This window comes from Streptomyces sp. NPDC126510, from assembly GCF_040302345.1.
Classification (GTDB): Bacteria; Actinomycetota; Actinomycetes; order Streptomycetales; family Streptomycetaceae; genus Streptomyces.
Map to the genome: position 1 here is coordinate 402,095 of NZ_JBEORR010000001.1, position 57,671 is coordinate 459,765.

At 71.7% G+C, this 57,671-nt stretch carries 46 protein-coding genes and 1 pseudogene (2 of these 47 running past the window's edge); 18 read left to right on the plus strand and 29 right to left on the minus strand.

The window, feature by feature from the left end; genetic code table 11:
* Positions 1 to 217, minus strand: partial view of a cell division protein SepF gene (locus tag ABTX60_RS01585; protein ID WP_030838486.1) — the 5' portion only. It extends 179 nt beyond the left edge of the window; the window shows 217 of its 396 coding nt (coding positions 1-217); it begins with the start codon at positions 215 to 217; the stop codon falls past the left edge of the window.
* A 192-nt stretch (positions 218 to 409) separates the two neighbouring features.
* On the opposite strand from ABTX60_RS01585, the gene ABTX60_RS01590 reads away from it, so the two are divergent.
* The 6 genes from ABTX60_RS01590 (at position 410) to ABTX60_RS01615 (ending at position 10,099) form a co-directional block, all read left to right on the plus strand.
* Positions 410 to 4,450 carry a bifunctional nitrate reductase/sulfite reductase flavoprotein subunit alpha gene (locus ABTX60_RS01590; RefSeq protein ID WP_352095060.1) on the plus strand — a complete coding sequence of 1,347 codons (4,041 nt, stop codon included), beginning with the start codon at positions 410 to 412 and terminating at the stop codon, positions 4,448 to 4,450.
* A gap of 112 nt (positions 4,451 to 4,562) precedes the next feature.
* Positions 4,563 to 6,293, plus strand: coding sequence for a hypothetical protein (locus ABTX60_RS01595; protein WP_352095061.1), 1,731 nt, complete (start codon positions 4,563 to 4,565; stop codon positions 6,291 to 6,293).
* 226 nt (positions 6,294 to 6,519) lie between these two features.
* On the plus strand, positions 6,520 to 7,863 hold the full coding sequence (locus tag ABTX60_RS01600; RefSeq protein WP_352095062.1) for a hemolysin family protein: 1,344 nt from the start codon (positions 6,520 to 6,522) through the stop codon (positions 7,861 to 7,863).
* Positions 7,860 to 8,882, plus strand: a complete 1,023-nt coding sequence (locus ABTX60_RS01605) for a hemolysin family protein (RefSeq protein ID WP_352095063.1) — start codon at positions 7,860 to 7,862, stop codon at positions 8,880 to 8,882. Before ABTX60_RS01600 ends, ABTX60_RS01605 begins: the two co-directional genes overlap by 4 nt.
* A gap of 578 nt (positions 8,883 to 9,460) precedes the next feature.
* Positions 9,461 to 9,691: a hypothetical protein gene (locus tag ABTX60_RS01610; RefSeq protein ID WP_352095064.1), complete on the plus strand. Its 231-nt coding sequence runs from the start codon at positions 9,461 to 9,463 to the stop codon at positions 9,689 to 9,691.
* Between the two features lie 252 nt (positions 9,692 to 9,943).
* A complete protein-coding gene (locus tag ABTX60_RS01615) occupies positions 9,944 to 10,099 on the plus strand; it encodes a hypothetical protein (protein ID WP_167526520.1) in 156 nt (51 codons plus the stop codon).
* A gap of 57 nt (positions 10,100 to 10,156) precedes the next feature.
* Here ABTX60_RS01615 and ABTX60_RS01620 read toward each other — a convergent pair whose 3' ends face one another.
* From ABTX60_RS01620 to ABTX60_RS01705, 18 genes are all read right to left on the minus strand, one after another.
* The gene (locus ABTX60_RS01620; RefSeq protein ID WP_352095065.1) at positions 10,157 to 10,492 is read right to left on the minus strand and encodes a DUF3140 domain-containing protein; all 336 of its coding nucleotides are present in this window, start codon (positions 10,490 to 10,492) and stop codon (positions 10,157 to 10,159) included.
* A 6-nt stretch (positions 10,493 to 10,498) separates the two neighbouring features.
* A complete protein-coding gene (locus ABTX60_RS01625) occupies positions 10,499 to 10,729 on the minus strand; it encodes a hypervirulence associated TUDOR domain-containing protein (RefSeq protein WP_352095066.1) in 231 nt (76 codons plus the stop codon).
* 55 nt (positions 10,730 to 10,784) lie between these two features.
* Complete coding sequence (locus tag ABTX60_RS01630; protein ID WP_352095067.1) at positions 10,785 to 11,906, minus strand: acyltransferase family protein; 1,122 nt, start codon at positions 11,904 to 11,906, stop codon at positions 10,785 to 10,787.
* A 141-nt stretch (positions 11,907 to 12,047) separates the two neighbouring features.
* A complete protein-coding gene (locus ABTX60_RS01635; protein WP_352095136.1) occupies positions 12,048 to 13,583 on the minus strand; it encodes an ABC transporter ATP-binding protein in 1,536 nt (511 codons plus the stop codon).
* Between the two features lie 17 nt (positions 13,584 to 13,600).
* Positions 13,601 to 14,437, minus strand: coding sequence for an ABC transporter permease (locus ABTX60_RS01640; protein WP_502992258.1), 837 nt, complete (start codon positions 14,435 to 14,437; stop codon positions 13,601 to 13,603).
* 32 nt (positions 14,438 to 14,469) lie between these two features.
* Positions 14,470 to 15,429 (minus strand): ABC transporter permease, encoded by a 960-nt coding sequence (locus ABTX60_RS01645; protein WP_352095069.1) that lies wholly within the window; start codon positions 15,427 to 15,429, stop codon positions 14,470 to 14,472.
* Positions 15,426 to 16,991, minus strand: a complete 1,566-nt coding sequence (locus ABTX60_RS01650) for an ABC transporter substrate-binding protein (protein WP_352095070.1) — start codon at positions 16,989 to 16,991, stop codon at positions 15,426 to 15,428. Before ABTX60_RS01650 ends, ABTX60_RS01645 begins: the two co-directional genes overlap by 4 nt.
* A gap of 15 nt (positions 16,992 to 17,006) precedes the next feature.
* Positions 17,007 to 17,795: a class I SAM-dependent methyltransferase gene (locus tag ABTX60_RS01655; RefSeq protein ID WP_352095071.1), complete on the minus strand. Its 789-nt coding sequence runs from the start codon at positions 17,793 to 17,795 to the stop codon at positions 17,007 to 17,009.
* Positions 17,792 to 19,024 (minus strand): MFS transporter, encoded by a 1,233-nt coding sequence (locus tag ABTX60_RS01660; protein ID WP_352095072.1) that lies wholly within the window; start codon positions 19,022 to 19,024, stop codon positions 17,792 to 17,794. Before ABTX60_RS01660 ends, ABTX60_RS01655 begins: the two co-directional genes overlap by 4 nt.
* The gene (locus ABTX60_RS01665) at positions 19,008 to 20,060 is read right to left on the minus strand and encodes a mandelate racemase/muconate lactonizing enzyme family protein (protein ID WP_352095073.1); all 1,053 of its coding nucleotides are present in this window, start codon (positions 20,058 to 20,060) and stop codon (positions 19,008 to 19,010) included. The genes ABTX60_RS01660 and ABTX60_RS01665 overlap by 17 nt, the downstream gene beginning before the upstream one ends.
* Entirely contained in the window at positions 20,057 to 21,145 is a 1,089-nt protein-coding gene (locus ABTX60_RS01670; RefSeq protein ID WP_352095074.1) for a PLP-dependent cysteine synthase family protein, read from the minus strand. Before ABTX60_RS01670 ends, ABTX60_RS01665 begins: the two co-directional genes overlap by 4 nt.
* On the minus strand, positions 21,142 to 21,984 hold the full coding sequence (locus ABTX60_RS01675) for a Rossmann-like domain-containing protein (protein ID WP_352095075.1): 843 nt from the start codon (positions 21,982 to 21,984) through the stop codon (positions 21,142 to 21,144). Before ABTX60_RS01675 ends, ABTX60_RS01670 begins: the two co-directional genes overlap by 4 nt.
* Positions 21,981 to 23,237 carry an ATP-grasp domain-containing protein gene (locus ABTX60_RS01680; protein WP_352095076.1) on the minus strand — a complete coding sequence of 419 codons (1,257 nt, stop codon included), beginning with the start codon at positions 23,235 to 23,237 and terminating at the stop codon, positions 21,981 to 21,983. Before ABTX60_RS01680 ends, ABTX60_RS01675 begins: the two co-directional genes overlap by 4 nt.
* Before the next feature lie 259 nt (positions 23,238 to 23,496).
* On the minus strand, positions 23,497 to 24,558 hold the full coding sequence (locus tag ABTX60_RS01685; protein ID WP_352095077.1) for a peptidoglycan recognition protein family protein: 1,062 nt from the start codon (positions 24,556 to 24,558) through the stop codon (positions 23,497 to 23,499).
* Between the two features lie 413 nt (positions 24,559 to 24,971).
* Positions 24,972 to 26,009, minus strand: coding sequence for a hypothetical protein (locus ABTX60_RS01690; RefSeq protein WP_352095078.1), 1,038 nt, complete (start codon positions 26,007 to 26,009; stop codon positions 24,972 to 24,974).
* Complete coding sequence (locus ABTX60_RS01695; protein WP_352095079.1) at positions 26,002 to 26,529, minus strand: hypothetical protein; 528 nt, start codon at positions 26,527 to 26,529, stop codon at positions 26,002 to 26,004. Before ABTX60_RS01695 ends, ABTX60_RS01690 begins: the two co-directional genes overlap by 8 nt.
* A gap of 340 nt (positions 26,530 to 26,869) precedes the next feature.
* Complete coding sequence (locus ABTX60_RS01700; protein WP_352095080.1) at positions 26,870 to 27,757, minus strand: NAD(P)-dependent oxidoreductase; 888 nt, start codon at positions 27,755 to 27,757, stop codon at positions 26,870 to 26,872.
* 84 nt (positions 27,758 to 27,841) lie between these two features.
* The gene (locus ABTX60_RS01705) at positions 27,842 to 28,165 is read right to left on the minus strand and encodes a hypothetical protein (RefSeq protein WP_352095081.1); all 324 of its coding nucleotides are present in this window, start codon (positions 28,163 to 28,165) and stop codon (positions 27,842 to 27,844) included.
* A gap of 176 nt (positions 28,166 to 28,341) precedes the next feature.
* Between ABTX60_RS01705 and ABTX60_RS01710 the strand changes: the two genes are divergently transcribed.
* Positions 28,342 to 31,596: an AfsR/SARP family transcriptional regulator gene (locus tag ABTX60_RS01710; RefSeq protein ID WP_352095082.1), complete on the plus strand. Its 3,255-nt coding sequence runs from the start codon at positions 28,342 to 28,344 to the stop codon at positions 31,594 to 31,596.
* A gap of 233 nt (positions 31,597 to 31,829) precedes the next feature.
* Here ABTX60_RS01710 and ABTX60_RS01715 read toward each other — a convergent pair whose 3' ends face one another.
* Positions 31,830 to 32,663: an SDR family NAD(P)-dependent oxidoreductase gene (locus tag ABTX60_RS01715; protein WP_352095083.1), complete on the minus strand. Its 834-nt coding sequence runs from the start codon at positions 32,661 to 32,663 to the stop codon at positions 31,830 to 31,832.
* Between the two features lie 200 nt (positions 32,664 to 32,863).
* Here ABTX60_RS01715 and ABTX60_RS01720 point away from each other — a divergent pair, with 200 nt between their 5' ends.
* The 3 genes from ABTX60_RS01720 to ABTX60_RS01730 all read left to right on the plus strand — a co-directional run bounded on the left by ABTX60_RS01720 (position 32,864) and on the right by ABTX60_RS01730 (position 35,206).
* The gene (locus tag ABTX60_RS01720; protein ID WP_352095084.1) at positions 32,864 to 33,157 is read left to right on the plus strand and encodes a DUF3253 domain-containing protein; all 294 of its coding nucleotides are present in this window, start codon (positions 32,864 to 32,866) and stop codon (positions 33,155 to 33,157) included.
* A gap of 247 nt (positions 33,158 to 33,404) precedes the next feature.
* Positions 33,405 to 34,100 carry a response regulator gene (locus tag ABTX60_RS01725; protein WP_352095085.1) on the plus strand — a complete coding sequence of 232 codons (696 nt, stop codon included), beginning with the start codon at positions 33,405 to 33,407 and terminating at the stop codon, positions 34,098 to 34,100.
* A complete protein-coding gene (locus tag ABTX60_RS01730) occupies positions 34,097 to 35,206 on the plus strand; it encodes a sensor histidine kinase (RefSeq protein WP_352095086.1) in 1,110 nt (369 codons plus the stop codon). Before ABTX60_RS01725 ends, ABTX60_RS01730 begins: the two co-directional genes overlap by 4 nt.
* A gap of 20 nt (positions 35,207 to 35,226) precedes the next feature.
* Here ABTX60_RS01730 and ABTX60_RS01735 read toward each other — a convergent pair whose 3' ends face one another.
* Both ABTX60_RS01735 and ABTX60_RS01740 read right to left on the minus strand, forming a co-directional pair.
* Positions 35,227 to 37,014 carry an ABC transporter ATP-binding protein gene (locus tag ABTX60_RS01735; RefSeq protein ID WP_352095087.1) on the minus strand — a complete coding sequence of 596 codons (1,788 nt, stop codon included), beginning with the start codon at positions 37,012 to 37,014 and terminating at the stop codon, positions 35,227 to 35,229.
* 74 nt (positions 37,015 to 37,088) lie between these two features.
* Positions 37,089 to 37,304, minus strand: a complete 216-nt coding sequence (locus tag ABTX60_RS01740) for a hypothetical protein (RefSeq protein ID WP_352095088.1) — start codon at positions 37,302 to 37,304, stop codon at positions 37,089 to 37,091.
* Between the two features lie 212 nt (positions 37,305 to 37,516).
* Between ABTX60_RS01740 and ABTX60_RS01745 the strand changes: the two genes are divergently transcribed.
* The gene (locus ABTX60_RS01745; protein ID WP_352095089.1) at positions 37,517 to 38,812 is read left to right on the plus strand and encodes a DUF418 domain-containing protein; all 1,296 of its coding nucleotides are present in this window, start codon (positions 37,517 to 37,519) and stop codon (positions 38,810 to 38,812) included.
* 484 nt (positions 38,813 to 39,296) lie between these two features.
* Here ABTX60_RS01745 and ABTX60_RS01750 read toward each other — a convergent pair whose 3' ends face one another.
* The 4 genes from ABTX60_RS01750 to ABTX60_RS01765 form a co-directional block, all read right to left on the minus strand.
* Positions 39,297 to 40,145, minus strand: a complete 849-nt coding sequence (locus tag ABTX60_RS01750; RefSeq protein WP_352095090.1) for an RNA polymerase sigma factor SigF — start codon at positions 40,143 to 40,145, stop codon at positions 39,297 to 39,299.
* A 125-nt stretch (positions 40,146 to 40,270) separates the two neighbouring features.
* A complete protein-coding gene (locus tag ABTX60_RS01755) occupies positions 40,271 to 41,203 on the minus strand; it encodes an anti-sigma factor RsbA family regulatory protein (RefSeq protein ID WP_352095091.1) in 933 nt (310 codons plus the stop codon).
* On the minus strand, positions 41,203 to 41,757 hold the full coding sequence (locus ABTX60_RS43175; RefSeq protein ID WP_502992259.1) for an STAS domain-containing protein: 555 nt from the start codon (positions 41,755 to 41,757) through the stop codon (positions 41,203 to 41,205). Before ABTX60_RS43175 ends, ABTX60_RS01755 begins: the two co-directional genes overlap by 1 nt.
* A gap of 30 nt (positions 41,758 to 41,787) precedes the next feature.
* A complete protein-coding gene (locus ABTX60_RS01765) occupies positions 41,788 to 42,192 on the minus strand; it encodes an ATP-binding protein (RefSeq protein WP_352095093.1) in 405 nt (134 codons plus the stop codon).
* 367 nt (positions 42,193 to 42,559) lie between these two features.
* On the opposite strand from ABTX60_RS01765, the gene rpmF reads away from it, so the two are divergent.
* From rpmF to ABTX60_RS01790, 5 genes are all read left to right on the plus strand, one after another.
* On the plus strand, positions 42,560 to 42,730 hold the full coding sequence (gene rpmF / locus ABTX60_RS01770) for a 50S ribosomal protein L32 (RefSeq protein WP_352095094.1): 171 nt from the start codon (positions 42,560 to 42,562) through the stop codon (positions 42,728 to 42,730).
* Positions 42,731 to 42,736: 6 nt separating this feature from the next.
* Entirely contained in the window at positions 42,737 to 43,924 is a 1,188-nt protein-coding gene (locus ABTX60_RS01775; protein ID WP_352095095.1) for a GTP-binding protein, read from the plus strand.
* 429 nt (positions 43,925 to 44,353) lie between these two features.
* A complete protein-coding gene (locus ABTX60_RS01780; RefSeq protein ID WP_352095096.1) occupies positions 44,354 to 46,666 on the plus strand; it encodes a beta-L-arabinofuranosidase domain-containing protein in 2,313 nt (770 codons plus the stop codon).
* Between the two features lie 108 nt (positions 46,667 to 46,774).
* Positions 46,775 to 48,187, plus strand: a complete 1,413-nt coding sequence (locus ABTX60_RS01785) for a non-reducing end alpha-L-arabinofuranosidase family hydrolase (RefSeq protein WP_352095097.1) — start codon at positions 46,775 to 46,777, stop codon at positions 48,185 to 48,187.
* An 86-nt stretch (positions 48,188 to 48,273) separates the two neighbouring features.
* A complete protein-coding gene (locus ABTX60_RS01790; RefSeq protein ID WP_352095098.1) occupies positions 48,274 to 49,920 on the plus strand; it encodes a glycoside hydrolase family 27 protein in 1,647 nt (548 codons plus the stop codon).
* A 54-nt stretch (positions 49,921 to 49,974) separates the two neighbouring features.
* Here ABTX60_RS01790 and ABTX60_RS01795 read toward each other — a convergent pair whose 3' ends face one another.
* From ABTX60_RS01795 to ABTX60_RS43180, 3 genes and pseudogenes are all read right to left on the minus strand, one after another.
* Complete coding sequence (locus ABTX60_RS01795) at positions 49,975 to 52,626, minus strand: RICIN domain-containing protein (protein WP_352095099.1); 2,652 nt, start codon at positions 52,624 to 52,626, stop codon at positions 49,975 to 49,977.
* A 174-nt stretch (positions 52,627 to 52,800) separates the two neighbouring features.
* Positions 52,801 to 53,907, minus strand: coding sequence for a ricin-type beta-trefoil lectin domain protein (locus tag ABTX60_RS01800; protein ID WP_352095100.1), 1,107 nt, complete (start codon positions 53,905 to 53,907; stop codon positions 52,801 to 52,803).
* Between the two features lie 227 nt (positions 53,908 to 54,134).
* Positions 54,135 to 54,576, minus strand: a pseudogene (locus tag ABTX60_RS43180) (hypothetical protein).
* A gap of 1,096 nt (positions 54,577 to 55,672) precedes the next feature.
* On the opposite strand from ABTX60_RS43180, the gene ABTX60_RS01810 reads away from it, so the two are divergent.
* Positions 55,673 to 57,028: an extracellular catalytic domain type 1 short-chain-length polyhydroxyalkanoate depolymerase gene (locus ABTX60_RS01810; RefSeq protein WP_352095101.1), complete on the plus strand. Its 1,356-nt coding sequence runs from the start codon at positions 55,673 to 55,675 to the stop codon at positions 57,026 to 57,028.
* A 458-nt stretch (positions 57,029 to 57,486) separates the two neighbouring features.
* On the plus strand, positions 57,487 to 57,671 hold the 5' portion of the coding sequence (locus ABTX60_RS01820; protein WP_352095102.1) for a barstar family protein. It continues 280 nt past the right edge of the window; the window shows 185 of its 465 coding nt (coding positions 1-185); the start codon lies at positions 57,487 to 57,489; its stop codon lies off the right edge, out of view.

Consider the following 57,671-nt stretch of genomic DNA (forward strand, 5'->3'; position numbering starts at 1 on the left):
GGACGGGGACGCCCGCCATCAGCCGCTCGGCGACGTCCCGGGCGTCGGCGAAGACGTTCACGCGCAGGACGACGAAGCGGCGGCGGGTCTCCGTCTCGGCCTCGGGTATGGACCGGTGGCCGACGGCGGACGGCCAGGCGTCCCGGCCCCGCAGCGGCACGACCTGGGCGAGCCCCTCCCACTGTTCGTCGGTGACATCGTGGCTGTTCACCGGCATGCTCCGTCCTGGCTCGCACTCGCTGTCTGCATCGGGCAATTCTTGCGCAGAGTCACCCGTTCGGCCCAATGCGACACGCTCCGCGACCTCAATGCACCTCACAACGGCCGGAAGGCGGCTGTGTGACGGGCGTAACCCCCGATGATCAAGCCGTGTGACAGAGGCGTAACGGGCGATTCGTACCGTCGAGGCATGACCACGACCCCCGGAGACCGGCCGGACACGCGGCAGGTGCGCACCGTCTGCTCGTACTGCGGTGTCGGCTGCGGCCTCGTGCTCGATGTGGGGGCGGGCCCGGACGGGCGGCGCACGGTGCTGAAGGCGTCCGGCGACAAGGCACATCCCGCGAACGCGGGGCGGCTGTGCACCAAGGGCGCGACCACCGCCGACATGCTCGCCGCGCCCGGCCGGCTGACCGGCGCGCTGGTACGGGACGTCCGGGGCGAGGAGGCGGTCCCGGCGCCCGTGGCCGACGCGATCGCCGAGACCGCGGCGCGGCTGCGGGTGATCGTCGACGAGCACGGGCCGGACGCGGTCGCCTTCTACGTGTCCGGGCAGATGAGCCTGGAGGCGCAGTACCTGGCGAACAAGCTGGCCAAGGGGTTCGTGGGCACGAACCTGATCGAGTCGAACTCCCGGCTGTGCATGGCGAGCGCGGGCACCGGCTACAAGCTGTCGCTGGGTGCGGACGGGCCGCCCGGGTCGTACGAGGACTTCGACCGGGCGGACGCCTTCCTCGTCATCGGGTCGAACATGGCCGACTGCCATCCGATCCTCTTCCTGCGGATGATGGAACGGGTCAAGGCGGGCGCCAAGCTGATCGTCGTCGATCCCCGGAGGACCGCGACCGCCGCCAAGGCGGATCTGTTCCTGCAGGTCAGGCCGGGAACCGACCTCGCGCTGCTGAACGGCCTGCTGCAGCTGCTGCACGACGGAGGGCACACCGACCCGGAGTTCGTCGCCGACCACACCGAGGGCTGGGAGGCGATGCCCGGGTTCCTCGCCGACTACCACCCCGCGGCCGTCGCCGGGATCACCGGCCTGGCCGAGGACGACCTGCGCGAGGCGGCCCGGATCATCGGTGCGGCGGGCACGCGGTGGATGAGCTGCTGGACCATGGGGCTCAACCAGTCCACGCACGGCACCTGGAACACCAACGCCCTGGTCAACCTGCATCTGGCGACGGGGGCGATCTGCCGGCCGGGCGCCGGGCCGTTCTCCCTGACCGGGCAGCCCAACGCCATGGGCGGGCGCGAGATGGGCTACATGGGTCCGGGGCTGCCGGGGCAGCGGTCGGTGCTGGTCGACGAGGAGCGGGCGTTCACCGAGGAGGTGTGGGAGCTGCCGCCGGGTACCCTGCGCGCCGACGGGGCCGGGCAGGGCACCGTCGACATGTTCCGGCGGATGGCCGACGGGGACATCAAGGCCTGCTGGATCATCTGCACCAACCCGGTCGCCTCGGTCGCCAACCGCCGTACGGTCATCGAGGGTCTGGAAGCCGCCGAGTTCGTCGTCACGCAGGACGTGTTCGCGGACACCGAGACGAACGCGTACGCCGACGTCGTCCTGCCCGGCGCGATGTGGACCGAGGCGGAGGGTGTGTTCGTCAACAGCGAGCGCAACCTCACGCTGACCTGGCAGGCGGCGGACCCGCCCGGGGAGGCGATGGCCGACTGGCGGATCATCGCCGAGGTGGCGTGTGCCATGGGGTACGAGAAGGGGTTCTCGTACGACAGCGCCGAGCAGGTATTCGAGGAGATCCGGCGGTTCTGGAACCCGAAGACCGGCTGGGACCTGCGGGGGGTCTCCTACGAGCGGCTGCGCGAGACGCCCGTGCAATGGCCGGCCGCGCGGGAGGACGGGCCGGAGCGCAATCCGGTCCGGTACGTGGGTGACGAGGGTCTGCGCTTCCCCACGGCTTCCGGGCGGGCCGTGTTCTTCGCGCGGCCGCATCTGCCCGCCGCCGAACTCCCGGACGACGACTATCCGTTCGTGCTCAACACCGGGCGGGTGCAGCACCAGTGGCACACCCTCACCAAGACCGGGAAGGTCGCCAAGCTCAACAAGCTGAACCCCGGGCCGTTCGTGGAGCTGCATCCGGAAGACGCCGCGGCGCTCGGGGTGGACGAGGACGACCTGGTCGAGGTGGCCTCCCGGCGCGGGCGGGCCGTACTGCCGGCCGTGGTGACGGACCGGGTGCGGCCGGGGTGCTGTTTCGCTCCGTTCCACTGGAACGACCTGTTCGGCGAGTACCTGAGCATCAACGCGGTGACGAGCGACGCGGTGGATCCGCTGTCGTTCCAGCCGGAGTTCAAGGCGTGCGCGGTGTCGCTGGCGAAGGTGGCGGCGCCCGCACGTCAGGCAGCGGCGCCCGCACCGGAGGCACCGGCCCTGATGCCCACGACGGTGACGCCGGGCCCCGCGAACCCCTTCGGTCTCGAGCCCTCCCCTCCCCCGGTGCTCTCCGCCCAGGAGCGGCAGTACCTCACCGGTTTCCTCGCCGGGATCGGCTCGGGCGCCCCCGGAGTGCCGGTGCTGCCGCCCGACGCGCCCTTCTCGCCCGAGCACGCGCTGTGGGTCAACGGGGTCCTGGCCGGGATGTATTCACGCACCGGAGCGGCCGCGCCACAGGGCCGGCCCGGGCGTGAGGTCGTCGTGCTGTGGGCCTCGCAGACCGGGAACGCGGAGGAGTTCGCCACCGCCACCGCCGAGCGGCTGGCCTCGACCGGGCACCGTGCGACCCTCGTCGGCATGGACGACGCCGACGTCGGCACGCTCGCCCGCACGGCCGACCTGCTGTTCATCACCAGCACCTTCGGGGACGGCGACGCGCCCGACAACGGCTCCGGCTTCTGGGACACGCTCTCGGGCGAGCTGGCCCCGCGGCTGGACGGGGTGCGGTACGCGGTGCTGGCCTTCGGCGACTCCTCGTACGACGACTTCTGCGGCCACGGGCGACGGCTGGACGCGCGCCTCGACGAACTGGGCGGGGTGCGGCTGGCCCCGCGCACGGACTGCGAGCCGGACTTCGAGCCGACCGCCGGGCAGTGGCTCGACCAGGTGCTCTCGGCGCTGGGTGAGAAGTCCGCGGCGCCGGCCGCGAAGCCCGGGGCCGCGTCCAAGCCGGTCACCACGGCCCGGCTGGTCGGCAACCGGCTGCTCAGCCGGGCCGGGGCGGGCAAGGAGGTCCGGCGGTTCACCTTCGACACGAGCGGGACGGACCTGGCGTACGAGGCCGGGGACGCGCTCGGTGTGCGGCCGGTCAACGCGCCCTCGCTGGTGGAGGAGTGGCTGGCCGTGACCGGGGTGGACCCCGAGGCGGCCGTGACGGTCGACGGTGCCGGCGAGGTGCCGTTCGGCGAGGCGCTGCACCGGCATCTCGACATCACCCGGATCACCCCCGACCTGCTCCGCTTCGTCGCCGAACGCGCGCGGGACAAGCACGAGTTGCGCAGGCTGCTGCGGCCGGACAACAAGGACGGGCTGGCGCAGTGGAGCTGGGGGCGGCAGGCCGTGGACGTGCTCGCGGAGTACGCGGTGCGGGCGAGCGCCGAGGAGTGGGCCGGGGTGCTGCGCAGGCTCCAGCCGCGGCTGTACTCCATATCGTCGAGCCCGCTGGTTGACCCGCACCGGGTGTCGCTGACGGTGTCCGTGGTGCGGTACGAGAGCCTGCGCGGCCGGGCGCGCGGCGGGGTCTGCTCGCCGTACCTCGCGGACGCCGAACCGGACACCGAAGTACCGGTGTTCGTGCAGCGCTCACCGCACTTCCGGCCCCCCGCCGACGCCTCGACTCCGATGATCATGGTCGGCCCGGGCACCGGGGTGGCGCCCTTCGTCGGCTTCCTTCAGGAGCGGCGGGCGCTCGGCCACCGGGCCCCGTCCTGGCTGTTCTTCGGGGAGCAGCACCGGGCGACGGACTTCTACTACGAGGAAGAGCTGACGGCGCTGCTCGACGAGGGCAGCCTCACGCGGCTGGACACCGCCTTCTCCCGGGACCAGCGCAACAAGGTGTACGTGCAGGACCGGATGCGCGAGCACGGGCCGGAGCTGTGGCACTGGCTGCGCGACGGGGCCCGCTTCTACGTCTGCGGTGACGCCTCCCGGATGGCGAAGGACGTGGACCGGGCGCTGCGGGACATCGCGGTGGCGCACGGCGGGCTGGGCGAGGCCGAGGCCGCCGCGTACGTGAAACAGCTCGCGGCGGACAAGCGGTACGTGCGGGACGTGTACTGAGCCGTGCACTGAACTGAGTGGGTACCGGCCAACAGGCCCCTTACCCGGAGCACACCGGAATCTTCACCTCCCTCCGGGTGCCGCTCACCGGCGGCGATTAGCGTCCGGCGGCGTGTATTCGGCAGAAACGACGCTGGTGGTGCCCGGCCCGCGCACCCAGTCTGCGGTCTCCGCGCCGCCGGCTCCCCCGGCCCAGTGGCACCGCGTCCTGACCCTGCTCGCCGACATCGGGCTGCTGATCGGTACGCGTGCGGTGTGGACGTCGGCGGCCGGTCACCGTCCCGCCGTGGCCGCCGTGATCTCGCTGTGCTACGCGTCGATCCTGACGTGCGGGGTGCTGGCCCTGGTCGTCCGACGGGTCCGGTCGCTGGCCCGGGTGGACAGTTGCGTGCTGGTGACGGGCGTGACGCTCACCCTGTGCGCGTGGATCATGCTCCACAACGGCTCCGACGAGGCCCTGCTCACCACCCAGGCGGCGCGGGAGCTGGCCGCGGGGCGCCCGGTGTACGGGCAGCCGTGGCCCTGGCTCTTCGGCCACGGCGTGGCCCTCACCCCGACGGTGACCGGCGGCTACGACTTCACCTACGGCTATCCGCCGCTCGCCCCGCTGCTGACGGTGCCGCTGCTGTGGCTGGGCCACGCCGGCACTCCGGCGACGGCGGTGAGCACCGGCGCGCTGATCACCGGGACGGTCGTGCTGTGGCGGATGCTGCCGGCGCCGTGGCGGTCGGCGGCGACCCTGGTGTGCCTGGGCTTCGGGATGCTGCCGTCGTACGGGCGGCTCGGCTACCCGGCGGTCGTGGCGCTGGCGCTGCTGGTGCCGGTGGTGGTGCGCTGGCCCGGTACCGGTGCGGGCGGGCGGCTCGGGGCCGTGGGGCTGGGGCGGGCGGTGTGTCTGGGTGTGGCGTGCGCGGCGCAGCAACTCCCCTGGTTCCTGGCGCCGTTCCTGCTGGCCGGGATCTACGCGGTGCGGCGCGGAGAACTGGGAGGCCGGGCGGCGGCGCTGGTGGTGCTGCGGTTCGCCGGGGTCGCGGCCGGCGGGTGGCTGCTGGTCAACGCCTATTTCGTCGTGAGCGAGCCGGGGCGCTGGCTCACGGGGATCGCCCTGCCGCTCACCCAGGGGGCGGTGCTGCACGGCCAGGGCGTGGTCGGCATCTCGCTGTACCTCACGGACGGCAGCGACCGGATCGGCTGGTACTCCCACGCGAGCCTGCTGCTCCTCGCCGGGCTGCTCTCGCTGTTCGTGCTCTTCGTACGGCGGCTGGGGCCGGCCGCGACGGTGCTGCCGTGGTGCGTCTTCTACCTGGCGACCCGGTCGCAGGACGGCTACTACCTGCTGATGACGCCACTGTGGCTGGCGGCGGCGGTGACCGCTCCGGCGTCGGTGTTCGTCCGGGCGTGGCAGCCTCGACCGGGCATCCTGTCCGGGGCGCACGGCCGCCCGGCGCGGGTCGCCGCGACGATCCTGCTGCTGGCACCGGCCCTTGGCTGCGCGACCGTGGCGGCGACGGGGACACCGCCCCTGCGGATGCGGGTCACGGCGGTCCGGCACCCCACCGCGGCGACCGTCTCCCGCCTCGCGCTGCAGGTCACCAACACCGGCGACACGGAGCTCACCCCGCACTTCATGCTGACCACCGGCCAGGGCATGGCCGCGTACTGGCGGGTCGTCCGGGGCCCCCGTGCCCTGCCCGCTCACGCCACCGCCCCCTACGAACTCCGGCCGCCCGCGGGCCGCTTCCCCCTGCCCCGCCCGGGGGTCCGGATCCTCCTGCGCGCGTTCACGGCGTCGCCGCAGACGCTGTCGAGTGCGGATGTGCAGAAGGTCGTGGGCCCGGGCTGACCGGGGTGCGAGGCGGGCCGGGGGCCAGGCGGCGGCCGGGTGAAGTTCATCTACACGGCCGTAGAATCCGGGAACACCCGGGCGGCGACGAGCGTTGTACCGGATGACACACCACACGTCTAAGGAGCACGTTCTTGTCCGCCAGATCGACGGACCCTCCGGGGCACAGTCCCCGACCATCCCGCCTCGGCACCAGTGATCGCGGCACACGGCGGGGTGGTGTCGGATGAGTGCCGCAGACGCCCTGCTGGGCCTGCTCGCCGTGTTCGTGCTGACCGCCGGCACCGGCTACTTCGTCGCCCAGGAGTTCGCCTACGTCTCCGCCGACCGGCTCACCCTCGCGCGTGAGGCCGAGGCCGGGGACCGAAGGGCCGCCCGTGCCCTCACGGTGCTGGAGCGGCTGTCGTTCATGCTGTCCGGCGCGCAGCTCGGCATCACCGTCACCGGCCTGGTGGTCGGCTTCATCGCCGAGCCGTCGGTGTCCGCACTGCTCAGACCCGCCCTGTCGGGTCTCGGCCTGCCCGACGCGGCCGTCGGCACCATCGCCGTCGTGCTCGCCTTCGTGCTGGCCACGGTCGTGCAGATGGTCCTGGGCGAACTCGCCCCGAAGAATCTCGCGATCGCCGTACCCGAGCGGCTGGCGAAGGCGCTGGCCCCGTCCACCCTGGCGTATCTGAGGGTCGTGGGCCCCGTCGTGCGGATCTTCGACGGTGCGGCCGACCGACTGCTGCGCAAGGTGGGGATCGAACCCGTCGAGGAGCTGCACCACGGCGCCACGCTGGAGGAGCTAGGCCATCTGATCGGCGAGTCCCACGAGCGGGGAGAGCTGCCGGAGGACACAGCCGCGCTGCTGGACCACGCGCTGGAGTTCTCCGAGCGCACCCTGCACGAGGTGATGGTGCCGCGCGCCGACGCCGTGTTCGTCCGCAAGGACGCCGGCGCCGAGGAGGCGATCGGCCTGATCGCCCGGCACGGCCACTCCAACTATCCGGTGCTCGGCGACCACCCGGACGACATCGTGGGCGTGCTGGGCGTGCGCGAGCTGATGGCGCTGCCCGCCGCCCGGCTGGCCGGGGCGCGTGCCGGCGAGGTGGCCCGGCGACCGCTGCTGCTGCCGGACACGCTGGCGCTGCCCGACGCGGTGACGCGGATGCGGGAGCACGACGACGAGTTCGCGGTCGTCCTGGACGAGCACGGGGGCGTGGCGGGCGTCGTCACCTACGAGGACATCGCCGAGGAGCTCGTCGGTGACATCGCCGACGAGTCCGACAAGGTCACCCTTCTCGCCCTCGCTGACGGCGACGGCTGGCTGGTGGACGCCGGCCGCCGGGTGGACGAGGTGGCCGAGGCGACCGGTGTCCGGCTGCCGGAGGACGACGACTACGACACCGTGGCCGGCCTGGTCGTGGACCGGCTCGGCCGCTTCCCGACGGTCGGTGACCGGGTCACGGTCGAGCTGCCCGAGGGCGGCCGGGCCGTGATCGACGTCCGCACGCTGGACCGGCACGTGGCCGACCGCGTCCGGATCGGTCTGCTCGTGGAGGCCGCGGAAGCCGAGGAGATGGCGTGAGTTTCCCGATGGCGGTCTTCGTGACCGTGCTGCTGCTGATCGGCAGTGGCTTCTTCGTCGCGGCCGAGTTCGCCCTCGTCGCCGCCAAACGGCACCGCATGGAGAAGGCTGCCGCGGAGGGGCGGCGCGGCGCCGCGGCGGCGCTGGCCGGGATGCGCGAGCTGTCGCTGATGCTGGCCGGCGCCCAGCTGGGCATCACCGTGTGCACCCTGGGCCTGGGCTCGGTGTCCAAGCCGGCGATCTCGCACGAACTCGACCCGCTGCTGCACACCCTGGGCCTGCCCAGTGCCGTGAGCTACGGCGTGGCCTTCGCCCTGGCGATGGTCGTGGTGGTGTTCCTGCACATGGTGGTCGGTGAGATGGCGCCCAAGTCGTGGGCCATCGCCCACCCCGAGCGTTCGGCGATGCTGCTGTCGCCGCCCTTCCGGGCGGTGGTGCGGGCCGTACGTCCGCTGATCCGGCTGCTCAACCGGGTGAGCAACGCCCTGGTACGGCTGTGCCGGGTGGCCCCGCGCGACGAGCTGGCCTCGGTGCACAACCGGGAGCAGCTGACGCACCTGGTGGAGGAGTCGGAACGGCTGGGTCTGATCAGTGCGACCGACTCGGAGCTGCTGACCCGTTCGCTGACCGAGCCGGAGACTCCGGTCGCCGCGCTGCGGATCCCGGCAGCCGAGATCACCTGGGTCGAGGGCGAGGCGGACCTCGACGCGCTGCTGCGCTTCGCCGCCGAGCACGACCGCACCCGGCTGCTGGTCCGGGAGAACGGCACGGTCCTCGGCTCGGTGCACGCCCGGGACGCCCTGGTGGCCCGAGCCCGGGGCCGGGCCACGACCGCGCGGGACCTCGCCCGTCCGGTGCCCGAGCTGGCGGAGACCGCCACGGTGGCCGAGGCCATCGAGGTGCTGCGCCGCCGCCGGTCGTCCCTTGCCGTGGTCCGCGACGACTCCGGCAGCCTCTCCGGCCTGGTCACCCTGGACGACCTGCTGGCCCGGCTGCTGCAGCCGGCGGGGGTGGCTTGAGAGGGCGGGGCCTGCTGCTGAGGGGCGGGGCCCGCGGTTCGAGGGGGCGGGTCTCGCGGTAGGGCGGGGCCCGTGGCCCGAGGCGGAGCCCGCGCCTCCAGGAGGCGGGCTCGTCGCCCGAATGAGGCGGAGCCTGCGGCCCGGCGGGCCAGGAGCCGTGGCCTGCCGGGGGTCCGAGCCCGTCGCCTCACGCGTACCGGGTCCGAACATCCAGCACATCTGCACACCGTGCGCCGGGCTGTCGCGCGGCGCTCGGGTCTCCGCCGCGCCCCATTCGCGACCTGGGCTTTTGGCGGTGAAGTGCCCGCTTCGGGAATCGGGCCGCAAGAGTCTCGCGCGCGGCCGGGCGACGGGGTGTGTGAAGGAGTGGGCGCATCCCGTGACCCGGAGGTCACAGCGGTGAAGACGGTGGCCGCGAGGAGGCGTGCAGCGCCGACGGGCGGTTGGATCTCCGCTCCGGGGAGTGCTTTGATCCTGCGCACGGCGGGAGCGGCCGGGGCGGAATCCCGGTCTCCGGATTCCGCGAGCACCCGTGCTCACCGCCACTGCGAGACATTCACGCGAAGGGAAACACCCCCATGAACCTCACCTCTCGGGTCGACACCGCCGAGCTCACCGACGCCGACCTGGACGCCGTCGCCGGCGGCAACGCGGGCGGCGTCGATGTCTCCGCGGGCCTCGTGGGCGGCCTCTCCGCCGGCCTGGTCGGCCCCCTGGCCGGCGAGGCCTGCGCCGCCGTGCAGGCAGCCGTCTCGCCGCAGGGTGCGGCCGCGGGCGCCAACGCGGGCATCCACACGACGTCGCTCTGACGCCATCCGCGCGAAGGGCCCCGGGAAGCGATTCCCGGGGCCCTTTCGCATGGGCACCACACGCGGCACACGGCGGTCCACCGCCGCGCGACGAAGCAGAGCAGCAAACGTGAGGAATTTGCGAAGCACGTGACGGAAATCTGGACACCCCGGGGGTGAGTAACACGGTGGGACGGCGTGACGCAGACTTACTCGGACCCCCTCAGATCCCGTCTGCAAAGCGATAGGAACAGCGCTGTGAAACCTGACTCGATGTCGACCGGAGAACTGCCGATCTACGAGAGCCTCATACGCGAACGCGGTGACGTCGTGGAAGAGGCCCGTGTGGTCGCCGAAGAGACCCAGCACCAGATGAGCCAGGCGCTGAACGGGGTCGCGGTGGCCCCGCAGGAGACCGGCGCGGCGTGACCCCCCGGGGGCATCGCGCCTCCCGGGGATCCGCGCGGGCGCTCGCCCGCCGGGCCGTCACCCGTCGAGCGGGTCGTGGCCCCAGTTCATCAGCGAGTACCGCCACCGTGAGTCCCGCACGTCCCCGGAGGGCCGCTGGGCCAGGTGACGGCGGACATAGCCGACCACCTTGCGCATGTGCCGGTAGTCGTCGTCCGTGAGGTCGCCCTTCCCGGCCCGCAGGATCGCCACGATCCGACGGCCGGAGGCGTGTCCGGTGGACTCGCCCCCGTCCCGGTGCTGTCCGGCGTTCTGCGAGTCGTCCGACTCCAGCCACTTCTCGAGACCGGCCGGTGTCATGTTCACCAGCTCACGGAAGTCGTTCCAGGTCTCCTCGCGTTCCCCGCCGTCCACGCCGCCTCACTTCTTCTTCTTGAGCGCGGACGGCTTGTGCACCGCGGTCCTGCCGGACTTGTCGCTGCGCACCTCGTACTGCGGGTCGTCCGGCGAGGCGTCGACCGTGCGGCCGGACGCCTCCGTCCGTTCGGTGATCTCCCGCTCCACCTCCCCCTCGGTGCGGTTGCCGTGACTGCTCCAGGTGACCTTGTCGCCCTTCTTCGGTTTCCCGCCCTCGCTGCGGCCCTTAGCCATGCCGGTACTCCCTCGCCGAGACGTGTGATGTCCTTCCAGCGTGCGGGCTGGGCGGTCAGGGCGCAGCTCGGCGGACTCCGGCCCGGCCGGTGGCCGTGTCGCCGAAGGCCCAGGCCATCCGGGGCTCCGTCACACAGCGGAAGACCCGCCGTACGGGCGGTGTGCACAGCGCGGTGACGACCATGGCCGCGACCAGGGTGGCGGCGATCACGCCGACCGGCCCCCGGACCCAGGCCGGCTCGTACCAGGCCCAGTGCTTCGCGGCCTGCGCGACGAAACCGTGCAGCAGGTAGCCGGACAGGGTGCCGGCGCCCAGCACCGTGAACCAGGTCCGCCGCCCGGGCACCCAGGCGAGGAAGCAGCCGACCAGGACGAGGGAGCAGCCGAAGACGGCCAGGGTCATCAGGGGCCCGTACCAGACGGGGACGCCGAGTTCCGGGGCGCTGTCCGCGTGGAAGAACCAGGCGTAGTCCATCCGCGGGGCCGCCCAGTACGCCAGGCCCAGGGCGCAGACGGCCACCGGCACGGCGAGGATCCGCGCCACGCGCCGCCGCACCAGCCGGAAGTGCTCCGGCCGCAGCAGCAGACCGAACACGAAGTACGGCAGGAACTGCAGGGTGCGCTGCAGATCGAGGTCGTGTCCGATGGACGGCGCGGTCGTCGCCGCCATCGCGACGACCAGGGCGAGCGGAAGTGGCCACCGCACCAGCCGCCAGAGCGGTGTGGTCAGCCGCCAGACGAACAGTGCCGCGAGGAACCAGGTGAGGTACAGGGGGTCCAGCAGGCTGACCGGGCGGTCGGGGTCCTGGCTGGACCAGCGGGTGAACAGGGTGTACGCCGTCTCGAACACCACGTACGGGACGACGACGCCGGTGACCAGACGCCTGAGCCGGGCCGGGCTGCCGTCGAAGGTGCGCGAGAAGTAGCCGGAGATGATGATGAACGCCGGCATGTGGAAGGCGTAGACGAGGGTGTAGAGGGCGGTGACGGTCCTGCTGCCCTGGCGCAGGGGCTCCCAGGCGTGTCCCACGGCCACGAGCACGATCGCGAGGTACTTGGCGTTGTCGAAGAACGCGTCCCGCTGCCGGGGCGGGCGGCTCGCGGCGTCCTGCGCTTCCGTGCGCGCACTCGGTGTGGTTTCCGCGCCCGGGCGGACCGCGGTCATCGTGTCACTCACGGGCCCTCCCGAAGCGACTCGAGGCGTGGGCGCCTCTTCCGGCAGGGAGTGGAGGAAGGGAGTGTGCGCAGAACATCGCCCGCAACCTGATCATATGGCCGTGCGTTCGTTCAACTCGTAACGGACATGGCTCGCTTCGGTTCATGCCCGCGTATACGTACCGGGACCGGTGATCGTCTCCCGCAGGGCCGTGGTGAGGGGGTGCCGCGGTGCGGTCAGGACCTGCCGGGCCGGGCCCTGTTCGACGAGTTCACCGGCGTCCAGTACGGCGATGCGGTGGGCCAGGGCCGCCGTGTCCAGGTCGTGGGTGATGAGGACGAGGGCGAGGTCGCCGCGGTCGCGGACCAGGCTGGAGAGCAGGTCGAGGAGGCCGCGGCGGCTCACGGTGTCCAGGCCGGAGGTGATCTCGTCGCACACCAGGACCCGGGGCCGGGCGAGGAGGGCGCGGGCGAGGGCGGCGCGCTGGAGTTCGCCGCCGGAGAGTTCGCCGGGACGGCGGCGGGTGAGCTCCTCCGGGAGGCCGAGGCGGGCGAGGGTGGCGCCGGCCTCGTCCGTGGCCGCCTCCTCGGTGGTGCCGCGCAGCCGGACGGCGGTGCGGGCGACCTGGGCGAGGACGGTCCGGTGCTCGTCGAAGGATGCCAGGACATCCTGGAACACGTACTGCACGGCTGCGAGTTGGTCCCGGCCGCGGCGGCGCAGGCTGCGCGGCAGGGTGGTGCCGTCGAGCAGGATCTCGCCGTGGTGGTCCCGGTGCAGTCCGGCCAGGCAGCGGGCAAGGGTGGTCTTGCCGCTGCCGGAGCGGCCGACGACGGCGAGGCAGGTGCCGGAGTACAGGGCGAGGTGCGGGACGCGCAGGACAGTGGTCGTGCGGTCGTGCACGGCGGTCAGATCCCGTACCTCCAGGACCGGTTGGCCGAGGTCGGCCGGTGCTTCGACTCGCGGTGCCGGGCGCTGTGCCTCCAGCAGCCGCCGGGTCCAGTCGTGCCGGGGGATCTCCCACAGCCGCTTCACGGGCCCCGACTCCACGACCCGGCCGGCGCGCAGGACGAGGACGTCGTCGGCGAGGGCGCGGACGACGTCGAGGTCGTGACTGAGCAGGACGACCGCGATGCCGCGGGCCGCGACCGCCGCCAGCCGGTCGACGACGGCCTTCTTGGTGAGGACGTCCTGCCCGGTGGTGGGTTCGTCGGCGACGATGACCCGGGCGCCGAGGAGGAGAGCCTGGGCGAGGACGACGCGTTGCTGCTGGCCGCCGGAGAGCTGGTGCGGATAGCGCCGCAACAGTCGCTCACCTTCGGGTAGTTGGGCCTCCGACAGGGCTGTCAGGACCAGTCGGCGGGCCGTACCACGGCGTTCACGGCGGGGCAGATGGCGCACCTGCGGTCGGGCGATGTCGTCGAGCAGGGCGCTGACGCGACGGGCCGGGTTGAGCACCGCGGCCGGGTGCTGGGGCACGTAGCCCACCGGGCCGTCTCCCGGCCGGCGCACCTCCCCCGTGACGTGGGCACCGGCCGGGTACTCCCCCAGCAGCGCCCGCCCGATGGTGGTCTTGCCGCTGCCGGAGGCACCGACGAGGGCGGTCACCCGGCCGGGCAGCACCCGCAGGCGCACTCCGTCGACGATCGCGCGGCCGTCGGCCTCCACCCGTAGGTCGCTGATCTCGGCGACGGGTTCCATCGGGTCCGTGGCGTGGTTCACGGCCGCCGTCCCTTCCTTCTCGGGTTCTTCTCCAGGGCGGCGTCGAAGAGCAGGTTGGTGCCCGTCGTCAGGGCCACGATCAGCAGCGCGGGGACGACGACCGCCCAGGGCTGCACGAAGAGCCCGGTGCGGTTGCGGTCGACCATCACCGCCCAGTCGGCGGCGTCCGGGGCGACTCCCACACCGAGGAACGCGGCGGTCGATACCAGGTACAGCACACCCGTCAGCCGGATGCCGGCGTCGGCGGCCAACGTGCGCAGGGCCGAGCGGCCGACGTAGCCGACGGCGACGCGCCACCACGTCTCGCCCTGCATGCGCAGCGCCTCCACCGCGGGCCGGGCGGCGGCCTCGGCCGCGGCGGCGCGGACGATCCGGGCGGCGTCGGGCACGTTCACCAGCGCGACGAGCAGCGCGAGGCCCGTGGCGCCGGGCGAGAACACGGACGCCACCAGCAGGATCAGCAGCAGCGACGGCACGGCGAGCAGCACGTCCAGGGGGCGCATCAGCAAGTCCTCGAGCCGCCGCGCGTGGGTGAGCGCGCCGGCGAGTCCGACCGGCAGCGCGACGAGGTAGGCGAGGGCGGTAGCGGCGAGCGCGGTCAGCACGACCGTGCGGCCGCCGTGCAGCACCTGCCGCCAGACGTCGCGCCCGACGAAGTCGGTTCCGAGCCAGTGGCCGTCGCCGAGGGTGAAGGAGGCGGCGCGGGGGCCTGGCGCACCGGCGAACAGAGGCCCCAGGAGGGCGAGGAGCACCGGGGCGGCGACGATCACGAGGCCGAGGAGGAACCGGCGCGACGCCCTCACGCCACCTCGCCCGCCCGGGGCGTCAGCCATCACGCCGCCACCCCCGCCCGGCGCATCAGCCATCACGCCGCCACCCCCGCCCGGGGCGTCAGCCGGTACGCCACCGCGTCCGCGCCCAGGTTCAGTACGACGGTCAGCACGCCGAACACCACCGCCAGCCCCTGCACCACGGGCACGTCCCGCTCGGCGACGGCGTTGAGGAGGACCGTTCCCAGGCCGGGGATCACGAACAGCGCCTCCACGACGATGACGCCGCACAGCAACCAGTCGACGGTGCGGGCGAGTTGCTGCGCGGCCGGGGCAAGGGCATTGGGCAGCGCGTGGGCGTAGCGGACGCGGGCGCCGGGTACGCCGTAGCGGCGGGCGTGAGCGGCGTAAGGCGAGGCGAGGGCGTCGACCATGCCGGCGCGGACCAGGCGGGACAGGGAGCAGACCGGGCGGGACAGCAGGACCAGCACGGGAAGCACGAGCACGGCGGGATGGCCGAGCAGGTCCGTGCCGAAACCGACCGCTGTCGGCGGCAGCCAGGTCAGTTTCAGCGCGAAGACCGTCACGAGCAGCACTCCGAGCGCGAACTCGGGGACTGCGTACACGGCGAGTGTCGCCGAGCTGATCAGCCGGTCGACGAGCCGCCCCTCGTGGCGGGCGGCGAGCACGCCGAGCCCGAAACCGAGGGGGACGAGCAGGGCGAGGGTGAGGGCGGCCAGCAGCAGGCTCGGGCCGAAACCGTCGGCGATGTACCCGGTGACCGGGCGGCCGGAGGTCAGGGAGGTGCCGAAGTCGCCGTGCAGCAGCCCCGTCGCCCAGTCCGCCAGCCGTTCGTGGGCGGGCCGGTCCAGGTCCATGGCCGCGCGGATCGCGGCGATGCGGGCGGGGTCGGGCTGGTCGCCCGCGAGGGCCACCGCGGCATCGCCCGGCAGCGCCTCGGTGAGCGTGAAGACCAGCAGCACGACGGCCACGGTCTGCACGGCACCGAGCACCAGCCGCCGGGCGACGAAGGAGCGCGGACCGCTCCGCTTCACGCCAGCCACACCTTGTCGAAGCGGGCCCAGTCGAGGGTGTTGGCGGGGGCCTTGTTCTCCACTCCCCTTACCTTGGGTGCCGTTCCGATGATCCAGTCGGCGAAGCCCCAGATCAGGAAGCCGCCCTCGGTGTACAGGCGGCGCTGCATCCGCGTGTAGACAGCGGCCCGTTCCCTCTTGTCCCGGGTGGACTGGGCCTGCTGGTAGAGGGCGTCGAAGTCCTTGTGGTGCCACTTGGTGGCGTTGGTCGTGGAGTCGGTGAGCAGGCGCTGGGAGATGTGGGCCTCGATGGGCATGGCGCCGGAGCGGTAGCAGCACAGGGTGCCGCCGTCGAGGATGTCGCTCCAGTAGGAGTCCTTGCTGCCCATCTTCACGTCGATGGTGACACCGGCCTCGGCGGCCTGGTCGCGGAAGATGCTCGCGGCCTCGGTGAACCCGGCGGCGACGGCCGAGGTGTCCAGGGTGACCTTCAGCTTCTCGGCGCCGGCCTGCTTGAGCAGGGCCCGGGCGCGGCCGAGGTCCCGCTCGCGCTGCGGCAGTGCGGAGGCGTAGTACTCGTAGCCCTTGCCGAACAGGTCGTTGCCGACCTCGCCGGCACCGGACAGGGCGCCGTCGACGAGTTCCTGCCGGTCGGCGATGAGGAAGAAGGCCTCGCGCACCCGCTTGTCGTCGAAGGGCGGCCGGTCGGTCTTCATGCAGAACGCCTGCATGGCGCTGTTGCGCAGCCGCACGATCTCGATCTGTCCCCGGCCCTCGTGGGCACGGGCGGTGGTGGGGTTGAGTTCGTGCGCGTACTCGACCTGTCCCGCGAGGAGGGCGTTGACGCGCGCGGACTCCTCGTTGGCGATGACGAACTCGATCTCGTCGAGGTGCGGGGCGCCGTCCCAGTAGTCCTCGTAGCGGCGGAAGACGGCGGAGCGGCCGGGTGTGAAGGAGACGAACCGGAAGGGGCCGGAGCCGATGGGCTTGTCGTCGAAGCCGGTGGCGTGCTCGGGGACGATGTACGCGCCGAACGCGGCCAAGATGTTGGGGAATTCGGCAGTGGGGCGCTTGAGGACGAACTCGACGGTTTGCTCGTCAGTGGCGCGGCTGGCGTCGAGGTCGATGGGCTCCAGGGACGCCTTGGCGCGGAAGGCCTTGCCGGGGTCGGCGATACGGCGGTAGCTGTACAGGACGTCCTTGGCGGTGACCGGCTTCCCGTCGTGGAAGGTGGCCTGACGCAGCGTCACCTGCCAGCGGCCCAGGCTCTTGTCGGACTCCCACTTCTCGGCGAGGCGAGGGCGGGCGGAGAGGTCGGCGCCGTAGTCGGCGAGCTTGTCGTAGAGGGCCTTGGCGCGGGCGACGTCGGCGAACAGGTTGGCCAGGTGCGGGTCGAGGGTTTCGCTCGCGCCCCCGCCGGCGAAGGCCGCGCGCAGGCGTCCGCCCCGCCCGGGCGGTCCGTCGGCGCCGAGGGCCGCCTTGTCGTCGCCGCCACCGCAGCCGGCGAGGGCGAGGGCGGCGGCGCCGGTGGTGGCGGCGAGGAAGCCGCGGCGGTGCAGGCCGGAAAGGTGTCTGTCGTGCATGACGGATCCTTCGTGTCAGGGGGTGTGCAGCCGCGCGACGAGGTGCAGCCGGTCGCCGTCGGTGGCCGTGCCGGGTGATGTGGCCTCCGGCCAGGGGGGCTCGGTGCGCGGGCCGGGGCCGTCGTGGAGTTCGAGGACCTCGAATCCGTGCGTGGCGAGGAAGTGCCGCAGTTCGTGCGGGAACAGCAGGCGCCAGGCGGAGTGCTGCGTGACGGGCGGGGAGGCGTCGCCGGTGGTCCATACGCGGGTGCGGCGCAGGAGTTGGGCGGCGCGGTCCAGGGTGAGGCTCGTCGTGGACCGGTAGGTGATGCCCTGCCAGGTGAACGCGTCGACGACGGGCCGCTCCAGCACGCCGGTCCGGCCCAGGAAGTACGCGCCGTTGCGCATCTCCGCGACGAGCAGGCCGCCTGGGGCGAGGGCGTGGCGGGAGGAGGCCAGGAAGCCGTCGAGCTGGTCGTTGGTGTGGCAGTACAGCAGGGAGCTGTCCAGGCAGACGACGGCGTCGAACGCCGACCGGCCGAGGTCGAAGCCATGCAGGTCGGCCCGGACGTACCGGGGTCCGGGATGGTGGGCGCGGGCGTGGGCGAGCATCGCGTCGGAGAGGTCGGCGCCGGTGACGGTCCGGCCGGCCCGGTGCAGGCCGGCGGCGTCGCGGCCGGTGCCGCAGCCCATGTCCAGTACGCGCGGCCCGGCGCCGTGGCGGCGCAGGCGGTCCTCCGTCCAGCGGGCGGCCCGTCCTTCGGAGTCGGGGAAGCGGGCCTCGTACAGCGCGGGGCGGTCGGTGAGCAGGTTGCCGCTCGTCATGCCGTGCTCCTCTGCGCGACGGGGGCGGCCTGTGGGGCGCTGCGCCCGGGCAGCGCACCGAGCCGGTGCAGCCAGACCACGCCGAGCGCGGAGACGAGGCCGCAGAGCGCGCAGCACACCCAGGGCAGCCATACGGCGCTCCGCGCTCCGGCGTCCATGGCCCAGCCGACGGCGGCGTTGCCGAGGGCCGCGGCGACGCCGGAGACGACGTAGAAGATCCCGAAGTACGTGCCGGTCAGCTCGGGACGGCCGAAGCCGGGGATCAGCTCCATGACGAACGGCTGGGCGACCATGAGGCCGAGGTAGAGCAGCAGGGCGCCGGCCAGGAGGGGCAGAAGGCCGGGCGTGAAGGCCGGCAGCAGGAAGGACAGCCCCATCACCGCGAGTCCGCCGGAGATCCAACGTGCCCTGCTGCCATGGGACTTGAGCATCCGGGTGATTCTCAGCTGGAGCGCCAGGTTGGCCACGGTACCGACGAGGAAGACGAGGCCGGCCGCCCCGTCCCAGCCGGTGGCCTTCCTCGCCCCGTCCGGCAGCAGCAGATACAGCTGGTTCTCCAGCGTGAACAGGCCGACCACGGCGAACGCGAAGGCCAGGAACGCCCGGTTGCCGAGTACCTCCCGCCAGTCCCCGAGGACGCCGCCCTCACTCGGCTCGGCCTTGCGCACAGGCAGGACGAGGGCCTGGACCACGGTCAGCACCGCGAAGATCACGGCGGCGGTCAGCGCGGACGTACGGAAACCGACGAGGAGCAGCACGCTGCCCAGCAGTGGCCCGACGAGCGCGCCGGACGTGGCGAACACGTTGAACAGCGCGAACGCCTCCGCCCTGCGCTCCCCCGCCTCCTGCGCGAGATACGCCCGCACGGCCGGGTTGAACAGCGCCCCGGCGACGCCGCTGAGCACCGAGGCGGCGAGCAGCACCGCGAGCCCGTCGCCGAGCGCGAACAGCGCGAACCCGAGGGTGCGCAGGGCGCATCCGGCGATGATGACGCCGCGCGCACCCAGCCGGTCGGAGGCGGAGCCGCCGATGATGAACAGGCCCTGCTGGCTGAGGTTGCGCACGCCGAGGACGACGCCGACCACCGCCGCCGACAGGCCGAGGTTCTCGGTGAGGTGGGTGGCGAGGTAGGGGACGAGCAGGTAGAAGCCGGTGTTGACGCCGAACTGGTTGACCAGCAGGAGCCGCACGGCGAGCGGGAAGCGCCGTATCTCATGCCACGTCTTCACGCACCGCCACCTCCTTGACGCCCAGCCCCGGAGAGCCACTCGCCCGTACGACGCCGTCGCCTCCGCCGATCCCGGTCCACGGGTCGTGGGCGAGCAGCAGGTGTCCGTCGAGGTCGGCCCAGTGGGCGCGATCGGCCAGGTGGACGGCGGGAGCCAGGCCGAGCGTGCTGGCGGTGAGGCAGCCCAGCATCATCGCGGTGCCGCTGCCCTCGATCGCCTCGGCGATGCGCAGGGCCTGGTGCACGCCGCCGCACTTGGCGAGTTTGACGTTGACTCCCTGGACGCGTCCGGCGAGGCGGCGGACATCCTCCAGGTCCACGGCGTCCTCGTCGGCGATGACGGGCAGCGGTGCCCGTTCCGCGAGGGCGCCCAGGGCGTCGGGGTCGCCGGGGGCGACGGGCTGCTCGACGGCTTCCACCCCGAGGTCGGCGAAGCGCGGCAGCAGGGCGGCAGCCTGCGCCACGGACCAGGCGCCGTTGGGGTCCAGGAGCAGTCGGGACCGGGGGGCGGCACGGCGGACGGCGCGGACCCGTTCGATGTCGTCCTGAGGGTCGGGGGCGCCCGCTTTGATCTTGACGACCTCGAAGCCGCTCGCGGCCAGACGCCGTGCCTGTGCCGCCGCCCGGGCGGGAGTCGTGATGCCGATGGTGCGGGCGGTGGCCGCGACGGGCGGTGCGGCGGCCCCGAGTTGGCGGTGCACGGGGAGACCCGCGCGCTTGCCGGCCAGGTCGAGCAGTGCCGACTCGACGGCGGCGGTCACGGCGGCCGGCACCTCTCGGCCGGGCCAGTCCCCCGCCCGCAGGGCTTCCAGGGCGCTCTCGGGATCGGCGAAGCGGCCGACGTCCACCGTGGTGAGGAGCCGTACCAGCCGATCGGTGCCGAGTCCGTAGTAGACGCTGGTGACGGCCTCGCCGTGCCCGCACAGTCCGCCGTGCTCGACGGTCAGCCACACGGCGTCGCGTGCGGCCATGACGGAACGGGAGATGCGCAGCGGCTCGGCGAGTTCGAGGCGCACGGTGCGCAGAGTGGACTTCACGGGCGCTCTTTCCGGGGGGCGGGGGCGGCGAGCGGGTCGGTGACCCGGGTGCAGCGGACCCAGCCGACGGCCTCCGCCGCGTACGGGTGCGGGATCTCGACGGGCCGGGTGGCCGCGGTCGACGGGTCGAGTCCGTGGGCGGTGGTGAAGTCGTCGTCGTAGACCGTGCCGAGGTAGCGGTGCGGGCCGTCGGGGAAGACGGTGGCGACGACCGCCCCTGGGTGGACGCGGGCCGCCCAGGCGGCGACCCGCGCCGCGGCTCCGGTGCTCCAGCCGCCACTGACGAAGGCGCCCCGTGCCAGCCGCCGGCAGCTGTCGACGGCCTCGGCCGGGCCGACCCAGTGGACCTCGTCGAAGGCGTCGTAGGCGACGTTGCGCGGGTGGATGCTGCTGCCCAGGCCGCGCATCAGCCGGGGCCGGGCGGGTTGGCCGAAGATGGTGGAGCCGGTGGCGTCGACACCGATGAGCCGCAGGGCGGGCCAGTGCCGGCGCAGCGGGCCGATGACGCCGGCGCTGTGCCCGCCGGTGCCGACGCTGCACACCAGGATGTCGAGGTGGTCCAGCTGCACGGCGAGTTCCGCGGCCAGGGAGGCGTAGCCGGCGGTGTTGTCGGGGTTGTTGTACTGGTCGGGCCAGTAGGCGCCGGGCAGTTCGGCGAGCAGGTCCCGCAGCAGGGCGAGGCGGGCGGCCTGCCAGCCGCCCCGCTCCGCCGGACGGCCGGCGATCTCCAGCCGTACCCCGTGCGAGAGCAGCAACTGCCTCATGGAGGGTTCCAGTTCGCGGTCCCCGACCAGCACGACCGGATGGCCGAGCGCCTGTCCGGCGAAGGCGAGGCCGATGCCCAGCGTGCCGGAGGTCGACTCCACGACCGGTGCGCCGGGGAGCAGTTCGCCGCGGTCGCGGGCGCCCAGCAGCATCGACACGGCGGCCCGGGCCTTCATCCCGCCCACCGCGAGCCCTTCGAGCTTGGCCCAGAATCCGGGGTGCGGGCCCGGCAGGTCGGCGGCGATCCGGGCCAGCGGAGTTCTGCCGACGAGGGACAGCAGTTCTCGGCGGGCGTCGGGCAGGACGGCGGTCGTGGTCATCGCCGGCCTCCCGGACAGGAGCCGTCGTAGCGGTGGAGGACACCGGGGCCGCCGTCCAGCCAGAAGAACGGGTACGGCTCCGCACACACCGCGGTGACGCCCTGCCCGAGGAGGCGGGGCAGCACGGCGCTGCCGGTCTGGGCGAACATCACCAGCTGTTTGCCGTGGGCGAGCGCGTGCCGCCGCAGCGGTTCGAAGGTGTCGTTGCCCAGGGTCATGCCGGAGACGAGCAGGGCGTCACACCGTTCCGCCGCGGCGAGCGCGTCGGTGACGACCGGCTCGCCCCACTCGGTCACGCCGCCCTTGAGGTCGCAGGGGACGTAGCGCAGGCCGCGCGAACGCAGCGCTTCCAGTAGGGAGTTAACCACCCCGACCACCAGGACCGTGGCGCCGGGGGGCAGGTCGAGCAGGTCCGCGACGGCCGTCGCCCGGGCCTGGGACTTCTCCAGCGACGACCCGGTCGGCAGCGCGACCGGCGTGGCCCCGTGCTGCGGGGTGTGCGGCAGGACGTGCATCAGGTAGGCGTCGAGGGCCGCCACCCGCACCGGCGGCAGCGGATGCTCCAGCAGCAGGGCCACGTCCGCGCCCACGCACTCCTCGACGGCGCTGTCCGGCAGCGCCCCTGGCTCGACCGCGCAGGAGCCGACGGCTTCGGCCAGGCGCAGGCTGAGGACCTCGTTGCGGTAGCCGGTGCCGCGCCCGTCGTGCCGGACGGCCTGCCGGGTGGTGAACGCGACGGCGATGCGCAGGGTGCCCGGGTCGGGCCCGAAGGATCCGGTGCGCACCAGGCCCACCAGGTCCTCGTACGTCCGGCAGGCGCCGGTGAGGGCGGTGGTCACCGGATCACCAGCCCTGCCCGCAGCCCGTCCAGCAGGGTCTCGACGCGGGCGCGGGCTCCGGGCCCGTCGGGGTCGCCGGCCATGACGTGCCCCAGGTACTCGTTGTTGCTGCCCGCGGCCCTCACCGCCCGTCCCGGCTCGGCGAGTTGCACCTCCAGCACCCCGGGCAGGTCCTCGATGCCGCTGCCGTCGAGTGCCTCGAGGGTGCCCGACGAGCCCGGTACCAGGAAGCCGATGGCGGCGCTGCGCAGCCCGGTGTCCGTGTGCCGCAGGTCGGGCGCGCGGCCCAGGGCGACGTCCACGAAGGCGGCGGCGAGGTCGATCCCGGTGACGTGCCGGACGAGTTCGGTGATGCGGTTCCCGGCCGGCCGGGGGTTGACCTCGACCACGCGCGGCCCGGCGGAGGTCAGCTTGATCTCCGTGTGCGCCACGACCCCGTCGGTCAGCCCGAGTGCCTTGAGCGCGGCCAGGGCGGTCTGCTCGGCGGCCTCGGTGTCGGCGAGTGGGAGGGCGGCCGGGAACATGTGCCCGGTCTCGATGAAGGCCGGTGCCCCGGCGACGCTCTTGTCGGTCACACCCACCACATGGACCGTGCCGGCGTACGACACCGTCTCGACACTCACCTCGGGCCCGTCCAGCAGCTCCTCGAGCAGCACCACGGCTGTGCGCCGCTGGCCGCGGGCGTTGACGGGGAAGTCGGACAACTCGCGGCAGGCGGCGGCGAGTCCGGTCTCGTCGTCCACCCGGCGCACGTACATGCCCGCGCACAGGTCGACCGGCTTGACGACCAGCGGATAGCCGATGTCGTGTGCGGCGCGGGCGATGTCGGCCCACTCCTCCCGCACGGCGAAGCGCGGTCCGGGCACCCCGGCGTCCTCCAGGACGCGGCGGGTGGCGTCCTTGCGGCAGGCGTCGCCGACCGCCTCGGCCCCCGGGCCGGGCAGGCCGAGCCGCTCGGCGATCCGCGCCACGGCGGGCAGGTAGTAGTCACAGGAGGTGACGACCCCGTCGAAACCGAGCACGTCGTGCAGCCGCTCGGCCTCCGGGAGCAGCGCCTCGATGTCGTTGGTGTCGGCCGTGATGACGTGGCGGGCCCCGAGCAGCGGATGGGCCGTCCCCTCCGGTGCCGAGCGCAGGTAGTGGTGCAGATCGCGGGTGAGGAACGTGAACGCGTGCCCGTTCTCCCGGATCGCCCTCGGCAGCAGCCGGCTCATGGACCCGACCCAGCTCTCGACCACCAACAGATGAGCCACGACTCCCCTTTCTTCACGATGAGTTCGAGGCATGCGGGCAGCCCGGCGAGCCCTTGGAGAGGAGGGCGCAGGGGTACCGACGGAGACGGTACCGATAATCATTTTCATTGTCATCTGATCGGCCGCGGATTTTCTGGAGAACCCGCGGACCCCGCCCCGGCGGCCGCCGCACCCTCGTCTCTCCGCTTCACCGCCTGCCGAACGCGTCGAGGGCGGGGGGCTCGGACAGCCCCCCGCCCTCGACGCGTTGCTCCGGTGCTCAGGTCTCCTTCCACACCAGCACGGTCAGTACGGCGCTCACGACGGTGACGGGTACGGCGCCCTGGTTCAGCAGCCGCACCCGCATGCTCCGGCCCGACGCGACCCGCTTCGCCACGGGCAGGACCACGAAGGTGCCGCCGCCCGTCCCGACGATCTCGTGGATCGGGTGGTCCACGCGCTGCTGGTCGTCCTCGTACTCCGTCATGCGTGCCTGGACGACGGCGCCCGCCGGCAGTCCGTCGATGTGCAGGCTGAGGGTTCCGCTGAAGCGCGCCGGGCCACGGGCGAAGACGCTCCCGCCGGCGGCGTGGTCGCCGGTCTCGTCGGTCCACTCCGCGGTGAACTCGACCGAGTCCCAGGCGCCGGGCGCGAGGTCGTACTGCTCGGCGGCACCGAGGTTGACGTACTGGGGCATGGGGTCCTCTCCTTCCCACCGGCCCGCCGGGAGGGCCAGGGCATCGGCGACGTCACGGCGGAAGCCGGCCATGTCGAATCCGCGCGGGTCGACCTTCCAGTCGCTCCATTCCAGGTGGCCGATGGTGCTCTTGGGGCCCCAGCCGTGCGCGCGGCAGACCGCGGTGGTCGCCTTGACCATCGCGAGGTACTGGGCGGGCGGCCACGGGTCCCTGCCGTCGCCCTTGTTCTCGCACTCCCAGCCGTAGAAGCGGGCGTTGCCGTCGACCGAGCCCGCCGAGCCGTCGTGCTCGTGCGTCGGGGGCGGATACGTGCCGTACGACTCGCCTATGACGGCGTCGAGGACGTCGCCGTCCCCGCCGCCGGCGTGGTTGGCCCGGCCGTTGCCGGTGAGGTGGACGACGCCGTCCTTGGTGATGCACCCGGTGGCGAGCGGGCCGGGCAGGGCACTGTGGCCGTGGAAGATCAGCCCGACGACGTCCGTGCCGGGGACGGTGACGGTGTGATGGATCACCACGCCGTGCACGGGGCCCCAAGGCCCTTTGTGGTTACGGTTGTTGGTGCGCCATCCGGCGACTTCGCGCACGGTGCAGCCCTCGGCTTGCAACGCGGCGACGAGCCGGGCGGCGGTGAGCGGGGTGGCCATGAGTCAGTCCTCCGTTCCGGCGCGTGCGTGCCGGTCTGAAGACGGTCCGATCACATGTGGGGGCGGCCTGATCCAGAAGACGAGCCTGATCTCGGGGCATGCTGACTCTCGCAGCCTGCCTGCTCTCGCAGTGCCGCTGTCAGGCACTCACCATTCTCGCGCCGCTCGACCCGTCGCTCACCCAGCCGTACGCCACGTACCGAAAACGGCGCGATTACGACGTCTCGGAACCGGTGGGAGAGGCGTCGGGCGTCACCACCTCGACCCCAGCCAGTGCGCCCGGCGTGCCGCGACGAGGCCACCTCGGCTGTGCCGGCGCCCGGTCCGGCCGGCCCTCCACGGACGGACCGCGGGCTCGGCCGGCGACCGCGGGCGACCGGATTCCGACCGTCCGCGAGCCGGGACGGGGCCTGTCAGAGCGGGTCCGTGGTGGGTTCGGCGCGATAGGGGTCCAGGGCTGCGGCGCGTTCGTGGTAAGGGATGCGGGAGAGCCGGGAGACCATCGTCCACATGTCGCGTTCCGCGGCGAGGGTCTGCGGGAGGGCGAGGCCGAGCGAGGCCGCGAGGGGTTTGCGGCCGGTGTTGACCAGGGCGCGGACGGCCGCCGCCCACTCGTCGGTGGCGGTGACCGCCGACCGGTACCAGACCGGCACGAGCCCGGTGAGGACGACGAGGGTGCTTGCCAGGGCGAGTCGGTCCGGCCGGCTCCCGGCCGCCAGGGCGAGGGCAGCCGCCAGGGCGACGGCGACGTGGCCGGACAGCAGGGCCACGAAGAAGTCGACGCTGGCGCGCGCGAGTTCGCTCTGGCGGCGGATCTGGTCCGGGACGCAGCCGGTGAGTTCGTTCCACAGCAGCTGGGTGTCGAGGCGGTAGCGGTCCCAGCCGTACTCCTCGAAGCGGCGGATGGCGTTCCCGAGCCGGGTCGGGGCGATCTGGTCGTCGGCGACCGGGAACCGGGCGAACCGCTCGCGCAACAGCCCGCGCTGGACAGCGGTGCGGCGCCGGTCCCGCCGGGCGGCCCGGGCGAGCCGCGGGCCGGCGAGCAGCCCGGCGAGCTGCTGCGCGTCCTCGGGCCGCAGCGGCCCCTGTTCGGCCGCACGGCGTTCCAGACGGAGCACGGTCAGCCGGTCCGCGAGGAACGCCCTGGTCCGGCGGCTGCGGCGGCAGCCCGCTTCGAAGGCCCGGGCCGGCCACAGCAGGTACCCCTCCAGGACCCGGTAGAGCGCGTTCTGGCAGGCGTTGGCGACGAGGCCGAGCAGCAGCGCCCCGGTCAGCAGGGTGAGGCCGGTGCCGGGTCCGCTCGCGCCGCGCAGCCGTTCGAGCGGGCCGAGGCCGCGAAGGCTCGGGGCGACGGTGAGCAGGAAGACGGCCAGGTTCAGCGCGGTGGGCAGGATCCAGCCCACGAGCAGCGTCCAGGCCCCGCCCAACACACCCTTGGCGATGTCACCCATCGGCGGGGTCGGGCCATTCGTCGTCGTCGGAGCCGGTGCTGGGTCCGGGCGGGGTGTGGCCGGCCGGGGTCCCGTAGCCGCCGGGGCGTGCGCGACCGACGGGCCGGGCCCGCCCCTGCGACTCCTCGGCGGGGCGCGGCGTGCGCAGGCGGTCCTCCACCCGGTCCAGGGACAGGGCGAGAGCGGCGCCCGAGGCCAGGACCGACCGGACCGGCTCTGCTGCCGCGAGACGGTCCCGGAGCCGGGCGACGAGGCCGAATGTGACGCGACCGGTCCGGGAGATCTCGTCCACGGCCGCGTCGCACTGGTCTCTCAACGCGGTGATCTCGTCCGACTCCCGCAGACGTGCGAGGTCGGACAGCACCTCTGTGAGCGCGGCGAGGAGCGCGCCGGCGTCCTCGTCCGTGGGCGGAGCGTGCATCGGGCCCGGCCACGCGCCGCCACCGATCGCGAAGTGCGCGGCCGGTTCACTGGTGTGGCCCGCGGACGTGCTCTCCGGCCGCTCCCCCTCTGCTGCCATCAACTCTCCTCGGATCGCTGCCTCGTTCGGCCGGTCCGGTGATCCAACCGCATTCCGAGAGGGCGGGGCAATGCGGGGGCTGCGCGGAGAGGCGTCCGTGGGCGCGAGGGGTCGTGCTCTCCCCCGTGCTCGGTCAGGGAACGCACCATTCGCGAAGAGCCAGAATCGCGGGAGGGAAAGCGCATGGAATCGACCGACGGAAACGACGGAACGAGGGAAGTGAAGGGAGAGGAGCGCGTCCGATTCCGGGGCACCGGAGTTTCGGGCATGGCGAAGGGGCCGACTCCGACGGGGAATGCGGAACCGGCCCTTCGTCAAGGGGTGAATGCCTGGTTGATGCCTACCGGCTGGGGCGGCGGTATGCCTTCACCACGCTGGCGTAGCTGTTCCTGGCGTGGCCCTGGGCGATGACGCCTTCCATCAGCGCCTCGGAGTACTTGGGCAGTTCGGTGTCGACGCCGAGGGCCTCGGACTCCTCGACGAGGTGCTTGAGCGCGCCCAGGTGCGTTTCCAGAGTGGCGTCGTTGGCCGGGAACCTCTCGTCGCCGGCGTCGATCTGCGCGGCGTAGTCGGCCGTGAACATCTTGATGGCGTCGAGCCACATGTGGGCCCAGGGCAGGAATTCCTGCGCCTTGACGCCGCCGGTCTCCACGATGGCCACGCCGTGCAGGAAGCTGTTGAGGGCGCCCCACATCAGGCCGAGCAGCGACACGTCGAACAGGGCGGGCTTGCCGTGGTCGGTACCGAGGTAGGTGGTGCCGCCGCCGAGGAGTTTCAGCACGGGCTCGTGGGCGTCGTAGACGGCCTGGTCACCCGCGTAGAAGAGGACGGAGGTCTCGGCGCCGATGCCGGGCGGGGTGATCATGATGGCGCCGTCGAGGTACTGCGCGCCGTTCTTCTCCGCCCACGCGGCGGTCTGCCGGGCCTGCTCGGAGGAGCCCGTGGTCAGGTTGACGACGGTCTTGCCGCGCAAGGCGTCGCCGAGCGAGCCGATGACGTCGTGCACCACGTCGTACGTCGAGACGCAAACGACCACCAGGTCGCTCGCGACGACAGCGTCGGCGGGGGTCGCGGCGAGGACCGCGCCGTCCTCGACGAGGCCGTCGGCCTTGTCCGCCGAACGGTTCCACACGGTGGTGGCATGACCCGCCTTCAGGAAGGCGGCGGCCAGCGCCTGCCCCATCAGGCCGAGGCCGAGCACCGACACCGGGGGGTGGTTGTCACCCATGAATCAGTTCCTCCAGTACTAAGTGGTGTGCTGAGCGAGCCGGCACGCGGGGCGCGCCGGTGAGAGAGAGGTCCGGGCGTCGATTCAGAGGAAGACGGTGCCGGGATTCGGGCCGCCCAGGGCGCGGCCCTGGAGTTCGATGCCGACGCCGGCGTCGGCCGGCGCGTGCGGCGAGAAACCCTGGATGTCGCGGTGGAAGCGCTGCGGGTGGACGTCGCGCCGGATGACGGAGCCGCCGGTGGACATCACGTCGGGCAGCCAGGCCGTGGCGAGGTCTATGACGTGCACGTCGAAGTCGGGTCGCAACCGGGCCCGCGAGGCCGGCCAATTTGCCGCGACGTGCCCGAACCGGCCTTTTCTGATGCTGCCGATGATGATCGCCAGCCGCAGTCGTTCATTCTCGGCCACCTGCCCCCCGCCTTCCACGCCAGCGCCGAACCGCATTCCTCTGGGAACCCTGGCGCATGCCCCTTCGGATTCGCTTCGGACGACTTCGGAAACGCTGCGGGGAAGCCCTTCGGGGCGGTGGCCGAGCCCTTTTCGTCGCACGTCAACGCCGGTCGTCGGCCGGTTACGCTGAGATCATGGAATTCGGGGTGCTGGGGCCGGTGGAGGTGCGCACGGACGAGGGTCGTCTCGTGCGGGTGCCCGAAGTCAAGGTGCGCATGCTCCTCGCCGAGCTGCTCGCCCACCACGGGCAGGTCGTCCCGGCGGCGCGGCTCATCGAGGACCTGTGGGGCGGCTCGACGTTCACGGCCCGGCCGTCGGCGTCCCTCCAGGCCAAAGTCTCCCAGCTGCGCCGCGCGTTGGAGGACGCGGAGGCGGGGGGCCGTGATCTGATCGCGCACCGGCCGCCCGGGTACGTCCTGGACATACCGGCCGGTGCGCTCGACGCCGGGCGGTTCCGCGAGCTGGTCGCCCGGGCCGGGTCCGGCGCGGACCCGGTGACGCGGGCGGCGCTGTACACCGAGGCGCTGGCGCTGTGGCGGGGCCGGGCCTTCGCCGAGTTCGCGGACCGGCCGTCCGTGCGGCCGACGGCGGCGAGCCTGGAGGAGGAGCGTCTGACGGCGGTGGAGGAACACGCCTCGGTGCGGCTGGAGCTGGGTGAGCACAGCCTGCTGGTGGGCGAGTTGACGGAGCTGGTGGAGCACCATCCGCTGCGCGAGGGCCTGCGGGGCGCGCTGATGTGGGCGCTGTACCAGGCGGGGCGCTCCTCCGACGCGCTCGACTGCTTCAACGACCTGCGGCGCCGGCTCGACGAGGAGCTGGGGCTGACACCGGGGCCGTCCCTGGAGGCGCTGCGGCAGGCCATTCTGCGCCACGACCCGGTTCTGGCCCGTCCGGAGCCGCCCGCGCCGTCCGCCGCGGTGCTGCGGGCGGGCCCGGCGCCGACGGGTTCGGCCTCGCCCCTGGTGGGGCGCGAGCAGGACGTCCCGGCGATCCGGGCGCTGCTCTTACAGCGCCGCCTGGTGACGCTCACCGGCCCCGGAGGGGTCGGCAAGACGCGCCTCGCCCAGGCCACGGCGGAGACTCTGGCGGGCGCGTTCCGCGAGGGCACCTGGCTGGTGGAGCTCGCGGACGCCGGGGGCCCGGAGCGGTTCGCCGGTGCGGAGGCGCTGGCCGAGCAGGTGATGGCGACGCTGGGCATCCGGGAGAACAGCTCCGACGACGATGCCATGGGCCCGGCGGACCGGCTGGCGAACGCGCTGGCCGGGCGGCGGCTGCTGCTCGTGCTGGACAACTGCGAACACGTCGTGGAGGCCGTCGCGCACCTGACCGGCCTGATGCTGGGCCGGGCACCGCACCTGCACATCCTGACGACCAGCCAGGAACCCCTGCGGACCCGTGACGAGACGGTGTATCCCGTGGCGCCGCTGTCGCTGCCCCCGGAGAACGAGCCGGATCTCGACGCCCTGACCAGCGCGGGAGCCGTACGTCTGTTCGTGGACAGGACCAGGGCGACGGACCCGGACTTCGTGCTGGACGCCACCACCGCTGCGCTGGTCGCGGATGTCTGCCGGAGACTCGACGGCATTCCGCTCGCCCTGGAACTGGCCGCCACGCGCGTGCGGTCGCTGGGCATCCGAGAACTGCACGACCGGCTCGACGACCGTTTCAAGGTGCTCAACAGCGGTTACCGGGACGCCCCTTCGCGCCACCGGACGCTGCAGGCCACGCTCGACTGGAGCTGGGGCCTGCTCGACGAGCGGGAACGGACCGTGCTGCGCAGGCTGTCGGTGTTCGGCGAGGGGTGCGGGCTGCGGGCCGCCGAGGACGTGTGCTCCGCCGGCGGCGTGTCCCCCGCCGACGTCCTCGACACGCTGAGCCTGCTCGTGGAACGCTCCCTGGCCGTCCGCACGGAAGGGCCGCAGGGTTCGCGCTACCGGCTGCTGGAGTCGGTCGCGGTCTACGCGCGTGACAGGCTCGCCGAGTCCGGTGAGCACGCCGAGACCGCCGCCCGGCACCTGTGCCACTGTGTCCGCCTCGCCGAGCGGGCCCGGGCGCATCTGCACGGGCGGGAGCAGTCCCGCTGGTTGCAGTACCTGGACCTGGAGGCGGCGAACGTGCAGCGCGCGCTGGCCGAGGCCGACCGGTCCGGGGCCGCGCAGGAGGCGCTGCGCCTGGTCAACTCGCTGACCTGGTACTGGTACGTCCGCGGCCGGCTGGGCGAGGCCCGCCGGGCGCTGGCGACGGCCCTGGACACGCCGGGCGAGGCCGCGCCCGGGGAGCGCGTGGAGGCGGTGTTCTGGTACACGGGCATCCGCCTGCTCCTCGGTGAGCACGCCCCGGAGTGCGACGCGCCGGAGGACGACCCGACCGATGCCACCCCGGAGACGACCAGGGCCCAGTGGTTCCTGGCGCACGCGCAGTGGACGGTGGGGGCGCTGGCCGAGGGCGAGCGGCGGGTCGAGCGCGTCCTGGCCCGCTTCCGCACCCTGCGTGACGCGTGGGGCACGGCAGCAGCGCTGACCACGCGCGCGTGTTTCGCCCTGGCCCGCGGGGACCTGGAGTCGCTGCGCGACAACGCCGAGGAGGCCCGTGCCCACTTCGCGGAACTGGGCGATCTGTGGGGCCGGTTGAAGACGGCCGATGTGCTCGGCAGGCTCGCCGAGATCAACGGCGACTACGACCGGGCGGCCCGGCTGCACCGGGAGAGCCTGCGGATCGCGCAGACCCTGGAGACATGGCCCGAGATGCCCGCGAAGCTGTCCGGTCTCGGCAGAATCGCCCTGCTCACGCGGCGCTACGACGAGGCCGACGACCTGCACACGCGGGCCGTGCGGATCGCGGTCGAACAGGGCAACCAGCCGGCCGAGCAGTTCGCCGCGCTGGGCCTCGCCCTGAGCGCCCGCCGTCAGGGCCGCCTCGATGCCGCCGAGGAGTGGCTGCGCCCCTGGCTCGCCTGGAACCGCCGCCGCGGGGACGGCCCGGGCCTCGCGCTGGTCCTGGCCGAGCTGGGCTTCCTCGCCGAACAGCGCGGCGACGCCGGCCGGGCCCTGGCCCACCACCGGGACGGCCTCGCGGCCGCCGCGACGACCAAGGACCCCCGCTCGGTCGCCCTGGCCCTCGAAGGCCTGGCAGGCGCCTACTCCCTGGCCGGCGCCCCGGAACGGGCGACGCGCCTCCTCGGCACGGCGGCGGCGGCCCGGGAACGGGCGGGCGCTCCCCACCCCCCGGCGGAGCGGGGAGACGTCGAGCGCATCGCGTCGCGCCTGCGCGCCACGATGGACGAGGAGACGTACACGAGCGAGTTCACCGCCGGCACCCGACGCACCCCTGAGGCGGACGTCCTGGCGGAGACGCACTCGCAGACACCGGGCCGGGAGCCCGCCACGTGACCACCCGAGCACGCCGCGGCCGTCGTGGACCGCCGCGGCCGGCACCGCGCCCCGCGTCCGGGTGCCCGGCCCCCCTCCTGCGATGAGGGCCCGGGCTGTCCCGGTCGTCGTGGAGGCCGGGCGCGCGCCCCGTCGGCGCCCCGGCCCCGCCCGGCGTGATGCGCGGCGGCCCCTCGACGCTGCCGGGGATCTCTGTGGAGGCAGGTGGCACGACGGCGACCGGTCCGGACGGCTCATCGGGGAGTGCCGGGCACCTCGTCGTGGCGGGGCGTGACATGGAAGTCGAACGCCAGCGTCCCCGGATCCAGGGCCGTGGCCCCGCCGTCGACGGTGAGCACGGCACCGTTCACGTAGGACGCTGCCGAGGACAGCAGCCAGCTGACGGTCTCCGCGATCTCACGCGGCTCACCCGGACGCCCCAGGGGAAGAAGCCCGGTCACCTCTTCGTACGCGCCGTCCACGCCCTCGCCCCGCAGGTCGGCCTCCGCGGCGAAGCGCGCCATGCGGCGGTCGGCCATCTCGCTTCTCACCCAGCTCGGGCACACGATGTTGGCCCGCACGCCCTGCCGCCCGTAGTCGACGGCGACGGAACGGCAGAGCTGGAGCAGTGCCGCCTTGGACGTGGCGTACGGGGCGTTGCTCGTACCGTTGCGCAGGGCGGACACCGACGCGACGGCCACCACCGCCCCTCTCGCCTCCAGCAAGTGCGGGATCGCGGCACGCAGGAGCAGCAGCGGACCGGTGACGTTGGTGCGCATCACCTCGTCCCAGTCCTCCAGCGACAGGTCGCCCACGGTCCCGCCGCGCCCGATGCCCGCGTTGAGCACAAGTCCGTCGAGTCGCCCGTACGCGCCCAGGGCCGCCTGGACGAGACCGTCGGCGGCCTCGGGGTCCCTCACGTCGGAGGGGTGCGCGAGTACCCCGATCTCCTGTTCCAGACGTCGCAGCGGCTCGCTCCGGCGCCCCGAGACGACCACATGGTGACCTCCTTCGCGCAACAGCCGGGCAGTGGCCTCCCCGATGCCCGACCCTCCGCCGGTCACGACGACAACCCGCTTGTCAGTCACTGCTGTTCCTGCTCCTCGGCGATCACACGACGCATCCGAGCCTAGAACCCGCTGATCGGTTGCTGCTGACTTTGAGACAGGGCTGCGGCCGGCTCGTCGCAGCCGCGTGGGCCGCTGTCTTCCCGTTCGTCACGGCACCCGAGCCGCACCGTGTGTGGGGCGTGAGCGCGTGGTACGTGAACGGTGCCACACTGGATTGCGTGGCGGAGACGGATCGGCAGCTCGATCAGCGTCTGGAGCAGGTCATCATGAACCTGCTGGAGCGGCGTGCGGCCACCGCCTCGATCTGTCCGTCGGACGCCGCGCGCGAGGCCTACGACGGTGACGACGAGGGCTGGCGGACGCTGATGGAACCGGTCCGCCGAGCGGCTTGGCGCCTGGTGGCGGCCGGCGAGGTCGAGGTGACCCGGTCCGGCCGCCCCGTCACGGAAACCGGGGCCCGCGGGCCGATCCGCATCCGTCGCGCAGCTCGGCGGCGGCCCGGCTCCGGATGAACCGGTCCGGACGGCCAGGCCCCCGTTCCTCCCCCTGGGGCGATCACCTCACGCGCGAAACAGCAGCAGGTCGGTCCGGCACGAGACGGCAACCGGTCCGCCGTCCCAAGGGTTCCGCAGCCTCACCAGGGCCGCGTTGTCCCTGCCGACCGGAGGGTGTCACCCCGCCGTGTGGCCGGAGGTGCCGCTCGTCGGGCCGCGGGGACTCCGCCTGGCTTTAGGGTCGGTCCGGTACGGGCCGGACGGCATGAACGAAGATGAGGCGGAACGCGTGATCCGGGTAGTGGTGGTCGACGACGAGGCACTGGTCCGCTCGGGCTTCGAACTCATCCTGGGCGCGTCCGAGGACATCGAGGTCGTCGCGACCGGGAACGGCGGCGAGGCCGTGGAAACCGTCCGCCGGGAGCAGCCGGACGTGGTGCTGCTGGACATCCGGATGCCGGACGTCGACGGGCTCACCGTCCTGCGCGAGCTGCGCACGGCGCCGGATCCGCCGGTGGTGGCGATGCTGACGACGTTCGACGCCGACGAGTACATCCTGACCGCGCTGCACTCCGGCGCGGCCGGCTTCCTGCTCAAGGACACCGAACCGGAGCAGCTCGCCCACCTGGTGCGCACGCTGGCAGCGGGCGGGGTGGTGCTCTCCCCCAAGGCGTCGCGGAGCCTGCTGCACAGTCACCCCGGCACACGGGCGGCCGTCGACGAGGACGCGGCACGGGTCCGGCTGCTCACCGCGCGGGAGCGCGACGTCCTCGTCCTGGTGGCGGAGGGCCTGTCGAACGCCGACATCGGCGTGCGCATCCACCTGGGTGCCGGCACGGTCAAGGACCACGTCAGCGCGATCCTCACGAAGCTGCGGGTGACGAGCCGGGTGCAGGCCGCGCTGCTGGCGCAGCGCGCCGGGCTGCTCGACGAGCACCCGCGGTCGGAGACCCGCCGATGAGTCGCGCACGTGCCGTTTGGCAGCGGGTTCCCGCGCCGGTCGTCGACATCGTCCTGGTGGCGGTGGCGGCCGTGGACGTATGGCTGAACATGTGGGAGCACACGCGCCTCGGTGTCGCGCCGGCCGCGGTCGGCTGCGCCGCGCTGGCGTTCCGGCGCAGGTTCCCGCTCGGCGTGTTCGCGCTCACCCTGCCCATCGCGCTGATGCAGGATGTCGCCGTCGCTGTGCTCGTGGCGCTGTTCACGCTGGCCGAACGCTCCCGCAACCGCCTGCTCCTCGCGGTGTGCGTCGCCCTTTCCGCCGTCGCGAGCAGCACTCCGTGGCCCCTGGCCGAGGTCGACCGGACCATGACACTGGTCTTCTTCGTGTACGGCCTGGCGACCAGCGTCGCCCCGGTCCTCTTCGGCCAGCTTCTCCAGACGCAGCGGGACCTGGCCCGGCGGCTGGCCGAGATCGAGGAGGCCAGGGAGCACGAGCGGACCCTGCACGCACAGGCCGTGCTCGCCCGAGAACGCGCCCAACTGGCCCGCGAGATGCACGATGTGGTCTCCCACCAGGTCAGCCTGATCGCCGTACGGGCCGGAGCGCTGCAGGTCGCCACCAAGGACGCGGACGCCGAAGAGGCTGCCCGCACCATCCGTTCGCTGAGCGTCACCACGCTCGACGAACTGCGCACCATGGTCACGCTGCTGCGCGCCTCCGGAGGCCGCACCACCGAGCCGACCCCGCAGCCCACCCTGGCCGACCTGCGCAAACTGGTGGGATCCAGCGGCACTCACGTGGAGTTGTCGGGCGAGCTGCCGCCCGCCGTGGGGACCCCGGCACAACGCGCCCTCTACCGTACGGTCCAGGAGGCGCTGACCAACGTCCGCAAGCACGCCCCCGGCGCCACCGCACGCGTCGAGTTGTGGCAGGACGGCGACGGCATCGGAGTGACCGTCACCAATACGGCGGCCACACGCCCCTCCCTGTCCCTGCCCGGTTCGCGGCAGGGCTTGGTCGGTCTGCGGGAAAGGGCCGAGATCCTGCACGGCACGCTGGACGCGGGTCCGACCGCGGAGGGCGGCTACCGGGTGCGGCTGCGGGTCCCCCTCAGCGCGGACTGACCGCCTCCCCGCCTGGTGCGTCATCGCGCGGGGGCCAGGAGCTGAGTGGCCGCCAGCTGCGCGTACAGCCGGTCCCGGGTCACCAGTTCCTCATGCGTGCCCACGGACCGGACCCGTCCGCCGTCCATGACGACGATCCGGTCGGCGCCCGTCACCGTCGACAGGCGGTGGGCCACCACCAGCACGGTGGTCTCGCGGGACACTTCCGTGATGACGTCTCGCAGCGCCAGCTCGTTGACGGCGTCGAGCTGCGAAGTCGCCTCGTCCAACAGCAGCAGCCGGGGCTTGCGGAGCAGGGCGCGGGCGATGGCGATGCGCTGCCGCTCGCCGCCCGACAGCTTCGAGCCGCGGTGTCCGACCGGGGTGTCCAGGCCGTGGGGCAGGCGCTCGACGAGGGTGTCGAGTTTCGTCCGGGCCAGGACGTCGCGGATGTCGGCGTCCGTCGCTCCGGGCGCCGCGAACACCAGGTTCTCCCGCAGCGTACCCGCCAGTACCGGGGCGTCCTGCTCCACGTAGCCGATGGCAGACCGCAGCTCGGGCAGAGGCCAGTCCCGTACGTCCGTTCCATCGACCAGGACCCGGCCGCCGGTGGCCTCGTAGAACCGCTCGATGAGCGCGAACACCGTCGACTTGCCCGCACCGGAAGGCCCGACGAAGGCGGTCATCCCCGTGCGCGGCATGTCGAAGCTCACCTGCTGATGGGTGTACGGCAGGCCGGGCCGGTAGCGGAAGGACACGTCCTCGAAGCGGACCGACGCCGGACCCGACGCCGCCGTCAGCCGCCCGGGCCGGGCGCCCTCCTGCCGGTCGGTCGGTTCTGTCGAGAGGTGTTCCACCTGCGCGATCCGGGAGATCGCGGCCGCCCCCTCCTGATAGCAGGTCACGGCGTCGATCAGCTTGGACACCGGCTCGATCAGATAGAAGAGGTACAGCAGGAAGGCGATGAGGGTGGACACGGGAATCTCCCCGGACGCCACCCGAGCACCTCCGATCCCGAGCACCGCGAGGAAGGCCAGCTGGACGGCGAGTTCGTCGGCGGAGCCGGCCACGGACTCCCACTTCGCGCTCTTCACACCGTGCCGCCACGCCCGCTGTGCCGCCGCCTCCACCCGGGCGGTCTCCCGCTCCTCGGCACCGGACGCCTTCACCGTACGAAACGCCCCGAGCGCCCGCTCCAACGCGACGGAGATCTCCCCGACCGCCTCCTGCGACCGCTCGGTGGCCCGCGCGATCCTCGGCATCACCAGCGTGACGGCCCCGCCGACCAGCACGACCACACCGAGCGTCACACCCAGCAGCACGACGTCCAGGTACGCCATCATCACGATCGCCGCCACGAGGGCCACCGCACCGGTGGCGGCGGCGACGACCGCATGGGTGCTGACGGCCCGCAGCAGCGTCGTGTCCGAGGTGACCCTGGACATCAGATCGCCCGGCGGGATCCGCTCCCACTCCGCGATCCGCAGTCGCAGAAACCGCCCCACCAGGCTGCGCCGCGCGGCCAGGACCACCGATTCCGCCGTCCGCTCCAGCACATACGCGCCGAGCGCCTCGGCAGCCGTGCCCAACAGCACCAGCACCGTGAGCGCGATCAGGATCCCGGCGATGGTGTCGCCGGCGGCGAGCCGGTCCACCAGGGTCTTCGCAGCAAGGGGCTGCAGCAGTCCCCCGGCGGCCCCGGCCAGGGCGCACAACAGGCCGAGAGTGACCGACCACCGGTGCGGCCGGACGTACGCGCCCAGTGCCTTGACGGTCTCTCGGGAGGTCAGGGACGTCTCATCCGTCGCCGGGGCGGATGCGGTGTTCACGAAGTTCCTTTCTTCTGCGATCTGCCGGGCACCGCATGAGCGGTCCGCGCGCCGGGGCGCGAGCAGGGGTCGGCTCAGCCGACGGCTGCGGCCGCCTGCGCGGCGAGGGCGCGCACCAGCCCTTCGGACAACTCAGGACGCACGACGAAGAGGACGAAGGCGCCGGCCGCCAGGGTCAGGCCGACGAACTCCAGCAATGCGCCCCTGCCGGAGACTGCGTCACGGCCCGGGAGGCCGGCCGTCGTTCCGGGGAAGTCCTCGCGCTCGTCGTGTCGCGCACGATGTGTCATGCCTCCAGCCTGGGGGCCCGTCCGCCCCGCGCCCATCCGGCGACTGTCGGGTCCACCCCCGCCGAGTGGCTGGAGAAGACAGTCGTCCGGTCGTACCGGACCGGCCGGGGAGGAGACTCTGCCGGTCGGCAGGGCGGTACCCGCCGACCGGCGGGGGCGTCACCGAAGACTGCCGGATGGTTCGCTCGTGACGCCCACGCGAGGTTCTCCGTATGACACAGACACAGCCGCCCCAGGAGACGCCTGCTCCCCAGAAGACGCCGGCCCCACAGAAGAGCGCGCCTCCACCGTCCCGAGCCTCCCCCGAGTCCGCCGTGCCGGCCTCGCCCAGGCCCTCGATGGGACGCCTCATCGGGGTGGATCTGGCCCGCGCGCTGGCGGTGTTCGGCATGTATGTCGTGCACATCGGACCGCCGCTGTCGGCCACGACCGGCGTCGCCGGCTGGGTCCGATACGTGGCGGACGGTCACTCCTCCGTCCTGTTCGCCACCCTCGCCGGGTTCTCCCTGATGCTGCTCGCCGGCCGTCGTGAACCGAAGACCGGCCTGGCCGGCCGGCAGGCGAAGGCCCGGATCGCCATCCGGGCCGTGGTCCTGCTGGCCCTGGGCACCGCGATGGCCATGGAGTACGGAGGAGTGATCATCCTCGGCTTCTACGGGGTCTACTTCCTGCTGGCCCTGCCCCTGGTGCGACTGCGCGCCAGGACGCTCGCGATCACCGCCGCCGCCCTCGCCCTCGTCACCCCGCAGCTGGCGTTCGCCATGAACGCGCTGCTGACACCGTCGGTCCAGCACAGCATCAACACCTACGACCCGCTCCACCGCCTCAGCGGCGTAGGACTGCTCGATCTGCTGCTCACCGGCTTCTACCCGGCGCTCACGTGGATGTCGTTCGTGACGGCGGGCATGGCTCTGGGCCGCCTCGACCTGTCTTCCGGTACTGTCCAGCGGCGCCTGGCCGCGCTCGGTGCCACCCTCACCGTGGGTGCGTACGGCATGTCGTTGCTGCTCGCCGGCAAGGGCGCGTTGCGGAGCATGGCGGAAGACGGGTCGTCGTCCGGCAGCTCCGGTTCCATGCCCCTCGGCAGCGGGTCGGCACCTCTCGACGGCGGGTCGTTCCCCGACATGCCGGCGTCGTCGCTCCTGACGGCAGGGCCGCACAGCGGCACCACGTTCGACATCATCGGCAGCGTCGGCGTCGCGATCCTCGTGATCGTGGGCGCGACCGTGGCGATGGACCGCCTGCCGCGCCTGCGCCACCTGGCCACACCGGTCATCGCCGTCGGCACCATGTCCCTGACCGCCTACGTCGGCCACTTCATCGCACAGTCCGCGCTGTCCCTGACGGCCGGGACCGGCACCCAGCAATCCTGGGGACCGCTGCTCATGTTCATTCTGGGAGCCACCCTGTTCGCCGCGCTCTGGTCCCGCTTCTTCCGCCGCGGCCCGCTGGAGTACCTCCTCAACGCCGCCACCAAGCCGGCGAAGCGCATCCGAACTGGATCGTGAGCTTTCCCGGCGACGTCGTGCAGGGAAAGGAGCGGGTCAGTACCGCCATCGTCCTCACTCCATGACGGACGGCCGTCCTGAGGCGTTCACCGAGGGCTCGCCGATCTCCGCCCGGCGCACCAGGACCTCCGCGCTCGCCGCCGGCACCTCGGCACCGGGAGCGAGCCGCAGGGATCTCGTTCATCGGGCTGGGACCGATCAACCTGGAGGTGCTCGATCCGGCACTGGCCAGCCGCGCGGCGACCGACAGGGCGGACGCGCGGGTCGGGGGCACCCTCTGCCGAGGCACCGCTCAGCCGGCGACGCGGCCGGCCGGGCAGTAACGCTATTTCACGGCAGTCCCACGGCGCCCAGAATCATCCATATGCACCCGACGCCCGCATCGACCGAATCTGCCGCCCACCTCGACGGCAGCTCGTTCTGCCCGGTTCTGGGCGGCGTCCGCCTACGGACTGCCGGTCCCGGCATCGCTTCTGCGGTGGCCTCAGCGGTGGGTGAGCATGCCTTCACGCAGGCGGGCCAGGGTCCGTGACAGGAGTCGGGAGACGTGCATCTGGGAGACGCCGAGGTGTTCGCCGATCTGGGCCTGGGTGAGTTCTTCCACGAACCGCATGTGGATGATCTGCCGGTCCCGCTCATCGAGTTCGGCGAGCAGCGGGGCGAGGGTGTGGAAGTCCTCAACCAGTTCCAGCGCCTGGTCTTCGGCACCGATGAAGTCCTGCAGGGCGCTCTCGCCGTCTTCGCTCCCGCCGATCGCGGCGTCCAGGGAGGAGGAGTTGTAGCCGTTGGCGGCCAGACGGGCCTCCCGCACCTCTTCCTCGGACAGGCTCATCAGCTCCGATAGCTCCTGGACCGTGGGCGTGCGGCCGAGCCGGCTTCGCAGTTCCTCGGTGGCGCGGGCCAGTTCGACGCGGGCTTCCTGCAGCCGGCGCGGCACGTGCACGGCCCAGGTGGTGTCGCGGAAGAACCGCTTGATCTCGCCCACGATGTAGGGGATCGCGAACGAGGTGAACTCCACTGCGCGCGTCAGCTCGAACCGGTCGATGGCCTTGATCAGGCCGATCATGCCGACCTGGACGATGTCCTCCATCTCCTCCGCGCCGCGGCTGCGGAAACGACCGGCCGCGTAGCGGACCAGGGACATGTTCATCTCGATCAGCGTTCCCCGGGCGTAGCTGTACTCGGGGGTGCCCTCTTCCAGGACCGTCAGCTGTTCGAAGAAGAGCCGGGAGAGCTGTCGAGCGTCCTTGGGCGCCAGCCGGGAGGGGTCGGCGACCTCCGGCAGCTCGCTCGTTCGTACGTCCAGTGCCGCCGGAATGCTCATGAGCGCCATGCTGTGCCCTCCCCAAGTTCGAGCCGACCGCTACCGCCTGTAAAACGGCCGACGGCGCAGCGCGTACCCCGTCCTCCCGCACCTATGCCTGTGCTGTGTTGAGCGGGCGCGCCACCTGGTCGTGGTCAGCTGGGAAGGTAGCAGCGAATGGTGGTGCCGTCGGGACCGGTGTGGACGCGGACGAGGTCGGCGAGTTGGTGGACGAGCAGGAGTCCACGGCCGCCGGGCTGCGTGGGATTCGGCGGGCGGCGGCCGGCCAGGGGATCGGTCAGCTGTCCGCCGTCGTGGACCTCGCAGACGATCCGGTCGCTCTCGGCCCAGATCCGCAGCGTCCCCGAGCCGGCGCCGTGGACGACGCTGTTGGTGGTCAGCTCCGCCACCGCGAGTTCCAGATCCCCCAGCCTCACGCCGGACACGCCCAGGGATCGCGCCTGGGACACGGCGAAGTCGCGGGTGTCGGGCAGGGTCTGGGCGGCGAACGGGCGAACCGCGGCTTCGCGGGGGGCGAGGAGTGGCTCGTTGTAGCGGGCGATGATCCGCTCGGGGCCATAGGCGGTGGATGGCGTCTGGCCATCGGCGTCGATGACGACCGGGTGGGTCGCCAGGGCGTCGCTGAGGGCCTGCTTCTCCAGCTGCCCGGCGTCGTAGGGGCACAGGATGGTCACCGCGCGCCCGGTGAAAGCGGCGTTGATCAGCGCCTCGTGCTGGACGCACGCCGGGTACTCGGCGGCGGAACGACCCCGCCAGATCGGCTCGCCGATGATGCGGACCCGGCGGTCGCTCGGCTGCGCGTCGGCGAACCGGCGCAGCACGCTGGGGATGATGCGGCCGGGGTTGCGGCCGGCCCGGGTCATGTCGATGAAGCGCACCTTCGCCGCTTGCTCACCCAGCCCCTCGCGGATCAGCTCCAGGCGATCCGGCGGAGCGGCGACGGCTGCGGGCTCACCGGCGTCCAACCCTTCCTGCAGGAAGGGAACCGTTCCCGCGATGTACTGGTCCGTCCCCTCGTAGAAGAGCGCCGGATGAACGAACGGCTCGTGTGAGGTGCCTGTGCTCATCACCCAGCCACCTCGATCGCGGCAAGCCCGGGCCAGAAGAGCTCAAGGATGCGGGGCAGCTGCGCCGGAGGTCGGTGCAGCACGATCCGCTGCCCCTCGGGGAGACGCTGGGCGGTGACCGCCAGATCCGTCACGCCGGCCACATCCACGAACCGCACCCGGGACATGTCCACGTGCAGTACGTCCGTGCGACGCTCGACCAGTTGCTTGAGCGCCTGCTGCCAAACGGTCCGTGTGTTCATGCTGATCTCCCCGATCGCCCCCAGCCCCGAATTGTCAGGCAACGGATTGATCTGCAGTACCGCGTCACGTGGCGGCGCGACGGGGGGCCCGCCCACGCCAGGTGCGACATCCACGCTCTTGCCCCCAGTCCCCCGGGCTCGGCCGCACAGCGGCTCACATCGATCAGCTTGCACGATACCCGGTCGGGAACCGCCGACGCCCAGTCGTGCCAAGCGAGGGAATCGGGCCGAACCCGGCCTGGGCGGGTCCCGGTGAGGCGCGCCGGTGGACCTCATGCGACCGAGTAGGTCTCCTCCCGTGGTGGCGCCCATGCCGTTCTCGCGCTCACGGGGAAGGCGCGCTCAGGAAGCGAGGCTGAGTTCGGCCCAGACCGTCTTGCCGGGGTGGCGCGGGGTGACGCCCCAGCGGTGCGCGAGCCGTTCGAGGAGCTGCATGCCGAAGCCGCCGGGCTCGGTGTTCTTGGCGACACGCATGCGCGGCCAGCGGTCGCTGCAGTCGCTGACCGCGATGCGCAGCAGCCGGCCGTTCCAGGTGAGTCGGATCAGAGGCGGACCGGCGCCGTGGCGGATGGCGTTGGTGATCAGTTCCGAGACGAGCAGTTCGGCGGTCTGGATCATCCGGTCCTGGCGCAGCGGGCCGCCGAAACCTTCCACGCAGTCGCGGACCCAGTGCCGGGCGGCCGCGATGCTCGCCGTGACAGCGGGAAAACGCGATTCGCAGGACGGAATGGTCGGTTCGCCGTTCACGAAGTTCCTCCAGCCTGGGTGGCGGCTCTGCCCTGCCGCCGGCCGGCGCTGCACACAGCCGGCCGCAGCCGTCTGTCGGGTTACCCCTGTCTGCCTGGTGAACCATCTGTGTCCGTCGAGTGACGGGCTGATCCTGTGAAGGTTGATCACCGCTGTCGACGGGACTGAGTGAGTCCCGCACAGGTCCAGGTCAGACCCCGTTTCTGGGTTTGCGGTCCCACATGTCGCTGCCCAGACGGACAGCGCTACGGGGCCGCCTCGGGAGGGCGCCGAGCGGATCGGCGTGGATACGCGACGGCACCGATCGCAATGAAATCCATTTTCATGTATCGTCTGCCTCGCTCACCGATCGCACCCGGAGGTCCGCATGGCCGTGCCGAAAGACAAGATGTCGCGCAGCAACACCCGGCACCGTCGCGCGCAGTGGAAGGCCACGACGCCGCAGCTGGTGACGGTCACGGTGGACGGCGTGCCGTACCTCGTCCCCCAGCGGCCGGCCAAGGCGTACGAGCGCGGACTGCTCCACCCCGAGGGCTGACCCAGCATGACCTACGCCCCCTCGCCGCGCCTTCCCGTCACCGTTCTGTCGGGCTTCCTCGGTGCCGGCAAGACCACCCTGCTCAACCATGTACTCGGTAACCGCGAGGGCCTGCGTGTCGCCGTCATCGTCAACGACATGAGCGAGGTCAACATCGACGCCGCCCTCGTGCGCGGCGGCGGGGCCGCTTTGTCCCGCACCGAGGAACGCCTGGTCGAGATGACCAACGGATGTATCTGCTGTACCCTGCGCGACGATCTGCTGGAAGAGGTGGACCGGCTGGCGCGCGAGGGGCGCTTCGACTACCTCCTCATCGAGTCCTCCGGCATCTCCGAGCCCATGCCGGTGGCCGCCACCTTCGCCTTCGCCCGCGACGACGGCGCCACCCTCGGCGACCTGGCCCGGCTCGACACGATGGTCACAGTCGTGGACGCCGCCAACTTCCTCCCCGAGCTGGCCGGGGGCGACGAACTGACCGAACGGGGCCTGGACCAGTACGAGGACGACGAGCGCACGGTCAGTGACCTGCTGATGGACCAGATCGAGTTCGCCGACGTCATCGTCCTCAACAAGCTCGACCTCGTCGACGCCGCGTCCACCGGCCGGCTACGGGCCACCCTCACCCGGCTCAACCCCGCCGCCCGCGTGGTACCGGCCGTACGGGGCCGCGTATCCGTCGGCGAAATCCTGGGCACCGGCCGCTTCGATCTCGAGCGAGCGCAGCAGGCCCCGGGGTGGGTCAGGGAACTCAACGGTGACCACGTGCCCGAGACGGAGGAGTACGGCATCTCCTCCACCGTCTTCCGCTCGGCGACGCCCTTTCATCCCGGGCGGCTGTGGACGTTCGTGACGGAGGCACTGGACAGCGGCGCCTACGGGCAGGTTCTCAGATCCAAGGGCTTCTTCACCCTCGCAAGCCGACCCTACGTGACGGGACTGTGGTCGCAGGCCGGTTCGGTGGCGCGTTTCGAGCCTTCCTCCGCTCGTGACACCGACAGTTCCTACGCCCAGGAAATCGTCTTCATCGGAACCCGGCTGGAAGCGGAGCCGTTGCGGACGGCCCTGACCGGCTGCCTCATGCGGGAAGGCGAGGCCGTGCCCGCTTCCGACCCCTTCCCCGCCTGGGACACCTACGGCTTCGACGAGAGCTGCGCGCACGAGCACGACCCCCTCACCACCGTGACGGAGCACTGATACCGGACCGCACGGTGATCGCCGCCGCGGCTTCACCGCAGGAGGAGCACGCCCCGGCCCGTTCCAGGCGCCCCCAACAGCCACCGCCCGGCCTGGCCAGGGATGACCTCGTATGGCATGAGCAAGCCTCGCCAGCGCATGGGCCCTGCCCGGTGCTCCCATGTGTGACGCGACGTCAGAGGCGTGAGTCAGACAAAAACTCGCGAGTAGCCAAGCCTTCCGTGTCGCGAGACTAGACAGGAGCAACGTCCGTATCCGTTAATCCATCCCATGTATCACTCGAGAGGGTTGATCGAACCGAGACCCCAACGGATGAGCACGTAACGCGTCGCGCCCGACCGCCCGACCGCCCGACCGCCCGACCGCCCGACCTGTGAGCGAACGCACCGAAGACCAAGCAGTCACCTTCCCCCCACCGAAGGGTGCGAGATGTCTTCCTCCGTCAGCAGACGGCGTCTCCTGCAAGCAGCCGGGGCCACGGCCGCCGCCTCTGCCACCGGTTCCTTCCTCGGCGCATCGCCCGCCCGGGCGGCCGCACCTCCCGCAAGGGCCGACATCGGGGTGTCCGCGCATCCCTTCGCGCTCGGCCAGGTCCGGCTCACCGCGAGCCGCTGGCTGGACAACCAGGACCGCACGCGGAACTACCTGCGGTTCGTCGATGTCGACCGGCTGCTGTACAACTTCCGCGCCAACCACCGTCTGTCCACCAACGGCGCGACTGCGAACGGCGGTTGGGACGCTCCGACGTTCCCCTTCCGCACCCACGCCCAAGGGCACTTCCTCACGGCGTGGGCACAGCTCTACGCGGTCACCGGGGACACCGTCTGCCGGGACAAGGCAACCCATATGGTCGCGGAGTTAGCCACATGCCAGGCCAACAACAGTGCCGCCGGTTTCGGCGCCGGGTACCTCTCCGGCTACCCCGAGTCCGACTTCGCCGCTCTCGAGCAGCGGACCCTGAGCAACGGCAACGTGCCGTACTACACCATCCACAAGACCCTGGTCGGCCTGCTGGACGTGTGGCGGCACATCGGCAGCACACAAGCCCGTGACGTCCTGCTCGCCCTGGCGGGATGGGTCGACCGGCGCACCGGCCGGCTGAGCGGCCAACAGATGCAGGCCATGCTGCAGACGGAGTTCGGCGGCATGAACACCGTGCTGACCGATCTCTATCAGCAGACAGGCGACGCGCGGTGGCTCACCGTCGCCCAACGGTTCGATCATGCCGCGGTGTTCGACCCTCTGGCGGCCGGCCAGGACCGGCTCAGCGGACTGCACGCCAACACGCAGGTACCCAAGTGGATCGGGGCAGCCCGGGAGTTCAAGGCCACCGGCACCGCTCGGTACCGGGACATCGCCACCCATGCGTGGAACTTCTGCGTCGACAACCACACGTATGCCATCGGCGGCAACAGCCAGGCGGAGCACTTCCGCGCCCCGAACGCCATCGCCGGCTACCTGAACAAGGACACGTGCGAAAGCTGCAACACCTTCAACATGCTCATCCTCACCCGGGAGCTGTTCGCGCTGGACCCGAATCGGGCCGCCCTGTTCGACTACTACGAGCAGGCGTGGCTGAACCAGATGATCGGCCAGCAGAACCCGGCGGACGACCACGGCCACATCACCTACTTCACCCCGCTCAACCCGGGAGGCCGACGTGGTGTGGGCCCGGCTTGGGGCGGCGGCACGTGGAGCACCGACTACGGCACCTTCTGGTGCTGCCAGGGCACCGGCCTGGAGATGCACACCAGGTTGATGGACTCCCTCTACTACCGCAGTGACACCACCCTGATCGTGAACATGTTCGTGCCCTCGGTGCTCGACTGGTCGGAGCGCGGCATCACCATCACCCAGACGACCACCTATCCCGTGAGCGACACCACGACCCTGCGGGTCACCGGGAACGTCGGCGGAACCTGGGCGATGCGCGTACGCATCCCGAGTTGGACCTCCGGGGCCACCGTCAGCGTCAACGGCGCGGCGCAGAACATCACCACCACGCCCGGCAGCTACGCCACCCTGACCCGCACCTGGACCTCCGGCGACACGGTCACCGTCCGTCTGCCCATGCGGGTCGTCATGCGGGCGGCCAACGACGACGCGAACGTCGCCGCGATCACCTACGGCCCGGTGGTCCTGTCCGGCGACTACGGCGACTCCGCGCTCAACTCCCTGCCGAGGCTGGACACGTCCTCGATCAGACGGACCGGCAACACCTCGCTCGCCTTCACCGCCACCGCCAACGGATCCACCGTCGGCCTGGGCCCGTTCCACGACGCGCACGGCCACAACTACACCGTCTACTGGAACACCAGCGGTACCGGCACCGTCCGTCTCGCCAACGCGGGCAGCGGTCTCGTGCTGGGCATCCAGAACATGTCCACGGCCGACGGCGGCCGCGCTCTGCAGTGGAACGACTCGGGCACCGCCGACCACGACTGGCACATGATTCCCGACGGAAACGGGTTCCGCTTCCGCAACGCCCACAGCGGCAAGGTGCTCGGTGTCCAGGACATGTCCACGGCGGACAAGGCGACCCTCCTGCAGTGGGCGGACAACGGCACCGCCGACCACCGCTGGACGCTGCTCGATCAGGGAGACGGGACCTACAAGATCCGCAACGTGCACAGCGGCAAGGTGCTCGCCATCGCGAACAACTCCACCGCTGTCGGCGCGTTCGCGGTGCAGGACTCGGACGACGGTACCGCCGACAACCGCTGGCGCCTCGTGCGGAACTGACGCCCTCCCGAAGCCGGTCGCGGTCGATCTCCCACCCTCCTGCTTGCGCGACAGTTCGACCATTGATCGATATATCGAACGTCCCCTTACTCAAGAAATGAGACCCCCATGCGCAGACGTGGTTTCAGCCCCAGGCAGCTGTCTGTGGTGCTCGCGGCCCTGGTCGCTTCCGCGGCGACACTCGTCGCCAACCCGGCTCAGGCGGCCACCAGCGGCGCGTTGCGCGGCGCCGGTTCCGGCCGGTGTCTCGATGTGCCGAACGCCGGCCAGACGGACGGCACGAACCTGCAGATCTGGGACTGCACGGGCGGGACCAACCAGCAGTGGACGCTGACGGACGACAGCCGGCTGACCGTGTACGGCAACAAGTGCCTGGATGTGCCCGGCCACGCCACCACGGCCGGCACGCGGGTGCAGATCTGGTCCTGCCACGGCGGCGCCAACCAGCAGTGGCGGGTGAACTCCGACGGCACGATCGTCGGGGTGGAGTCCGGGCTCTGCCTGGACGTCAGCGGCGGCGCCACGGGCAACGGCACGGCGGTGCAGCTATGGAACTGCAACGGCGGCAGCAACCAGAAGTGGACGGGTCCGTCCGCGCCGCCGGGCGACACGTGTGCTCTTCCGCCGGCGTACCGCTGGTCGTCGACCGGCCCGTTGGCGCAGCCGTCGAACGGCTGGGTCGCGCTGAAGGACTTCACCACCGTGCCGTACAACGGCAAGCAGCTGGTCTACGCGACCACCTCTGACGGATCGTCGTGGGGCACGATGGCGTTCCGTCCCTTCACCACCTGGTCGGACATGGCGACGGCCACCCAGACCGGGATGAGCCCGGGCTTGGCGGTGGCGCCCAAACTGTTCTACTTCGCGCCCAAGAACGTCTGGGTGCTGACCTCCAACGGGTGGGGTACCGCCTGGCCCTTCACCTACCGCACGTCCAGCGACCCCACCAACCCCAACGGCTGGTCCGCCCCGCAGCCGCTGTTCACCGGCAGCCTCCCCGAAGGCGGCCCGATCGACCCGACCATGATCGCCGACGACCAGAACATGTACATGTTCTTCGCCGATGACAACGGCAAGATCTACAAGTCGACCATGCCGATCGGGAACTTCCCGGGCAGCTTCGGCTCGTCGTACACCACGGTCATGAGCGACACGAAGGAAAAGCTGTTCGAGGCGCCGGAGGTCTACAAGGTCAAGGGCCAGAACCAGTACCTCATGATCGTCGAGGCGATGGGTGCGAACGGCCGCTATTTCCGCTCCTTCACCGCCTCCAGTCTGAACGGTCCGTGGACACTGCAGGCCGGCAGCGAGAGCAGCCCCTTCGCCGGCAAGGCCAACAGCGGTGCCACCTGGACCAACGACATCAGCCACGGTGACCTGGTCCGCACCAACCCCGACCAGACCATGACCGTCGACCCCTGCAACCTGCAGTTCCTCTACCAGGGCAGGACCCCCGCATCGGACGGCACCGACTACCTGAAACTGCCGTACCGCCCGGGTCTCCTCACCCTGCGACGCTGACCCGCACGCACGTGATCACACACTCCTGACCCCGCCGTTCAGGCCCGCGAAGCGGCTCCGCTTCGCGGGCCGGGAAGGGACCCCCCATGGTTCCCCTGCACAGACGACTGCTGCGGCTCCTCACGGCCACCGCACTGACGCTGAGCGCCTGCGCCACGGCCTCCGCCGGCACGACCGCCCAGGCCGCGCCGGGCAGCCCCGCGCTCACCCCGCCGCTCGGCTGGAACAGCTGGAACAGCTTCGGATGCGGGATCACCGAGGCCCAGGTCCGCCAGGCCGCCGACGCGATGGTGTCCTCGGGCATGAAGGCCGCGGGCTACCAGTACGTCGTCGTCGACGACTGCTGGTTCGACCCCCAGCGCGACCCGGCGGGCAACCTGCGGGCCGACCCGACCAAGTTCCCCAGCGGCATGAAGGCGCTTGGGGACTACATCCACGGCAAGGGCCTGAAGTTCGGCATCTACCAGGCGCCCAACGAGAAGACGTGCGCCCAGGGCGTGGGCACCTACCCCGGCTCCACCGGCAGCAAGGGCCATGAGGCCCAGGACGCCGCCACGTTCGCCTCCTGGGGCGTGGACTACCTCAAGTACGACTGGTGCTCCGGCAGCGGCACCCTCGGCGAGCAGGTCGCGCGGTTCACGACCATGCGCGACGCCCTGCGTGCCACCGGCCGTCCGATCGTCTACAGCATCAACCCCAACAGCTTCCACGCCCCCACCGGCGCCACGTACGACTGGGGACAGGTCGCCGACCTGTGGCGGACGACCGAGGACCTGCTCGACATCTGGCAGAACGGCAACACCAACAGCTACCCGATGGGCGTCGGCAACGTCCTGGACGTCACCGCGCCACTGGCGGCTCAGTCGGGCCCGGGGCACTGGAACGATCCCGACATGCTCGTCGTCGGCCGCCCCGGCCTGTCACTGACCGAGTCACGTTCCCACTTCGCGCTGTGGGCGCTGATGGGCGCCCCTCTCATCGCGGGCAACGACATCCGCACCATGTCCGGTGACGTGAGCGCGATCCTGCGCAACCCCCGTCTGCTGGCGGTGAACCAGGACCCGCTGGGCGCGGGCGGGCGCCGGGTCCGCGACGACGGCGACACCGAGGTGTTCGCCAAGCGCCTGTCCGACGGCTCGGTCGCCGTCGGCCTGTTCAACCGAGGGAGCAGCACCGCGACCATCACGGCCACGGCCGCGCAGGTCGGCCTGACCGGAGGGTCGTTCACCCTCACCGACCTGTGGACCGGCGGCACGTCGAGCACCTCCGGGCAGATCTCCGCGAGCGTCCCGGCACATGGTGTCGCCGTGTACAGGATGACCGGCGGCAGCCCGCTGGCCTCCACCACCGGGCGCCTGCGCGGTGGCGGGTCCGGCCGCTGCCTGGACGTGGACGGCGCCGCCACCGCGGCCGGGTCGAAGACGCTGCTGTGGGACTGCCACACCGCCGCCAACCAGCTCTGGACCAGCTGGGCCGGAGGCGAGATCCGCGTCTACGGCGACAAGTGCCTGGACGCCTCCGGCCGGGGCACCACCAACGGCACGCCGGTCGTCATCTGGCCCTGCAACGGCCAGGACAACCAGAAGTGGACGGTCGGCTCCGACGGGTCGGTCCGCAACGTCCGCGCCGGGCTGTGCCTCGACGCCAAGGAGGCCGGCTCCGCCAACGGGACCCCGGCCATCCTGTGGACCTGCAACGGCCAGAACAACCAGAAGTGGACCACGCTCACGTAACCCGTGCGCGGGGCCGCAGGCGGTAGCGCCTGCGGCCCCGCTCGGGTGTCGAGGTCAGGACGGGTCGCCGTACTGCAGGCCGCGTCCGTTGGTGCCGACGTAGACGCGGCCGTAGGTGTCGGGGTCGCCGGTGATGACGCCGACGCCGCCGATGGCGCCCCACTGGTGGGCCTGGTCGTTGACGCGTAGCCAGGTGGCGCCCTTGTCGGTGGAGCGGAAGACTCCGGTGACGTTCTTGACGGTGCCGATCAGATACAGGGCCTGGTAGTGGGCGCCCGGCTTGGCCTTGCCGAAGCCGAGGGCGGAGGCGGACTGCACCGTCTTGAGCGTGGTGAAGGTGCGGCCGCCGTCGGTGGAGTGCAGCAGCCCCTTGGTGCCGCCTGCGATCCACAGGTCTCCGGCGATGCCGGGCACCGCTGTGAGCCGGCCGGAGGGCAGGCCGGCGGCGCGGGCGGTGAAGGTCGCGCCGCCGTCGGTGCCGGCGTAGAGCGTGCCGCCGGACAGTGAGTAGAAGGTCCTGGCCGAGGAGCGGTCGGCGACGACCACGGCGTCGCCGCCCAGGCCACCGACCCTCGACCAGGTCGCCCCCCTGTCGGTCGAGCGGTACGGGGCCTGGCCGGCCTGGGTCCAGACGATGGTGGAGCCGTCCGCCGCGAGCGCGACATGCCCGTCCTGGGCACCGGCCACCGGCTCTGCCTTGAAGCCGTTCCAGCTGCTGCCACCGTCGGTGGAGTAGGCGCCGTCCTGCGCGCCGCCCCGGCCGACGCGGACCATGATCGAGGGCTTGGACTGGGCGAAGTCGATATCGGTGCTGTTGGTCATCAGCGGGTTCTTCAGCCGCCCGGAGGGCACCTTGGTCAGGGAGTCGTGCCGGAAGCCGCCCTGGTCGCCCATGGAGGTGATGACGGTGGCGCCGCCGGGAGGGGCGATCGCGTCCAGCAGCGCGGTCTCCTCCAGTCCTCGGGCGCCCATGTTCCAGTGACTGGTGCCACCGCTGTCGGAGGCGCCCGCGTCCTTGCTGCGCAGGATGCCGTTGCCGGTGCCGTACAGCACGTGACCGGAGTTGAAGGGGTCGATGGCCAGGGCGGTCATCCAGTGCCCGGTGTGGGTGCCGACGTAAGGCGCGGCGGAGGCATTGCGCTTCGACTTGTCAGCCAGTGCCTTCCAGGTCGTGCCGCCGTTTGTGCTGCGGTAGATCTCGTCCTGGGGGTACCAGCGGCCGAGGGTGGTGACCATGACCGTGGAGGGCTTGCGCGGGTCGACGGCCAGACCGGAGAACCCGTAGTTGCCCTGGGAGGGGGAGATGTTCTTCCACGCCCCGCGGTTCGGCGTGTACTTCCACACCGAGCCCGCCGTCACGCCGTTGGGTCCGAGGTTGTCGGTGTACGTCAGGTACAGCGAGCCGTCACCGGAGAGGACGCCGTGCTGTGGCAGCTGGCCGGTGGGCTGCCCGGGGACGAACTGCCAGGTGCTGCCGCCGTCGGTGGAACGGTACAGGGCAGTGGACTTGTCGCCGACACCGACGTAGATCGTCTTGCTGCCGGCCGGGCCGTACGTCACGAAGGAGATGCCCCCGCCGCTGCTCGCCCCGTCCTTGACGGGGAACGAGGAGACCTGACGCCATGTCACGCCGAAGTCGGTGCTGCGCCACAGGCCGTTCTTGCGCGTGCCCAGCAGCAGGGTGCCGTGGTCGGCCGGGTCGACCACGAGCCGCTCGCCCGCCCCGCGTCCGTCCTCGTTGCCGCCCACCTTGAACGACAGATCGGTGCGCTTGAAGGTGCGGCCCCGGTCCGTGGAGCGCAGGATCGCGCCGTTGCCCGCCCACTCGTTGGTGTAGGTGCCCGCCCCGAGGTACAGGCGCTTGGGGTCGACGGGGTCGGTGGCCAGCGAGTCGATGCCCAGCAGGTTCCAGTCCTTCTCGCCGATCCAGTCGGTCAGCGGGATCCACTGCTCGGCCCCGGTGTCCCAGCGGTAGGCGCCGCCCATGTCGGTGCGGGCGTACAGCAGACCCTTCTCCCGCTGGTTGAACACCTGCCCGGTGACGTAACCGCCGCCCACCACCTGGACGTTCTTCCACACATACGGTTCTGCCGCGGCCGTGGTCCGCGCGGCGCCGGATCCGGACGCCAGGGCCCGGTCCGCCTTCACCAGCTTCCACTGCTGACGGGAGCCGCCCCGGCTCGGATACTGGACGACCGCCGCGCCCTGGGCCGTGGAGCCCCCCGAGACGTCCAGGACCTGCCCGCTCCTGCGGGAGGTGAGGATGACGGCGTCGGAACCACTCACCTCGCCGATCCGCCATTCCTGGGAAGCGGCGGAGCTGTCGGTCTGCTGCTCGGCGGCGGCCCCTTGGGCTTTTGAATTGGCCGCTATGCCCAGCACCTTGCCGCTGTTGCGGTTCACCAGCTCGTAGTAACCGTCGCCCGTGGGCCGCAGCCTCCACTGCTGGTTGGCGGTGTTCTCGTCGGTCCACTGCTGGATGCGGGTGCCGTCGGCGGTGGAGAAGCCGTCGACGTCCAGCACCTTGCCGCTCCGCACGGAGACCAGCCGGTAGTAGGCATCGCCGTCGACCGTCGCGGCCTGCGAGTCCTCCTGCGCGAACAGGAGGTAGGGCACGAGGACGGCGGGCACACCGAGCACCAGACCAGTGGCGGTCCAGCGGCGGCGGTGACGCCCGCGGCGCCCGCCGTTCGTGGGGTGGTTCATGGGGAGGCGTTCTCCTTGCATGCTGTACACGTGGAAATCCGGATACCGGCCAACGAACTGGCCGGATCCGATTCCTTGTGGTCACAGGCTGCGCAAAGGGTTGCCGTGATCCTGGAACTCTCGATGGTCTTCCGGGATCCGAACCCCGGAAGGGGCGCAGATCCCGGAGCGGGGTCATCCGGCGGTCAGAGTGGTCCACTTCTGGTTGGAGCCGCCGTTGCAGTCCCACAGGTGGAGCTGCGTGGCGTCGGCCGTGGAGGAGCCCGGAACGTCGAGGCAGCGGCCCGAGGCGGGGTTGCGGTAGCCGCCGTTGTAGGGCTGCCAGACCTGGTTGGCGCCGCCGTGACAGGACCAGAGCTGCACCTTGGTCCCGTTCGCGGTGCCATAGCCGGCTGCGTCGAGGCACTTGCCCATGGAGCGCAGCGTGCCGTCGGTGTAGGCGGACCACAACTGGTTGGCACCGCCGCCACAACTCCAGGTCTGGACGGCGGTCCCGTCGGCTGTGGCGGCGCTCTTGACGTCCATGCACTTGCCGGCGATGCCGGACTGCACGCGTGCGGGGGCGGGGGCCGGGCTCTTCAGCCATCCGGCGCTGTCCGCTGCCCGGACGCCGCGGTGGAAGGCGTCGGCCATCTTCTGGTAGCCCGAGTCGTTGGGGTGCAGGGGGTCGGCCAGGTCGGCCGTGGTCAGGCTGCTCATGTCGACGTGGGCGACGTGTTTGCCCGCCGCTTGTGCCTCGCTGACGATCTGGCGGGTGGCCTGGTTGTACGCGCCCCGGAACCGCTCCTCCGAGCTGCTGGTGGACACGACCAGGGAGGCGACGAGGACCGTTGCGTCGGGGACGTCGGCGGTGATCTGGTTGACCAGCGACTGCAGCCGGGCGATGGCGGTGTTGACCTCGGAGGCCCCCTGGAGGTCGTTGGTGCCGATGTGCAGCGTGACGACATTGGGCCGGTAGCGGGTGAGCGAGGCGTCGGCGAGCGCGGCGATCTGGTCGATGCGGTACCCCGAGTGGCCCTCGTTGTCGGGATCGGACATCGAACCGGCCCGCCCGGTGCCCACGAAGTCCAGCGGGTGGCCGTCCGCAGCGAGTCTGTCCCACAACGGCGCCCGGTAGCCGTTGCCCGTACTGCTTCCCACACCCCAGGTTATCGAGTCGCCCAACGGCATGACCCGCAAAGGCGTGTCCGAGGCGGCGGAGGCAGGGGTCACACCTGCCGTTGTCAGCCCGAGCACGGCGGAGACAAGCGTGACCAGGGGCAGGATCCGAGACTTCTTCATGGAGTTCCTTCTCTTCTGCGAGTGATTGCTGTCCAGCGGGGCTGAATCACCGCCCGGCGGGCATCGAGGTGCGGTGCGTCACGGCGATCCGCTCGGCGTGCGGATCGTCGAACACGGGGCGCCGTGACGGCCGTTGCCGCTGAGGAAGGCGGTCTCCCACCGGGTGGCCGGGTGCGGCCGTCAGGTGCCGTGGACGGTGAGGACGACGCCGATGCCGCTGTCGCGCGTCAGGCGGGCTCCCCGTATTGCACGCCGCGTCCGTTGGTGGCGATGTAGACCCGTCCGTACACGCGGGGATCGCCGGTGATGGCGGCTCCGGTCCAGCCCCACCGGTGACGGTCGTCGTTGATCCGTGTCCAGGTCTTCGCCGCGTCGTCGGAGCGGAGACGGCGGTGATGGTGTCCGTGGCGCAACGGCCGGCCCGGTCGTCCCACCGGTAGGCACCGCCGATGTCGGTCCGCGGGTAGGCCGGCCCGCGCACGGAGGGATGGAACAGCACCCCGCTGATGAGACCCGTACCGCCCTGGACCACGTGCGCCGGCGGTAACCGCTCTTCGCGGGAGTGGCGGCGGCTTGCGCACGTCCCTGGCCGAGCGGCAGGGAGACGGCCGCGGCTGCGGCAGCGGTCCCGGCGAGTACAGCTCTTCTGCTGATGTGGAGCGTGCGCATGACATACCTCTTCCTTGTGCGAAGGAGACGTAAAGAGCGACGCCCCTGAGGGGCGCGGGGACCTTGCCGGTGCAGTCGGCCGCCGAGCCGTTCTCCAAAGGAAGGTCCGGCCGTGCCGCTGCCGGCCATGCGCGTCGGGAGCAGCTTGTCGGCGGCCTTGCCCTACGTGGTGCTCTCGCGCGCCCCACTGTCCGACCTGCCCCAGGCGGTGAGCAGCGGCATCCCAGCGGCCATCGCTGCGGTGGCGAACGCCATGGAGGCGGGGAAGCCTCTCCGGCTTGGCGGGCAGCAGGCGGAGGCGGCATTCGGCGTCATCGCGTCAACCCTTCATGACGCACCAGGACACCCGGCGGAGGGTCGTCGGCTGAGGTGTCGTGACTGTAATTGGCTGAGCTGAAAGCAGACATCCCATTACTGCGACATGATGCACAGTCGAAGCGCTTCGACGTTGCTGCGAGGTTAAGTGAAGGCATGAGGGCGCACAAGGGCCGCTTCGAAGATTACTCCAGGGTACAAAAAGGGGGCCCGTGCGCTCTGTTCAACGCGGCGAGGCTGCCCTCTTGACACCGCACTGGAGCTCTGACGAGCATCGAAGCGCTTCACTGTTCTCCTCCGGCCCATCTCAGGGGAATCCCATGCGTCTGCCCACAAGCCGCACACACCACCGTCGTAGCGCGGTCGCAACGACTGTTCCCGAAGCGCATCGACACCCCTCCGTCGCGGCTCCGCCTCGACGAAAAGATGGGATCCCTGAACCAGCTCACGCCCGCCGTCGATCGCCAGAGCGTCGACAGGTCACACGCCGGCCAGGAGCCCAGCACGGCTCGCCTGGAGGGGCCGGGCAACCGTCTCGCCCAGGCGGCCGGGTCGGCGAGGCAAGCTCCAAGCTGGTTGGGCAGACAGCGCGTTCACTTCACAGCCGCCGCGACGCAGTGCGGCGTCCCGAGCCTTCGTCAGGGCGGGCCGCCCTCGCCCGTACCCGCCGGGTCTGATGCCAGAGCCTGGAGCGACCCACCGTCGGACCAGGCCGATCCCACGGGGCGGCATCCAGCCGAAGCCGTTCTCGGCCGCGCCGGATTCCAGAAAGGACAGCGTCATGTCCCCGAAGTTCAAGAAGAGAAGCGTCAAGGATGTGCTGGTAGCCCTGCTGATGGGGATCTCGCCGCTGATCGCGGCGCTCATTCTGACCGGCACCTCGGCCACCACCGCATCGGCCGCGTCGCTGAGGGAGGTGACGAACTTCGGCAGCAACCCGGGCAACCTGCGGATGTACACCTACGTGCCCGACAGCGCTCCGGCGCACCCGGCGGTGCTGGTGGCGGTGCACTACTGCACCGGCACGGGGCCCGCCTTCTACTCCGGCACGGAGTTCGCCCGCCTTGCCGACCGGTACGGGTTCATCGTCGTCTACCCGGACGCGAACGTCAGCGGGCAGTGCTTCGACGTCTCCTCACCCCAGGCGCTCAAGCATGACGGGGGCAGTGATCCCGCGAGTATCGCCTCGATGGTCCGGTACACCGTGCGGAACATGAACGCCGACGCCGACCGGGTCTACGTCACCGGTGCCTCGTCCGGCGCGATGACGACCAATGTCTTGCTCGGCGCATACCCCGACTTGTTCAAGGCGGGTGCGGCATTCATGGGCGTGCCGTTCGGCTGTTTCGCCACCACCGACGGCTCCGGCTGGAACAGCGCCTGCGCCACCGGCCAGATCACCAAGACCCCGCAGGCGTGGGGCGACCTCGTCCGAGCCGCCTACCCCGGGTACACCGGCCCCCGGCCGCGGATGCAGCTGTGGCACGGCACCGAGGACGAAGCGCTGTACTACACGAACTTCGGTGAAGAGATCAAGCAGTGGACCAATGTGCTCGGGGTGAGCCAGACACCGGCCCTCACCGACTCCCCGCAGACCGGCTGGACCCGCACCCGCTATGGCTCCGCCTCCGCACACGCAGCGGTCGAGGCGATCAGCGTCCAGGGTGTCGGGCACGCCCTGCCCTCCAGCGGTATGGCGGCCCGGGCCATTGCCTTCTTCGGACTCGACGGCTCGGGAGGTTCCGGCGGCACCAGCACAGGTCCTGTCCAAGCCACCGGTTCGGGCAAGTGCCTGGACGTCCCCGGCTTTTCGCAGACCAATGGCGCCCAGACGCAGATCTGGGACTGCAACAGCCAGACGAACCAATCCTGGACCAGTACGCCGGCCAAGCAGTTCACCGTCTACGGCGGTGCGAAGTGCCTCGACGCGGCCGGCGCTGCGGCCGGCGCAAAAGTCGCGATCTGGGACTGCAACGGCGGCACCAACCAGCAATGGGAAGTCAACTCCGACGGCACCATCACCGGCGTCCAGTCAGGGCTGTGCCTGGATGTGGCCGGTGCCTCCACCGCCAACGGCGCACCGGTCGCACTGTGGGACTGCAACGGTGGCAGCAATCAGCAGTGGCGTCTCAGCTGACACCACCGCCCCAAGGCCGAGACGCTTCTCGAAAGCCACGTTCGGGTTCGAGCAGCCCTCCAAGCTCACGCCCTGCGCGATCTGGCCGCACTGCGTCTGGGGCAGGTCGCCGCTGCCCACGATGTTGATGTCACCGCGCCCCGGTGCAGCCCGGGAACCCGACGGTGCCAGGCCCGCCCCCGGGTCCCAGTCGATGTGCTCATCGACTGGGAGTCCGGGCAGCGGTTCAGGCGCTCGATCGCCGGTCACTCCACTTGACCGCACTTCGGCAGGAACGGCGCCTACAAACTTCCCGAATTCGACAGCCAGGGGAACAGCATCCGTTATACGGAATGGGGCACGGTGCAGTCGATCGACAATCCGAAATGGGGTGGCGAACGGGTCGTGACCGGGTCGGACGGATCGGCGTACTACACTCCGACCCATTATCAGACGTACATCGTGATGGAGACCGGCCGATGAGCAACGCCACCTGGTGGGGACGGAACGAGGAAGAAGTCCGTGTCGTCCCGACCGACTCCGCGCTCTCCGTTGTGCGCGCCCTGCCTCCCACCGGATTGATTTACTCGGCGCGGATGCGAGGACCGGAAATGCGCGACTCCGACGGGGTGTTCACTCAGTTCTACGAGGCACTGCGCCTCCC

What these genes read in the sequence shown, in the direction of transcription:
- ABTX60_RS01590 (WP_352095060.1), top strand. Translation starts at nt 410, where the DNA reads ATGACCACGACCCCCGGAGACCGGCCGGACACGCGGCAGGTGCGCACC.
- ABTX60_RS01600 (WP_352095062.1), top strand. Translation starts at nt 6,520, where the DNA reads ATGAGTGCCGCAGACGCCCTGCTGGGCCTGCTCGCCGTGTTCGTGCTG.
- ABTX60_RS01610 (WP_352095064.1), top strand. Translation starts at nt 9,461, where the DNA reads ATGAACCTCACCTCTCGGGTCGACACCGCCGAGCTCACCGACGCCGAC.
- ABTX60_RS01615 (WP_167526520.1), top strand. Translation starts at nt 9,944, where the DNA reads ATGTCGACCGGAGAACTGCCGATCTACGAGAGCCTCATACGCGAACGC.
- ABTX60_RS01625 (WP_352095066.1), bottom strand. Translation starts at nt 10,729, where the DNA reads ATGGCTAAGGGCCGCAGCGAGGGCGGGAAACCGAAGAAGGGCGACAAG.
- ABTX60_RS01635 (WP_352095136.1), bottom strand. Translation starts at nt 13,583, where the DNA reads ATGGAACCCGTCGCCGAGATCAGCGACCTACGGGTGGAGGCCGACGGC.
- ABTX60_RS01640 (WP_502992258.1), bottom strand. Translation starts at nt 14,437, where the DNA reads ATGGCTGACGCCCCGGGCGGGCGAGGTGGCGTGAGGGCGTCGCGCCGG.
- ABTX60_RS01650 (WP_352095070.1), bottom strand. Translation starts at nt 16,991, where the DNA reads ATGCACGACAGACACCTTTCCGGCCTGCACCGCCGCGGCTTCCTCGCC.
- ABTX60_RS01655 (WP_352095071.1), bottom strand. Translation starts at nt 17,795, where the DNA reads ATGACGAGCGGCAACCTGCTCACCGACCGCCCCGCGCTGTACGAGGCC.
- ABTX60_RS01670 (WP_352095074.1), bottom strand. Translation starts at nt 21,145, where the DNA reads ATGACCACGACCGCCGTCCTGCCCGACGCCCGCCGAGAACTGCTGTCC.
- ABTX60_RS01685 (WP_352095077.1), bottom strand. Translation starts at nt 24,558, where the DNA reads ATGGCCACCCCGCTCACCGCCGCCCGGCTCGTCGCCGCGTTGCAAGCC.
- ABTX60_RS01690 (WP_352095078.1), bottom strand. Translation starts at nt 26,009, where the DNA reads ATGGGTGACATCGCCAAGGGTGTGTTGGGCGGGGCCTGGACGCTGCTC.
- ABTX60_RS01695 (WP_352095079.1), bottom strand. Translation starts at nt 26,529, where the DNA reads ATGGCAGCAGAGGGGGAGCGGCCGGAGAGCACGTCCGCGGGCCACACC.
- ABTX60_RS01700 (WP_352095080.1), bottom strand. Translation starts at nt 27,757, where the DNA reads ATGGGTGACAACCACCCCCCGGTGTCGGTGCTCGGCCTCGGCCTGATG.
- ABTX60_RS01710 (WP_352095082.1), top strand. Translation starts at nt 28,342, where the DNA reads ATGGAATTCGGGGTGCTGGGGCCGGTGGAGGTGCGCACGGACGAGGGT.
- ABTX60_RS01725 (WP_352095085.1), top strand. Translation starts at nt 33,405, where the DNA reads ATGAACGAAGATGAGGCGGAACGCGTGATCCGGGTAGTGGTGGTCGAC.
- ABTX60_RS01730 (WP_352095086.1), top strand. Translation starts at nt 34,097, where the DNA reads ATGAGTCGCGCACGTGCCGTTTGGCAGCGGGTTCCCGCGCCGGTCGTC.
- ABTX60_RS01740 (WP_352095088.1), bottom strand. Translation starts at nt 37,304, where the DNA reads ATGACACATCGTGCGCGACACGACGAGCGCGAGGACTTCCCCGGAACG.
- ABTX60_RS01745 (WP_352095089.1), top strand. Translation starts at nt 37,517, where the DNA reads ATGACACAGACACAGCCGCCCCAGGAGACGCCTGCTCCCCAGAAGACG.
- ABTX60_RS01750 (WP_352095090.1), bottom strand. Translation starts at nt 40,145, where the DNA reads ATGGCGCTCATGAGCATTCCGGCGGCACTGGACGTACGAACGAGCGAG.
- ABTX60_RS01755 (WP_352095091.1), bottom strand. Translation starts at nt 41,203, where the DNA reads ATGAGCACAGGCACCTCACACGAGCCGTTCGTTCATCCGGCGCTCTTC.
- ABTX60_RS43175 (WP_502992259.1), bottom strand. Translation starts at nt 41,757, where the DNA reads ATGGGCGCCACCACGGGAGGAGACCTACTCGGTCGCATGAGGTCCACC.
- rpmF (WP_352095094.1), top strand. Translation starts at nt 42,560, where the DNA reads ATGGCCGTGCCGAAAGACAAGATGTCGCGCAGCAACACCCGGCACCGT.
- ABTX60_RS01775 (WP_352095095.1), top strand. Translation starts at nt 42,737, where the DNA reads ATGACCTACGCCCCCTCGCCGCGCCTTCCCGTCACCGTTCTGTCGGGC.
- ABTX60_RS01780 (WP_352095096.1), top strand. Translation starts at nt 44,354, where the DNA reads ATGTCTTCCTCCGTCAGCAGACGGCGTCTCCTGCAAGCAGCCGGGGCC.
- ABTX60_RS01785 (WP_352095097.1), top strand. Translation starts at nt 46,775, where the DNA reads ATGCGCAGACGTGGTTTCAGCCCCAGGCAGCTGTCTGTGGTGCTCGCG.
- ABTX60_RS01790 (WP_352095098.1), top strand. Translation starts at nt 48,274, where the DNA reads ATGGTTCCCCTGCACAGACGACTGCTGCGGCTCCTCACGGCCACCGCA.
- ABTX60_RS01795 (WP_352095099.1), bottom strand. Translation starts at nt 52,626, where the DNA reads ATGAACCACCCCACGAACGGCGGGCGCCGCGGGCGTCACCGCCGCCGC.
- ABTX60_RS01800 (WP_352095100.1), bottom strand. Translation starts at nt 53,907, where the DNA reads ATGAAGAAGTCTCGGATCCTGCCCCTGGTCACGCTTGTCTCCGCCGTG.
- ABTX60_RS01810 (WP_352095101.1), top strand. Translation starts at nt 55,673, where the DNA reads ATGTCCCCGAAGTTCAAGAAGAGAAGCGTCAAGGATGTGCTGGTAGCC.